Genomic DNA, 56,490 nt, shown 5'->3' on the forward strand with positions numbered 1-56,490 from the left:
GCCGGCCCTGGGGGAATCCGTTCTGTTGCTGATCGATGCGCAGAACGAATATGTCAGCGGTGTGCTGGCATTACCGGGGGTGGCGCCGGCAACGGATGTGCTGGCGTCAGTGCTGGCGAAAGCACGGGCGGCTGGCGCTCCGATCGTGCATGTCCGCCACAAAGGCAATCCGGGCGGGGCGTTCGATCCGGAGACGGACCGGTTTGCGATCATCGACGCGGTCTCGCCGCAAGACGGTGAAGAGATTGTCGACAAGAAGCTGCCGAACTCCTTCGCAGGCACGAATCTTCAGGCTGTGCTTGAGGCGACGGGCCGGAAGAAGCTCATCATCGGCGGCTTCATGACCCATATGTGTGTCAGCTCGACCACGCGCGCGGCTCTGGATCTCGGCTGGAGTTCCGCGGTGATTTCGGACGGTTGCGCGACCCGGGCCCTGCCAAGCCCGACGGGCGGCAAGGTCGTCTCTGCCGATACGCTGCATGAAGCCAGTCTGGCAGGGCTTTCCGACCGGTTTGCGATTATCGCTCCGGGCTCCTCGTTCTGATGCGCGGCTGTTATTTGGTGTAGTGCGCTCTCATGCTGTTGGCGATGGCGATCAGTTGCGGATCGCTGATGTCATCGAACTGAACATGGACGCCGTTCTCGGTGCTGCTGACGACCCGTGCCGCCACTCTTCCGGCTTCCGGAATGTTCAGCTCAATCTCGGTGTCCGGCTTGACCGGCCAATCCGCGATGATATAGGCGCCGCCGATGGAGAGGTCCTCGATGGCGCAATCGACATCTTTGCCGTCGATCCGGAAGATGGAGATATCGCGGCGCGGCTCTCTCAGGTCGCGCCGCCGATCTCCGTCTTGCGGCAGATCGATCAGGAGGCGGAGAGCCGCAAGTTCGTGCAGAAGTTCCGCAACCTGTGATGCCGATGTGTCGTCTGACATCTTTCCGAGCAGACGCTCGGCCTGTCCCTGAATGCTCGAGAGCCCCTCCGAGAGGGTTTTCGTCTGATCCGGATGCAGGTCAGGCATGGTCGCTACCTCTCACTCTGGTGAGATACTTGATCTACCCAGAGTGAGTATTCGCGTCTTTTCCCGATCTGTACAGGCCGACGGGCTACTGTTTTCAATCTGGGGTCGGCATTTTGAATGGGCAGAGTGCCTCATAGGCTGCACTCGCCTGCAGCACTTTATCCTCGCGATATTTGGCCGCGACTATCTGCAATCCGGCAGGCAGACCCTCGCTGGTGAACCCGCACGGGACGGACGCTGCCGGATGCTGGGTCAGATTGAACGGGTAGGTGAAGGCAGTCCATTCGGTCCAGCGCCGCATACCGGATCCCTCAGGGACCTCGAGGCCGGCATCGAAAGCTGTGGTCGGCATGGCCGGTGTGAGCAGCAGGTCGTAGCGGTCCATCAATTGGTTCACTTCGAGACCAAGTTTTTCCCTTGCCTGGATAGCGTCCTGATACTCGGGAAGTGTGATCTCAAGCCCTTCCATACAAACTTCGGCGAACCCGGGATCAAGCATTTTCCGTTGTTCCGGATTGAGGGCCCGGTAAGCGTTGGCGGCACCGGTAAACCAGTGGATTCTGAATGTTTCCGCGGAAGACGAATAATCGAGGTCGACTTCCTCGATATGTGCGCCAAGTTCGGCCATGCGCTTTGCCGCCGTAGCAACGAGTTCGGCAATCTCCGGGTCGACCTTCGCAAAACCGAGATCAGGACTGTAGGCAATACGCATGCCCCGGACAGACTTGCCCGAGAGTTGCCGGAAATCACGTCCGTCGTCGGGTGCGGTGTACCAATCCATCACATGAAGACCGCTCATGACGGTCAGCATCAGGGCGGCATCGGCGACCGTCCGCGTCATCGGGCCGGCATGAGAAACGGTTCCCATCACGCTGGCGGGATATTGCGGTACGCGGCCAAAGGTCGGCTTGAGGCCGAAGATGCCGCTATAGGCCGCCGGGATACGGATCGAGCCGCCTCCGTCGGTACCCTGGTTCAGCGCGCCCATGCCGAGCGCCGTCGCCACCGCCGCACCGCCGGATGAACCACCCGGGGTCTTCTCCCGGTTCCAGGGATTGCGGGTGATGCCGGTAAGCGGGCTGTCGGTCACGCCCTTCCAGCCATATTCCGGGGTCGTGGTCTTGCCCGTGAAGACTGCGCCATGGTCGCGCAGGCGGGCGACGAAAGGAGCATCCGTCGCACTTCTGAAATCCGGGTCGCTGGTTTTGGAGCCGCGCCGGACCGGCCAGCCTTTTACTTCGGCCAGATCCTTGATCGTTGTCGGAACACCGTCGACGATGCCGATTGGCGTGCCTGCCTTCCATCGCGCCTCGGAGGCTTTGGCCGCTGCTAAAGTGGAGTCCTCATCGATATGGACAAAGGCATTGAAGGCCTCATTGTGCTTGCCGATTTCATCCAGCGATGCCTTCGCTGCCTCGACCGGCGAGATGGTTCCGGCGGCATAGGCCTGGACCAGATCGGTCGCACTCATCATCGCGAGATCGCGGCTCATATTATTGCTCCTGCACTTAAAACTGCTCAGCGGACCGGGGAGGGCCAACTGGAATCCCTGAATTCCTGGATCTCGAAACGGTAGGTGCCGATACCCCGGAAAAAGGCTGAATAGACGTTGAAGGTCTCGCTATAGGCGGGCGGGGCATCGAAGACGACACCCTTTGCTTTCATGCGGTCGTAGAAACCGTCCACATCGTCAGACACGAAAGAGATGGTGACGGCGGGGTCGTCTGCCGGCGGCCGGTTTGTACAAACGCCGAGGAAGGCGTTCGGCGCCACTTCAAAGATATGGCATCGGTCGCTCTGATTGAGCGCGAGACGAAATCCCAGGGTTTCTCCGAGAAACGCAGAGGAGGATGTCAGATCATCCGTATAGATGAAGGACAGCATCTGACCGATGGATGGCATGGCTAATGTGGCTCCCGGGGATACCATGGCGAAGGAGACGGGCCACGGCGAAATGGAATGAAGCGGGAGTTTAGGACGTGAAATAACCCAGACGCAATTCGGTCATTCGGGCAATTCGCTATTCATACGGGGTAATGGCCTCCGCCTCGAGGCTGTAGCCTACTTCGGCCAGGTCCGTTTCCTCTTCGAGAATGCCGAGGATACCGGTGACATAGACCGGCTCGAACATCTCGCGCGGGTTATAGGATTGCGCGATCCTGACAAGGATCAGCTGATTCGGCGGCGGCGGCGGGACGTGAATGCAGGCGCCGACATAGGGCACGAGGATAAGCTCTTTCACGCCTTCGCCGTTATAATCCAGGGGAATGATGTATCCGGGAATGCGGATTCTGGTACCGGCCAACTCGTGGACAACGTCCTTGCCGGTAATGCTCTGTTCCGGAGGAGGAGCACTGTGGTCGAGCAGAGGTGTGCTCATGCCTGATGATTGTGACGGACTGTCGATCTCGGGGAGTAGGTCCTCCCAGAGAAGGTCGCGGGGGGTGTCGGCGGCAAGAGCCGGATAATCCCGCATCAAGAATGTTATGGCGGAAGCTGCAGCAATGCGCAGCGCGGCGCGACGGTTGAATACTAAATGTTTCAAAACGCTCTCCTCATTGCCGGACAGTCATACCGTCAGCAAGCGACATACGGTAGGCACCGATGGCGGGAACAAGACCCGAAAGAATACCGCCGCACACGAATCCGCCCAAAATCAAAAGCTCTCTTGTCGAGGGTAACGAGAATGGCAGGTACAGCCCATAGGCTTGATCGACAATCGGGCCGGCGATTGCCAACCCTGCAAGGAACAGGAACGTTCCTGTGAAGGCACCGGCAAGGGCCAGCGTTCCCGCTTCCAGTATCATCAGGCACCCGACTATGGACGGTCCAGCGCCGACGGCCCTGAGGATGGCCATCTCGCGGCGCCGTTCGGACAGACTGGACAGGATCGCGGCGACCATGCCGATCAGGGCGGTCAGGACAACCATTCCTGAAACACCGGCCAGAGCCGACTCGGCAACACCGATCAGGGACCAAAGCTCCTGCAGCGCGACCCCGGGCAGGACGGCGAGCAGGGGTTCTTCCGGATATTCGTTGATGTGGCGCTGCAAACGGAAGGTTTTCAGCTTGGATGTGACGCCAACCAGCACGGCCGTGATGCTTTTCGGCGTCAGGTCCATGGCCCGCACCGCGTCGGCCCCGGTAGAACGGCCCGGGGTGCGCGCGCCGCTTTGCCAGTCGACATGGATCGCCTCGATGGCCTTGAGGCTGACATGGACGGTCCGGTCAACCGGCGTGCCGGTCTTGGCAAGGATGCCGGAGACACGAAACGGCATGTCTTCGTGTTTCGTAAAGCCGACCGCTCCGAGACCATGTGCCACGACAATCGGATCTCCGACCTTGTATCCGAGATCTGCGGCCACGTCGGCGCCGAGGACGGTGTCGAAAAGATCGTCGAAGCGTTCTCCCCCGGCGAATGTCAGAGAAGCATTTCCGCGAAAACGGTAATGCTCGAAATAGGCATCGGTTGTGCCCATGACCCGATAACCGCGATGGCTGTCGCCGAGCGAGATCGGCACGGTCCAGGCTACTTCCGGCCGGTCGGCGATATCGCGATAGCTTTTCCAGGTGATGTTGTTGGTGGCATTGCCGATCCGGAACACAGAATAGAGCAGCAACGGCACGCTGCCGCTGCGCGCGCCGACGATCAGATCCGTGCCGGCGATGGTATTCGCGAAGCTCGCCCGGGCCCCGGTTCTGACCCGCTCCACACCGAGGAAGAGGGCGATGCTGATAGCGAGCGCGAGAATGGTCAGCAGTGCCGTAGAGCGCCGGTTCGCCAGGGATTGAAGACTAAGACGCAGCAGCATCGGGTGTTTCCTCGTGACGCTGTATGTCCGTCAGGCGGACCACGCGATCGAACCAGTCGGCCAGCCTCTCGTCGTGGCTGACCATGAGGAGCGACGATCCGCTCCGGTCCAGTTGCTTGAAAATCAGATCGAGAAAGGCTTGCTGAGACTCACCGTCAAGAGCGGAAGTCGGCTCGTCCGCGATTACCAACTCGGGATCGCCGATCAAGGCCCTGGCGGCCGCGACCCGCTGTTGCTGTCCTGAGCTGAGGAGGGAGGCGGGTTGCCCCGTCTGGATATTTTTTGGCAGGCCAAGTGCGGTCAGGAGACGTGCTGCCGCTTCCTCAGGCGTTTCTTCCTTCCGAACCCGGCGCGCCCGGTTCGGGGCGAAGCTGAGGCCGAGACGGACATTGTCCTGAGCCGACGCATAGGGCAACAAGTTGAACATCTGAAAGATGACGCCGAGATGTTCCGCCCGGAACCGATCGCGTTGGGCCGATGACAGCTTGGCGAGGTCCGTCCCGAGCAATTCGATCCGGCCTTTTTGTGGCTGGGAAATTCCTGAAATCAGGCCGAGCAGGGTGGATTTCCCACCACCGGACGGGCCAAGCAGCAAAACCCGCTCGGCCTTTTCAATCCTGAACCGGTCGACCCCGAACCGGAACGCGCTGCCCGGCCACTGGAACGCGACATGCTCCAGCAGGACGGTTGGCGGTGCCGATGGGGTGAATGGTTCGGTCATGGCTCTCAGTCCAGTGTCAGTGTCGGATGGTCGGGGCTTACCTCAAACTGGAATTGACCTTTTGGCGAGACGATTTGCACGTCAAGCTCTTCGCTGTTCGGAAACTGTTTGAAAAAGGGGAAAGAGAAACCGGCGATCTTGGCAGTGTCCATGCAGGAGAACCGGTAGGTCACATGGAATTCCATATGTTCGCCATCATGTTCCGCATCGGATGATTTTTTATCATGATTGTGGTCATCCTCCTCCATGAAACGGGATTCCTGGAGGGTGCAGCCTGCTTCGCCGATAACGCTGAACAAAGCGACGCCCTTGGCGAGTTTGGCTTTGCCGGCATCGAATGCCTCGTGCTGGGCTGCGGTCTCGGGAGCATGCTCGAAACCGACGATATCAGCGCCAGGAATTTCGATCTCCATCTCGATCGTTGCGCCTTCGATGGCGATGGTGAGTTGACCATGGCCGTGTTCGTGCGCGTCGGCTTGGCGCGTTTCACTGGCGGCGGCCATCGTGCTCGTCGCGGTTATCATTGCCGCTAAGAAGTATGGAAGTCGGGTCATTGGCGAAGCTCCTGGGAGGGAAGATCGTGTAAGAAAAGAATGTTATAACGTTACATTTTTAGCTTGCGATCAACTTTTTTCTGCAAGCGCAATTTTACTGCTGAATTTTGATCCGGGATCCCTCGCGAGGCGTGCAGTCGCCGCTAAGCCATTGCTGGACCATGCTTTCCTTGCATGCAGTCCACGGGCGGTCAACGCCGCCCCCGATTTCTTCCTGATAAATCGTCGCAAAAGCGACCACCGCAAGAATGGCGGCCAGGATCCACATATTCCGACTCATGGCTTTGCTCCTCTGTCCGGCTTCAAGTGGGAAGCCTCAGATGACGAGAAAAGGGTTAATGCTGCATTTTCCTACTCGGCCCACTCGACAATATGGTCGGGCAGTTTTTCGTCAGGCACATATTTTTCGGACACCGCCCGCCCGCGAACCGAAATCCCGGCGACATGGACCATATCCGGATCGCCGCAGACGAGGGGATGCCAGTGCGGCAGATCCTTCCCTTCCTTCACAAGCCGGTAGGCGCAGGTAGATGGCATCCATATCAGGTCTTCCAGTACGTCCGGCGTAAGGATCACACAGTCAGGCACCTTCGCCTTGCGATTTGGGTAGTCACCGCATTTGCACGAATGACAGTCGAGCAGGGTGCAGGCGACATCCGTGTAGTGCAGATCGTCGGTCACATCGTCGATCAGCTTGACGAGGCAGCACTTGCCGCAACCATCGCACAGGGCTTCCCACTGCTCGGAGCTCATCTGCTCGAGCGGTGTGGTTTTCCAGTAAGGCGTCTCTGCCTCGTGCTGATCCAGAGCCATTCAATCCTTGTCCGCGATTTTCGCCAGCACCGGGAGGATGTAATCCCGAAAAGCCGCCGGATTTTCCGACATCGGGAAATGCCCCATGCCGGCCATGATGATCGCCTCCGCGCCCGGAATACGTTCCGCTGTGCGCAGCGTATCTTCCGGTGTGCAGGAGTAATCATATTCTCCGGTCATCAGATAGACGGGACAGTGCCCGGTGTCGATGGTGCTGCTCTCCCGGGCATAGTCGCTATCGGTGCGGTAGAAGTGCATGTCGCCCTTAAAGACCTCTGGCCCGCCCTGATAATAGTGCCAGAGAGTCTCCCAGCGGAATTCATCCGGACTTTGCGGGGCGACGAGGCCGGAAACCAGGGCGGCGCAGAAGTCTCCCCGCAGGAATTCAGGGCTTTCCAGCCAGCTATTGTCGTACCAGGGCGAGGGGCTGTCGGAGCCTTCGAGCCCGATCACACCGCGCAGAGACGCACCCTGTTCCTGCGCCAGTCGGACCACAACCCTCCCGCCCATGGAGCAGCCCATAACCACGGGGCGCTCAAGTTCCATTGCCTGTGAGAAGGCTGCGATTGCCGCGACATAGAACTGGCTGGTCAGCTTGTATTCCTCACCTTCCCAGCCCACCGGCGGGTTCGACTTCCCGTGCCAGGGCAGATCGAAGGCAATGACCCGGAAACGGTCCGTCACCGCGTCGTCGCACATCAGGTGGCGGTACTGGCTGGAATGCGCGCCGGCGGTATGCAGGCAGAGCAGCGGAATACCGCTTCCGGCCTCTTCGAAATAGATCCGGTACGGCCGTCCCTCGATCTCGAGATGGACATAGCGTCCGGAGATAGGCTCGATCCGCGCGCTCATTGGCTCGTCTCCTGGCGCAGGGTACGCGGCAATGCGAGCAGTTCCTTGACGTAACGCAGATTGTGCAGCAGCGGCGCCGTGTTGCCATCCAGACTGGCATGGCCGTAGCGGGTCATGGCGAACAAGTCCTGATAGCCCGATGGCGGCATGTCTGAGCTAAACACATCCCAGACCTCCTTTGATGCCCGGATGGCGAAATCCCAACTCCGCATCTTGAACGGCCCTGTATCGACGGCTGTTACATGGCCGTTCTTTACCGTCACATGATAGGGCGTATCGCCGACTTCCAGTAGGAAGCTGGAGTCCATATAGCGGCCAATCCGTTGCAGGTCCGGCCGTCCGGCGACGGCATCTTTCAGGCATTCGAACACGAAAATTCTCCTTCTGTCGGGGAGCTTTGGATCAGTAGACCGTGCGGCCACCGGAAACATCGAAACAGGCGCCGGTGCTGAAGCTGCACTCCTCGGATAGCAGCCAGCAGACCATGGAGGCGCATTCCTCTGCAGTCCCGAGACGCTTCAGCGGGCTTTTCGAGATCATGATCTCCACATGCGCGGGATCCATCCGGTCCACCATCTCCGTGTCGAGAGCGGCCGGGGCAACCGAATTGACCAGCACACCGGTGCCGGCAAGCTCCTTGCCCATGGATTTGGTCAGCGCGATGACACCGGCCTTTGCGGCGCTATAGGCGGGCGCATTCGGTGTGCCTTCCTTGCCGGCAAGGGACGCGATATTCACGATCCGGCCGTATCCACGCCCAACCATGCCGGGGGCGATGGTCTTGGAGCAGAGAAATACGCCCGTCAGATCGACATTCAGGACGCGCTGCCAGTCGGCCAGCGTGTAGTCGATTGTGGAGACGGTAGGTCCCGCGATGCCGGCGCTGTTCACCAGCAGGTCGATCGGTCCGAGCGCGCCCGTCGCGGATGCATGGGCAATGCAGACGTCTGATTCCGAGGAGACATCGACCGCCGTGGTAATCAGATTGTCCGAGGCTCCTATGGCATCGGCGGCCGCGGCGAGTGCGTTATTGTTCTGATCCCAGAGAGCGACTTTTCCTCCGTTCTCCAGAATGCGTACGGCAACGGCTAGACCGATGCCCTTTGCGCCGCCCGTCACAATCGCGGAGCGGCCGCTGAATTCCCCATCCTTCAAGGCGTTTCTCCCGAACGCGTTTTGTAACCCGGGCTCGTAACGGCCCATTTGTTACCCAGTCCCTGTTTTGGGTCCCTGTTGTTATTGAGCTCCGGTTGTTACTTGGCGCTGAGCGTGAATTCTCCCTCGCGAATGCGGTCCGGCCACTCGGCGACCATGTCCGCGACGGCTTGCTCACCGTAATTCTCGATCATATCCGTCAGGGCTGCAAAGATCGCGGATGAGGCGACCATTTCTGGAGCGCAGCCGTTATCGACGGCTTCGTCCCAGGCCTCGAGGATGAGTTTCAGGGCGATGCGTTTCTGTTCGTCATCCGGCAAAACGCCCGCATCCGAGTCCGACATGTGTCTCTCCAGAAAGTCTTCAGTTCCGGCTCCGTTGGAAGCCTCACATTGTTTTTAGTGTTGCTTGAGGCTGGCGCCTGCCGAACGCTAGACTGAAACGGTAAACAGTGGGAGGAAAAACATGTCGGAAAATCATGACTTCTTGCATCACGTCGGTGATGAGCATCCATTCGTTGCGCGTGGTCTGAGGAACTATTTCGAGTATCGCGATCTGGGAATCGAGGACGCATCGAAGGGCGATGTCGTCTCCCATGTGATCCGTGCCCGAGACGGTCACAATGCGACTGGCGCGTGGCACGTGCACGATTGCAAGTTCCAGATGTTTTATGTGCTGAAGGGCTGGGCCCGCTTCGAGTATGAGGGGCAGGGCGTGCATACAATGAAGGCTGGCGATTGCGTCATGCAGCCGCCGATGATCAAACATCGGGAGATCGAACATTCGGCGGATCTTGAGCTTATCGAAGTGGTCTCCCCGGCCGATTTCAAAACCTACGAGGTCGACGGGCCCGACGCCTGACGCCATCGGTCCGGCAAATGTCTGACCGGCCAATCGAGACACCTGCGGAAGGCCCGATATCGGCCAATCTTGCCTGGAAAGAGGACCACGCGCCTTTTTCCGGCCGGTTCGGGGACGTCTATTTCTCGGCGGAAGACGGCCTCGCGGAAACGCGGCATGTCTTCCTCGAGGGAAATGGCCTGCCGTCGGCATGGGCCGGGAAAACTGATTTCACTATCGCGGAAACCGGCTTTGGAACCGGGCTGAATTTCTGTGCTGCGGTTCAGCTGTGGCTGGAAACCCGTCCTCGGGACGGTCTGCTGCATTATGTCAGCGTTGAAGGTTTTCCTCTGAGCGCGGATGAATGTTTCCGAGCGCTCGCGCACTGGCCTGAACTGGATTCTATCGCGAGCGCATTGCGGGACCGTTATCCGGACCCCGTACCCGGAATGCACCGCATTCATTTCCAGGATTGGGGCGTTGTCCTCACGCTGGCCATCGGTGAGGCGGGGGTGGTGCTATCCGGCCTGCATGGACGGATAGATGCCTGGTTCCTTGATGGATTTGCCCCCTCCAAGAACCCGGAAATGTGGCGTGACGAGGTCTTGTCCGAAGTTGCAAGGCTGGCGGTTCCGGGCGGAAGCCTTGCCACCTTCACTGCGGCGGGGGCTGTCCGGAGAAGTCTTGCGGCACAGGGTTTCGAGATCCGCAAGGTGCCCGGCTTCGGGCGGAAGAGAGAAATGGTCGTCGCGCGAAAGGTGCCTGATTCGCCGGGCAGCCGGGGGCCTTTGTCCGCGCGGGCAGTGACGATCCGCGAGCGGTCGCGGCTGGACCGGGTTGCAATTGTGGGCGGCGGTATAGCGGGCGCGTCTCTGATCAGGGCCTTGCGGCGGCGCGGCATGGATCCGGTCTTGTATGACGGTGCCGGGCCTTGCGCGGGAGCGTCCGGCAATGCTTACGCACTTGTGACGCCAAGGATGGACGCCGGAGACAGTGCCGTCGCACGGTTTTTTGCGGCGGCTTACCGGTATGCGATTGCCCAATATGGCGAGGGGGCGGGGTGGGATCCGTGCGGCGTGCTTGTCATGCTGGAAGACGAGGAGACGCTGGTGCGGGCCGGAAAGGCCCAGGGTTTTGCCTGGCAGCCGGCGGCGAGCGGCAGTTTGCTTGACCGGGCACAGGCCAGTCTGCAGACGGGGATAGAACTGGATTGTCCGGGGCTGTTCTATCGCTCTGCGGGACTTCTGCAAACAACGCGCCTGATCCGTGACTGGATCGGCTCAACAACGATTATCGAAACCGACATCGACCGGATATCACGGACCGCTCATGGATACTCACTGTTGGACTCAAACGGAGGTCTTGCCGGGGAGGCGGATGTCGTCATTCTAGCCGCGGGCGACGGTAATCGGCGCTTTGCCGATACGCACTGGATCCCACTTTCCCCTGTGCGTGGGCAGCTTTCCGAGGTTCCTGCAACGGTTGCCGGCCGCAGCTTGAAATGTGCCTTGTCCTGGAGCGGATATCTTTCGCCTGTGCGGGATGGACGTCACATGCTCGGCGCGACCAACGACAGGAGCAACAAGATCGGCGAGGACTGGGGCTGGGCCGTTCTTGAAGAGGACCATCGCCACAACCACGAAAACATGCCGGAGTGCCTGGCGCATATTGTCGACAAGCCAAATGCCTCATGGTCCGGGCGGGCGCGGCTGCGGTCGGCGACACCCGATCGTGTTCCCCTGTTTGGCGCCGTTCCGGATGTCGCCGCTTTGGCTAACGCTTTTCGTAATCCTGCGGGTCGAGGCTATGTAACCTTTCCGGACGGCGATCTGTTGATCCTTGGGGGGCTGGGTTCGCGCGGCTTTGTTACGGCACCGCTTGCCGCCGAACTGCTCGTAGCCCGTCTGTTGGGGGAGGTTTGGCCTGTGGAGGAGTCTTTAGGTATCACTGGCGACCCAGCCCGGTTCGCGAGTAGGGCTCACCGGCATGCGCGGATAGACGAATTTCTAGGCTCACGTGTCTGGCGGGAATGATAATTTAACCATTAAAAAAGAAGTTTCTGAAAAGCTTGGGGCAGTGGGCTTACGGCTGTCTGTTCAGGCGGCTGTTACGAAAATTCCGGAATTTTCTCTGTGAAATCTGGAGAGGGAAGCAGGTTGAGCGGTTCGATCAAGTCGAATAACGGGATCTCGTCAGGTCTGAGAGCGCGCCTCACAGCGTCTCCTCTTGCTGTCGCCGGGATTGCATTTATCGCCGTTCTTTCCGTTACGCTTTACGCTCAGTTCACAATTGAAACGCGTGAGGATGAAGAGCAGGTAGCTCATCATGTCTTTGCTCGCGCGCACATCGGCCAGAACCTGAAAAGCTATCTGGAATCTCGCTTCCTTTCGGTCAATGGCATTGTCGCGGCCCTGGGGAAGGAGAGCACGCCGCCTGCTGAAATCGAGTTCGCTGAGCTGGCTCGTCCTTTTCACGAGAATTTCAGCGGGGTTCAGGCCGTTAACTGGATCGATCACACCGGTACGGCGCGCTGGATTGTACCGCTGGCAGGAAACGAGCAGGTCAAGGACAAGGACCTGACCGCTCTCAGTATTCCGAGCCGGGCCATCGCCGCCGCGCGTTCCGATGGCCGGGCACATGCAACACCGCCGATCACATTGCTTCAGGGCGGCATTGGCTTTGCGAGTTATTTCCCGGTTACGCGAAATGGCGAAATCGCCGGTTTCATCAATGTTGTGTTTCGTTTCGCCGACCTTCTAGACAGCATCGCCGGTCTGGATCCAAAAGGCTCGATTTCCGTCGCACTTCATTATGACGGCAAGTACGTGTTGTCGCAGTCTGAGGGGCCGCGTGGTGAGGATTACAAGTCGCTCTATTACGATCTGGAGATCCTTGATCGTACCTACCAGATTGAAATCCGGTCCCACGAGGCGATCGTCAGTTATATCAATCCGATCCTGCTCATCGTCATCGTCAACCTGTTGTTTGCAGGCGCGATTTATCTGTTGGTGAAGCAGGTTGGCTTGTTGGCACGAAGCGAGTCACGGTTTCGCGATTATACAGAAATAGCCTTTGATTACCTTTGGGAGACCGACCGGGAACAACGGATTACCTACCTTTCGCCACGCTTCGAGGAAATCGCCGGGCGCCCGGCGAGCGAATTTCTGGGGCGGAGGCTGAGAGATTGTAATATCCAGGCCGCGACCGACGACAGCCTCGCGGAGCACGAGGAGATGATGGCCCGGAAAGAGCCGTTTGAGAATTTTGTGTTTGCCTCCACGGCCACGGACGGGACAAAGACGTGGATTTCGTCATCAGGAAAGCCCCGGTTCTCGGGAGGCGGTCGTTTCCTTGGCTACAGGGGGGCCGACCGGTCTATCAACGAGCAGGTGACGACTGAAAGGCGATTGCGTCGCGCTTGGGAGCACGCGGAATCGGCCAATCAGGCAAAGAGCAATTTCCTCGCCGGGATGAGTCACGAACTGCGTACGCCACTTAACTCGATCATAGGCTTTTCAGAAATCATCCGTGATCAGTTACTCGGCCCTGTCGGCAAGCCGCAATATGCCGAGTATGCCAGTGACGTTGTGTCATCCGGCCGGCATCTATTATCGCTGGTCGATGATGTCCTGGACTTATCTAAGATAGAATCTTCCACATTCGAGCTGTCCGAAGACGAGATTGAACTTGCCGATACTTTTGAATTCGTCCGGCGTGGTTTCAGGCGGCATGCGGAAGCGCGGGGGATCGGCATTCACCTTGACGTCGCGGATGACGCGGCCTTTATCCGCGCGGATACGCGCATCGTGCGCCAGATGGTGATGAACCTCGTTTCGAATGCCATAAAATTTACGGATTATGGCGGCACGATCAGGATCCTCTCTGAACGCGACGACAATGGAAGCGTGCACATCAAGGTCACCGATACCGGGGCCGGTATCCCCAAGGAACACCTTACCCGTGTGTTCGAGCCGTTTGTCCAGGTTCGTGAGACGGCATTATTGAGTCATGAGGGCTCCGGGCTCGGCCTGTCCCTGGTGAAAAGGTTTATTGAACTGCATGGCGGGACGATAGATCTGGAAAGTCGTGTTGGTGAAGGAACCTCCGTCGATCTTACCTTTCCCAAGCATCGCTCCAATTGAACTCCGTTGCCGATTTCAGTAAATTCTTATGTCTCTCTAATTGTATTAAAATCCTAATGGAAATGGATGGCGTTAACCTATAGGGTGTATTTCATCCTCGCGGTTACCAATGACTCAAATTCTGCTTCTCGTTCCCCGTCTGTACTCCAAGACTATGAAGGTTCAACGTGGCTAAGAAAAACCGATCCTCCCTCGTTCGGCGACATTTCCGCTTACGTGGACCTCATGGAGATGAGTTACGCCGCTCAATCGCTCTTGAGCCAGGGTTCTGGTCAGCTTTGGACGAAATGGCGCCAGGCGATAAACTGAGGGAGCTAATAGAAAGTTGCCTGGCGGGGCTCACGCCGGATGAGTCCCTCGTATCAATTCTGCGATGCGCGGTGCTGAACCATTATCGAGCGCTGTGCGATCAACGGCGTTCTGGAATGAAGCTTAGCAAACCCGAAGGGAAAACCGTGAAACAGATCGGGGCGCGGAATTGACCGTGTCTGTACTGGGCCTGGAAGGAATGGTGCCGGTTGAGGGACTTGAACCCCCGACCCTCTGATTACAAATCAGATGCTCTACCAACTGAGCTAAACCGGCTATCGAAGTGCGCAGCGGAATATCGCGTTTCTGGCCCAGGGTCAACGGGATCTCCATCACAAAGATCATGTTTCAGCCAAGACGAGCGTTGGAAATTCTTGCTGCGCGTGTTTCTAGCTATTTGAGACCACGAGATAGGGCCGCTTGAAACGAGGCTGTGAGCCGGCGGCGACAACTGTACGCGCCGCATTCATCAGGCTGGCGACGGGTGCTTCCTTCGTGCGGAGGCTTTCCAGCGTACTGACTGCCCGTAGCAATATGGAAATCTGGTTGTCCGAATATACGGGGGCTTTACGTGTCAGCACGGCTGCTTTTTCAAAGTGCGTGACGAGTTCCGAAATCAGAACAGATGTGTCCCGGATTGCGTGATCAAGTTCCGGCTCATCATCCGTGGCGTTTTTCATGCGATAGAGCTGAACATTCAGTTCAAGCAGCGAATAAACCTGTTGATGGCGAACATAGAGTTCGCGTCCGCGGGGATCCCGATTGTTTAATTCTAAACTTTCGAGCATCTATCACTCCAGGCCAGGTTGCAGCTGTCATCTGAGTTTGCCGGGCGTCGCGGTCGAGGCGGCGCTTTGGGTGGCGTCTGAAGGGACTTTAGGCATCAAAACGTGAATCGCTCGTGAATCATCGGGGCTGAAATCGACTAAAAAAATGAAAATCAAAAAATGTACCTGTTTCGATCCCATTATGTTCGTGTTGTGTACATGTTTGCATATGGAAATGCGTCGGTGCGTGCGGTATGTTTTTTTGAAAACCTCAGTTCTGAGGGCCTTCAAGCACTATTTCCAAGAGACAATTGTGAAGGCATATTGGATTTCGGCTTTTAGATCCGAAAGTCGATCTGGAATTGATGTACCGTCTAAGAACCAGCGGCAACACAGGTCTTGTGCCGTTCCGACCGACACTGACGTGCTTATGTTTATCAAATCTTAAGCTCAATGGCTGATAAAGTGCGCGTGCACCCGTTAAGAAAGAGCGCTTTTTCATGAGTGTGGAATTGCAGGACAAGAAGTCGGATAAGGTGGAGATCGACGAGGATGCCCTCGATTCACTTCATACTTTGCCGCTTTCAATCATCCCCTTGCAGACGCCTGGCCTGAAGAAAGCCTTCATGATCAAGAACGCGCGCCTGGAAAGCGCGATCGAACTTTTTCGTGACGGCGGGTCGGGGAGTGGCCAGGTTGAGCCAAAGGAATTGCACGGATACTTCCAGGACGTCGGCGGGGCTCTATCCCATGACCTCATCATTCTGGATCGGCTATCCTCCCTCGAATCGTTCGACGTCTATTCGTTGCGTCTTGAGCTGCGCAATCTGGATATCGGATTCGAGGACTTCTCGGCGCTGCAGCTCTCCGAGGCCAAGCGTGCCGAACTGACCGAATACATGCGTGCCTTCACACGGCCGCTGATCCAGCGTGTTTATGGTGGCGATCAATCAGACGAGATTAGTGACGTCGGCCAGATCATCAAGATGATGGCTTCTCCAAACCGGAACGAAGCCATGGCAAAGCTCAAGCTTCTTGCCGAAGAGCTGAATACCGAATTGACGGAAGTGCCGAAGTTTCTCGAACGCTATGGCGATATTTTCCTGTCGCTGTCGTATTTCCGGAACTGCCTCGACAAGATCATGCAACAGCTTCCGCCCTTCATTTCCTGGATGGAAGAGCTGCATAGCAACTACCAGATCCAGAACGACCGAAATCAGCTTAAAATTCTTAAGGATATCGAGTCGGATCTGAATGAGATTTCGACATCTCTGGTTGGTCGGTTTGAGTATTTCAATCACCGCTCCCACGATTTCTGGGACAATATCAGCGCTGATTCGTTTCAGTCTTTCCAGGAACTGGTCACCGCACACCACGTCAGCATCGGCGCTGTGCTCTGCGGTCTTGCCGTGAAGATGGACCTCTACGAAACGCGGTTTCCCAACCATGGCGGGGGGCCGGTGAAGCGCCTGGAGTTCATTAATTCCGAGATCAGACCCGGATTGCAACGCATCAAGGATATCGAGCAGCGGGTGGGTGCGGTAAAATAAAGCCGCATCTCCAGTCCTCCGGATCTGGACTACTCAATCAAAACCTTGCCGCTAGGGTAAGCGTTGGCATCGGTCTTCTGCGGCCGTGGGATTTTCCTTGAAGATGACCGGATCGAAGCCGATTCAGCAAAAATCAGTCGATACTGCCGTGGCGCCGGATGCTGAAAATCGTGCCCGGCTGCTGCAGATTGCAGAGCGGCTGGCAAAACTTGGGTACTGGCGACTCGATCTCGCGAGCAATACCGTCTTTTGGTCTGAATTCGTATACTTGCTGCATGGTCTGGAGCCTGGAAAAGGGTCCCCTGACCTTCAAGCTGCCTTAAATGCCTATCTCCCTGAAGACAGACCAAAAGTCAGTGCCGCAATTGAACGATGCGTAGCATCGGCGGAACCTTTCGAGTTCTCCTTACGGATCCGGCGCCCGGATGGCGCGGTACGTAACGTGCTGTCCGCCGGCCTTCCCGAACTGGATGAAAGCGGGAGCGTTATTGCGGTCATCGGCATATTCCAGGACATAACGACCCAGGATGACGTTGAAAAAGCTCATAGAGCCAATGAGTTGTTGCGTCAGACGATCGACGCCCTCGATGAGGCTGTGAGTATCTACGATCCAGATGATCGTTATGTGTACGCCAATCCGAAATATTTCGATCTGTTCCCGTACCTGAAGGAGATCGAGGACCTTGAGGGCAAGTCCTTCGAGGACGTGTTGCGTATCAGTCTGCAAAACCGTGTCGTCGATAGTCCGCTGGCCCGGGACGATCCGGAAGCTTACATCGCGCAACGTCTGAAGGCGCGCAGAGAGGTTGCCGGAGAGCTAGGGGACAGACGGCATAAGAGCGGGCGCTGGTACGCGGCCCGTGAGTTCCGGACGGACGCGGACGCGCATATCACAATGCGTCGGGATGTTACGGAACAGCGCATCGCCAGCCAGGAACTTGAACGGGTCACGGAGCGCTATGAGCTCGCCGTCACGGCAGGGGGAATCGGGGTCTGGGAATATGATCGGTCCGCCGATACGTTTTACTGGTCCGATTTTGCCATCAGTATTCTGACCGATGGTGAAAGCGCGGAGCCTGCTGACATAGAGTCGCTGTTTGAAGCCGTGATCCATGAGGATGCAGAGCATTTCAAGGGACAATACTGGGCTTGCCTGAAACATCGGGCGGTTATGGATATTGAGATCCGGATGCGTTCTCTCGATGGGCAGATTAAATGGGTGCATTGGCGGGGGCGGCCAATAGCCGGCGACAACGGCGAGATTTTGCGCATTGTCGGATCGATCGTCGACGTGACGCGGAGGAATCTCGATCAGGAGCGGATTGTCCGGAGTGAAGCGCGGCTGAGCGAAATCGCGAGAACGATCCCCGGTGTTCTTTGCCAATGGTCGCTCGAAACCGATAACAGCCCTCGCTTTTCCTATCTCAGTCCGAAGGCTGCTGAAATTTTCGGGTTCGAGGATGCGAGTCCAAGTGGCGTTTCCTCGGCGCTGCGGCCGATCGCTGCGGATGCAGACGCGGTGAATACAGCCCTGGCTGCTTCATTCCGCACCGGAGATCAGGTTCGTTTCGAGGCACGTTACGAATTGCCACAGCGTGGAATTCGTTGGATTCGCAACATGTCCGAAGTCGCGAACGTTTGGGATGATCGGATTGATTTCACCGGTGTCATGGTTGATGTCACGGAAATCAAGGAAGCCGAAAACAAGATCTTCGAAAGCGAACGGCGCTTGGTGGATGCCATCGAGTCGATCAATGAAGCCTTCGCGTATTTCGACAATAATGACCGTCTGATGATCTGTAACCAGACGTACCGGAAACTGCGCCCTGAGATCGCCGACCGTATCGAACCGGGGTTGCTTTTCGAGACCTTCGTAGAACTTGTCGCCGAGTGCGATTACATCCCGACGGGGTATGAAGGCAGAGACGAATGGGTTCGCGACCGTCTCGAAATGCACCGCAACCCAAGCTTTGAGCCGGTACAACAGGTTTGGCCGGACGGACGGGTTTATCTGGTCGCGGAACGCCGAACCAAAGAAGGCGGTACGGTTATCACGCTCACGGATATTTCCGATCTAAAGCGCCGCGAATCCGCGCTTGAGGAAGCGCATGCCCGTTTGTCGAGCCAGCACGATGCGCTCGAAAAATTGGCGGAAGATCTTGATAATGCACGTCGAGCTGCGGAAGCTGCGAACGATGCAAAATCCCAATTCCTGGCGATGATGAGTCACGAAATCCGGACGCCGATGACCGGATTGCTGGGAATGGTCCAGATGCTCCGGGACGAAGACCTCAGCGACCGGCAGCGGGACTATCTCGACGTTCTTGGACAGTGTGCAGATACACTGCTTAGTCTTCTGAACGATATTCTGGACCTGTCGAAAATCGAAGCCGGCCAGCTTAGTCTTGAAAGTATAGAATTCGATCTGGAGCGTGCTGCACAGGAGATCGTCACCTTGTTCGGCGGGAGTGCCTCTGACAAGGGAGTGCGGCTTGTCAGTCGCATGTCAGAAAAAGCCGTTCGGGCTGTGCGCGGAGACCCTTTGCGCTTCAAGCAAATCCTCGCAAACCTTCTCAGCAACGCTATAAAATTTACCGCCGAAGGCGAGGTGGTTCTGATTCTGGATGCGGTCCTGGACGGAAGCGAAGTCTTGGTTTCCGGCAGCGTTTCGGACACTGGTATAGGCATCCCCGAGGAGGCTATGTCTCGTCTGTTCAACAGATTTGATCAGGCGGATACCTCGACCACGCGGAAGTTCGGCGGAAGCGGCCTCGGTCTCTCTATATGTCAGAGATTGCTGACATCCATGGGCGGCAATATCTCGGTGAATTCTTCGCCGGGCAAGGGCAGTACATTCACGTTTTCGATTCTGCTTGAAGCCGGTTCTGCCAATGAAGAGCCGACTTTGTCTGTCGGCACGTCAAACGTGGACGCTGGGCCAATTGATAGAGTTGATCCGAAAATCACCCCAAGCCTGCGGATACTGATTGCCGAGGATAATGCTCTCAATGCCGACCTGATCGCGATGATGCTCGAAAAATGGGGACATGAAACGGAAATTGCTCCGGATGGTCGAGAGGCCGTGAATAAAGCGGCCCTCACAGCGTTCGATCTGATCCTGATGGATATGCAGATGCCGGAGCTGGACGGGCCAGATGCCACGCGTGAAATCCGGACGGGAAGCGGGCCGAATAGGGAAACGGCAATTGTTGGTTTGTCTGCCGATGCCATGCTTGAACACCGGGTGGGATATCTTGAAGCCGGGCTCACCGATTTCGAGACAAAACCGGTTGATTGGGATCGGCTCAGGCAGCTGATCGCACGGTTGTACGAGTGTGGCTGGATGCCTCATCGTTGAGGGCGATGCGGAGTGCTGGCCCCACGATGAGTTTTATGCGTCGGGAGCGTGCTGTACCCGCCGCATTTCTTTTACGGAATATGCCGCTCCCGCGAAAATCACCAATGATCCAACAATAGTCAGATAGCTCGGGGTTTCTTGGAAGACCAGAATGCCGATCAGACCAGCGAATATAAGACGAGTATATTCCATGGGCTGCACGGCAGAGGCTTCGCCATGTTTATAGGCCTTGATATTTGCATATTGGGCCATGGACATCAGCACGCCTGTCGCCACCATCGCGATCAGTTCAATCGCGGTCGGCGTCTCCCAATAAAAGTAGGCCGGGATCGCGAATGCGATGGCCAGTCCGAAAGACTGGTACGTCATGATGGTCACCGGGCTTTCAGTCTTGGTCAGGGTCCGGGTGACAATTATGACTACCGCGAGGAAAACCGCAGAGCAGAGCGCCAGGAAAGCGTAATAATCGATCCCGTCGAAGCTTGGCTGCAACACGATCAAAACGCCAATGAAGCCGAATATCGTGGGCCCCCAACGCCTGAGATCAACAACTTCCTTCAGCAACACAACCGCAAGCAACGTAATAAATAGAGTGCGCGCGAACGAAATAGCGGTCACATCCGCCAGCGGCATATGAATCACTGCCGTGAACCCGGCCGCCATGGCGCCAACTGAACAGAAGACGCGTGCTCCATGGAGTTTCAAGCGGTCGGTTTTGAAGGCGTGCGGAAAGGATTGAATCATCCGGGGCGACAGGATTGCGATCACACAGATCTGACGAATGAAGAGGATTTCCCAAACCGGAATCCGCTGTCCCACATCCTTGATGGCTGCCGTCATAACCGTAAAAATGAGCGAGGCGAGGACGAGCCAGATGCAGCCCTTCAGATTCTCGGGCACGCGACTCCAGATTTGAGACGCCCTGCTCCTTACCTGTCGGCTTCCGATCAGGTCTCTCCGAGATTCTAAACTTTCGGGCATCAGGTTCGCTTACATATTTTATGACGACGCTATTCGTGATGTATTTTTGGTTGTTGTCAATTGCTTTGTATCCAAATCAACACCAGTGAATTGTTACGTCGGGCTGGTTGGAACGTTCCTAAAAACGGCGGACCAATTCGCATTGATATATGCTACAGATCGTCTCGCGTCCTATCCTCCGATTGAAATTCCGCGATTCTCATGTCTGAAAAAACTGCTGCCAAGGCAAGCATCGAGCCTTTGGCTCGAAACCTCCTGAAGACTCTCCAAGAGGAGGGGCAGGTAATCGAAACCCCTTGTGGTGATGGCCGAATGGTCTGGCACAAATGGGGAGAGGGGCCTTGTGTCGTTCTGGTGCATGGCGGATTTGGATCTTGGAATCACTGGTGTCGGAACGTTATGGCACTGTCGCGTGAATTTACCGTGATTGCGCCGGACCTTCCCGGGCTTGGCGACAGCGATGAGCCCGACAATCCGAGTACGGCTGAGCATATCGGCGAAATCCTGGCTGACGGGCTTGAGCGGGTCATCCCCGCCGGAGCCGGTTTTCATATCGGATGTTTCTCCTATGGAGCTGTTCCCGGCAGTGTGGCCGCTGTTCGCCATGGGAATCGCGTGCGCAGTTTCACCCTAGTAGGGGCCGCTGGATTCGGTCCGCGCGAGCGGCCGACAGACGGTTTGATTCGCATCTTGCCGGAAATGGACGAAGCCACACGCCGGGCGACAGCACAGAACAATCTTGCGGTTCTTATGTTTGCGGATCCTCGGAACGTCGATGATCTGGCGATCGATATTCAGCTCGTGAACACGGCGCGTGCGCGATTCCGGTCTCGGCCGCTTTCGCTCTCCGACACTGTGCTCCGGAACCTGCCGCAGATCTCTGCACGACGAAATGCGATCTGGGGGAGCGAGGACATCACGGCCAAAGGCATGCTGCCTCAGCGGAACGCAGCCATAAAAGCCGCGGACCCTGATGCTCAAATTGTCGTCATGGATGGCATCGGGCATTGGGTTCAGTACGAGGCAGCCGATGCATTCAATGAATGCTATCTCGGTATGCTGAAACAAACGCCCTGAGATCAACGATCCGGCATGATAAAGCCGGGCGAATAATATTGGAGGAAACGAACATGAAACTGGTTGTCCTGCCCGGAGACGGGATCGGTCCTGAAATTGTGGCCGCGACGACGACTGTTCTCAAGGCTGCGGACGAGCGGTTCGGGCTGGGGCTGGAATTGGAGGAGCATGCGATCGGCGAGATTTCGCTGGCACGCGACGGCTCCACCCTGCCAGAGTCGGTTTTCGAGAGCGCGTCTGCAGCGGACGGAGTCATCCTCGGGCCGGTCTCGACGGCGACCTATCCGTCTCCCTCTGAAGGAGGCCTCAATCCGTCTGCCGAGTTCAGGCGCCGTCTGGACCTGTTCGCCAATATCCGCCCAAGCCGATCTGTTCGACATGATGCAGCGCTGGTGAAGGATATGGATCTGGTGATCGTGCGCGAGAACACAGAAGGTTTCTATGCGGTTCGCACGATGTTCGCGGGTGGCGGCGAATTCATGCCGGACAAAGACATGGCCCTTGCCGTGCGCAAGATCACCCGGCAGGGGGCGGAGCGGATCGGCCGTGCTGCCGCCGAACTGGCCATGACTCGCCGCAAGAAGCTGACGATTGTCACCAAATCGAACGTTCTGAAACTCAGCGACGGACTCTTCCTGGAGGCTGTGACAGAAGGCGCGAGCGCATTTCCGGAGCTTGAGGTTGAGGAAGTGCTTGTCGATGCCATGGCATCTCATCTTGTTCGAAGCCCCGGAGCCTTCGACGTTGTCGTCACCTCGAATATGTTCGGCGATATTCTCTCGAATGAAGCGGCGGAACTCGCTGGCGGTCTTGGTTTTGCCGGCTCTCTCAATGCCGGGCTCCGGCACGCGGTCGCCCAAGCGGCCCATGGATCGGCACCGGATATCGCTGGCAAAAACGTCGCGAACCCAAGTTCCGTTATGCTGTCTACGGGTATGTTGCTTGAATGGCTTGCGGATCGCAGCGATAGCAACGCCTTGCGCGAAAGCGCACGGGCAATTGAATCTGCGGTCATGGCCTGCGTCGCGGACGCGGCCACGCGGACACAGGATATCGGCGGCGCACTCAGCACGGATGCATTCGGCGCGGCGGTCGCCCGGCGGGTCGCTGAAGTCTGAGTATTCAGTCGGAAAGAAGGAACGGACGATGCGCACCCTGACACTTCCGGACGGCCGGTCCGTACCGGCTCTTGGCCTTGGCACATGGTACATGGGTGAAACCGCCGGTGCCCACGATGGAGAGGTCAGGGCGTTGCAGACTGGCATCGATCTCGGAATGACCCTGATCGATACGGCTGAAATGTATGCCAGTGGTGGAGCGGAAGAGGTCGTCGGCGATGCCGTCCAGGGGCGCCGCGACCAGGTTTTCATCGTCTCCAAGGTGCTGCCATACAATGCCAGCCGGAAAGGGACGATCGCCGCCTGCGAGGCCAGCCTCCAGCGACTCGGAACGGATCATATCGATCTCTATTTGTTGCACTGGCCTGGGTCTCATCCGCTTGCAGAGACAATAGAAGCATTCGAATCCCTTCAGGCGGCGGGAAAAATCGGCGGATACGGCGTCAGCAATTTCGACGTCGCGGAGATGGAGGCGTGGGAAAAGGTGGCCGGTTCTGGTACCTGCCAGACCGATCAGGTGCTCTATAATCTCTCCCGGCGCGGTATCGAATGGGATCTTGTGCCCTGGGCGCGGGAGAGGAAGATCCCGCTCATGGCCTATTCGCCGCTTGAGCAGGGACGCCTACGGGACACGAGTCTGGATTCTGTCGCGGACAAGCATGGTGTTACGGCGATGCAGGTCGCGCTGGCGTGGGTTCTCCGCGACCCGTCAGTCATCGCCATTCCGAAAGCATCGAACCCGGTTCATGTTCAGGCGAACAGTGCCGCACTTGAGCTTGTTCTTGACCAAGAGGATCTGGCTTTGCTTGATCGTGCGTTCCCTGCGCCACGCCGAAAACATGCATTGGAAATCCTGTAACGGTTCACGCTGCATGAGACTTGCAATATTTAAAGTTTTTGGATCGTTTGGCTTAGCGTGCGGAAAGTGTTGTGGTTTTCGGACGGTTAATACGGTGCTAATTAGCTCTCGTCGCATTTACTATAAAAAGGACTTGGCAAATTTGGGGCGAATCATCACTATATAGAGTATTGCGGCTTGAATACGCGACAACTTGGAGTACAGGCAATGAGTGCCGTCGATAGTAAACATGTTGAGCGTAAGAGCCTTGAGATCCTCGCTGAAGCGATTGATCGCACGGTTGGGTCCGGCTTTGTCCACTCAGCAATTGCAAAAGCGGCCAAGACGCTCGAAGAGAAAGAATTCAACGCTGCGGACAAGGCATTCCGTATGCTGAACCCGCGTGAGACCCGCAAAGTCGAGAAATCTGCTCTTGAGAGCGCGTCGCTTTTTGTGGAGCACGGCGAGTATTCGGATCCGACCGACGATATGAAGCCGAATCCTGATTACAGCGATATCCGGGCGCGTTCCGTAAAGCTGGGTTCCTGACGTTTACAAACTTGTTCTGGCGCCCCGAGCAGCCAGTGCGATTGTGCCTGCTCCGGCAACAGCCAGTATAGCGGTGACCAAGAAGCTGCCGCTGTAGGTGCCCAGCAACTGGTAGCCGAGTGTGAAAATCGCCGGCCCGACAATTACCCCTGAAAAAGTGAAGAACAGCGCGGCGCCTGTCATGTTTCCGGCTTTCCCGTCGGGGCTGTGCTGAACGACGGCAGACGCGAACACTCCGTTCCAGCCCATGGCCGTAAACCCGAAGACAAAAAACAGCGCATAAACAAGGCCAACGGGCCAATCCGGTGCGATGAAAACCGTTGCCAAAGCGGACAATCCCGTTAGCAGCGCATTGATGATGAGCGCGGCGAATCCGCTCCGGATACGATCCGCAAGAACTCCCCAGGCAATACGGCCGATGACGCCGGCAACCTGCACAGCAGTCAGCGCGAGGCCTGCTGCGACGAGCGTATAGCCGGTTTCCTCAACCAGAAAGGTGACGGCGAACGCATTCAGGGAAAGTTGGATCGCGGCCAGAAACAGCCCGGTAAAGCAAAGCCAGCGGATAGCTGGCAATTTCCAGGCGGCTTTGATGTCGGCAAGTGGGGACCGGATGAGTGGGGCTGTGCGGGAACGGTCACTGTCCCAGCGCTTTCGGAAGAACTCCATGACGAGCGCCATCGTGAGTGCGGCTAGGATGGTCACCAGCATGCTGGTCTGCCAATCCAGCGCCAGGGCAATGGCAGGGGCGAAGGTGCTGGCTGCAATCCCGCCGAGCGGTACGCCGGTAAACCGGATGGAGAAGACGAGATTGCGATTCTTCGGCGTGACAATCTTCGACATCAGATGGGCTGCCGGCGGATTGATCAGGCCGTAACCGAACCCGATGATGAAGGAGCCGAGCGCCATCAGGGACAGCACACCGCTGGCAATCACCAGATGAGCAAGGGCGAAGAGACAAAGGCTGACCTGGGAAACCCGCCAGGCACCGAGCCGTGCCACCAGACCTCCGGCAAGCAGGCTCGTGACCATCCCGCCGATATAGACCACGACGACCTGCAGGCCGATGAGCGAAGCATCGACGCCGAGCGCTGCAGCAGCCTCCGGCGCGATTGCCGGCAGCCACAGCGAGGCCATCGAGCCGATCAGCTGGACCCAGATCATGAAGAAGACAACCGTCACCGTGTCGCGGAGAGGCGGTGACGGTTGGGTCTCTGTGGGGTGTGTCATGTCGGCGTGCGCCGTCAGTTCGGGTGCAATGCCTTGTCCGGGCCGAGTACGGCACTGCGGAAGGTGTTCTTCACGAACTTCCCGTCGCGTGGCGGCATGATGGTCTCACCGGTTGCCACATCGATCTTGATCACGGCAACGAGCGGGAACTGACCTTTTTTCAACACTGCGACCAGTTCATCCAGTTCTGCTTCATTCCGGATCGTCATTGTGTTGCCGATGCCGGCGCCGGCTGCCATGGCGGCGAGGTCTGTGCCGCGCCCGGTCGGTGCGGCCTGCATGCCTGTCTCGCCGTAATGCTCATTGTCGAGCACGATGACGGCCATGTTTTTTGGCTGTTGCAGGGCAATGGTCGAGAAGCTGCCGACGCCCATAAGCTGTTCGCCGTCTCCCGTGAGCACCCACACGGTGCGATCCGGTTGTGCCAGGGCAAGTCCGAGCCCGGTCGGTGCCGCGCCGCCCATGCCGCCCCAGATGTAAAAATTCTCCGGGCGGTGATCGATCGCCGCAAGGTCCCATGTCGGGGAGCCGAGACCGCTGATACACAGGGCATCGCCACGTACGGCCATCAATTTCGTCACAACGTCGCGGCGGAAGAGTTTGTTCTTGCTCATAATTCAATCTCCTGCCGCATCTTGCGCCGCTGGCGCCGAGAAGGCTTTCGCACCGATCAGTTTCTGGCCGATCAGAACGGCGACAGCTTCGCCACCATGGAAAGACATCATCAGTCCCGCTTGAATGGCATCCGCGGCATCCTCGGCTGTATCGGCGCGCAGGCAGCGCACACCGACCGCTTCGAGCACTGGCTCGACCGCACGTCCCATGGGCATTTGCCAGGGATTTGACTCCCCGTAGTCGCCGCGCATGGTGACGATCATGAAAAGCGGGAAGGCGCAGGTTGTGGTCAGGGATGCGATCATGTTGATCGTATTGCCGACACCGCTGCTTTGCATCATGACGGCGCATTTCTGGCCGCCGAGCCAGGCACCTGCGGCAACCGCGATGCCTTCTTCCTCGGTCGTTAGCGGGACTGTCTGGATGTCGTTGTCTGCAAGGCTGGCTTTGATAATGCCGCTGAGGCCGGCATCCGGAACATAAGCGACCTGCTTAATTCCATGTTCCTTGAAGAGGCTGTGCGCGTTAGCGCTCCAATCGCCGCTCATCTGTTTCCTGCCCATTTATTTGATTTGCAACATCATGGCCTGCCGCCGCCGTAACTGTCCATGCGCGGGGGGCCGGTTATTCGGAACCGGTCCCATTCCACGATGTCCATATTGCCAAGCAGTCCATTGTCTTGGTGCAGCGCCTGTCACATAGTCGTCGCGACTAGAAACCGGGAATTGATCATGTCGCTCAAGACCGACCGCCGCCTGATACCGACATCCGCCCATTGGGGTACCTATTTTGCCGAAGTCGAGAACGGCAAGCTCGTCGCCGTACACGATTACGAGAAAGACCCGGCCCCGGCCATCATTGGCCCTGGCATCGTCGATGCGATTGACGATGAGGTCCGTGTGCGCCGCCCTATGATCCGCAAAGGCTGGCTGGAGAACGGCCCGGCCTCGCGCGAAGGACGGGGCAGCGACCCCTATGTCGCCGTGCCGTGGGACGAGGCGCTCGACATGGCGGGGGCTGAGCTGAAGCGGATCGCGGAGACGCACGGCAACGAGGCGATATTTGGCGGTTCCTACGGCTGGTCAAGCTCAGGCCGGTTCCATCATGCGCAAAGCCAGGTGCACCGGTTCCTGAACTGCATGGGCGGCTATGTGCGCCATGAAGGGACATACAGCTATGCGGCGGGGCAGGCGATCACGCCGCACGTCGTAGGTCACTTTAAGTATCTGCTCGACGAACATACGACCTGGCCGGTGATCGCCGAGACAAGCGAACTGGTGGTGATGTTTGGCGGCGTGCCGGTAAAGAACGGCCAGGTGACGTCCGGCGGCGTCGGTCGGCATACCGTGTTCGAAGGGCTGAAAACCGCCTACGAGATGGGGGTCGAGTTCGTCAATATCAGCCCGATCCGGAACGACGTGATCGAAATGGTCGAGCCCGAATGGATCGCCCCGCGCCCGAATACGGATGCGGCGATCATGCTGGCGCTGGCCCACACGCTCTATACCGAAGGCCTGCACGACGAAGGTTTCCTGGAAGACTACTGCGTTGGCTTCGACAAGTTCCTGCCTTATCTGCTGGGCAAGACTGACGGCCAGCCGAAGACGCCTGAGTGGGCGGAAGGGATCTCCGAGGTTCCGGCCGAAACCCTGAGAACGCTTGCCAGACGCATGGCCGGTGGCCGGACCATGATCATGGTGGCCTGGAGCCTGCAGCGCGCGGATCATGGCGAGCAGCCTTACTGGTTGGCCATCCTGCTCGCTGCCATGCTCGGGCAGATTGGGTTGCCGGGAGGCGGCTTCGGGCTCGGTTACGGCTCGGAAAATGGCATCGGCAATCCGGTTGAAATGTTCAAATGGCCGGCGCTGCCTCAGGGCCGCAATCCTGTCGACAAGTTTATCCCGGTCGCGCGGATCTCCGACATGCTGCTCAATCCCGGCGGCAGCTTCGAGTTCGATGGCGGAACGCACACTTATCCGGACATCAAGGCTGTCTATTGGGCGGGCGGGAACCCGTTCCATCATCACCAGGACCTGAACCGTCTCGTGCAGGCAATTCGCCGCCCGGACACAGTGTTTGTGAATGAAATCTGGTGGACCGCCCTGGCGCGGCATGCGGATTTCGTGTTCCCGACAACCACGGCTCTGGAACGCAACGATCTCTCCATGACGCACTGGGAGCAGACTATCGTCGCCATGCAGAAGGCGATCGAACCGGTTGGTGATTCCCGGCATGACTATGATGTTTTCACCGGGCTCGCGGAACGGATAGGTGTTGCCGATACTTTCACCGAGGGCCGGGACGAGGAAGCGTGGCTGCGCCATCTCTGGGATCAGGCACGGCAGCGTGCGGCGGAAGCCGATTTCGAGCTCCCCGATCTTGAGACCTTCCGTGAGATAGGCGCCATGGAGGTGCTGCAGCCGAAAGAGCCTGCTGTTCTGCTGCGGAAGTTCCGTGAAGACCCGGAGGCCAATCCGCTGACCACTCCGAGCGGCAAGATCGAGCTTTTCTCGGAGACCATCGCGGGGTTTGGCTATGAAGACACGCCTGGGCATCCGGCTTGGGTAGAGCCCTATGAATGGCTAGGCTCACCTTTGACCGGGACCTATCCGTTGCATCTGATATCGAACCAGCCGAAGACGCGTCTGCACAGCCAGCTCGATAGCGGCGCAATCAGCCGTGGTTCGAAAATCAATGATCGCGAGCCGATGAGCATGCACCCGTCCGATGCTGCCGCACGCGGGATCGAAAACGGGGATGTGGTCCGGCTCTTTAACGACCGTGGCGCCTGTCTTGCTGGGGTAATCATCTCCGATGCCGTCCGTCCGGGAGTGGTGCAGCTCTCGACCGGTGCCTGGTATGATCCGGAAGAGCCGGGAGTGGTTGGCTCGCTCTGCAAGCACGGCAATCCGAACGTGCTGACCCGAGACATCGGAACGTCTCGTATAGGGCAGGGTCCGAGCGCGCAGTCAGTGCTGATTGAAGTCGAGAAATACGAAGGAACGCCGCCGCCGGTGACCTCTTTCGTGCCGCCGCGGATTGAAGAAAAGGCTTAAAAGAGAATCTGTTCGGTGCCTTTGTTAATCTGGGCTTTGTGAGAGTCGGAAGACAATGCTGGTCGGTAAAATGACTCGGAAAAACCTGCTCGCCTGTCTGCCAACGGGCGGCGCGGCGATCGAGATCGGTGTCGCCGAAGGTGTGTTTTCCTCTGATATTCTCGAGATGGCCAAACCTTCCCGTCTCCATTTGGTGGATCCCTGGGTCCACCAAAGCCGGCAGGACTACCAGTTGGATGCCAACAATGTTGACGATGAGGCGAACGAGGAGCGTTACCGGGCGGTCCTGAGAAAATTCAGTGCCGACATCGAAAGCGGCGTGGTCCATGTTCAACGCGGCTTCTCACAGGATGTGCTTCCGGAGCTTGAAGACCATACCTTCGACTGGGCCTATGTGGATGCCATGCATACGCGAGACGCGGTACGAGAGGATCTTCGACTCCTCTGGCCAAAGGTGAAGCCTGACGGGCTGATACTCGGGCATGACTTTTCCAACAGCCCGGAGGCGCGGGCGCGTGGTTTCGGCGTTGTCGCTGGTGTGCGTGATTTTATCAGGGAATCAGGGGCGCATCTTGTCGCCATAACGATGATCTCGGAGTTTTTTCCCTCCTACGTTTTGGCAAAGTCGCTTCACCCAGGTGTCGGCGCGTTTGCCGAGCAGTTCCTGCTGCGGTCGGAGGCGACAGTTGAAATACGATCTCACTCTCCCGATTATCAGCACAAGGTGGTCAAAATCGGCGATCGAGTCGTAGCCTATCCATCTTTCTAGTGCCTTTCTGGCGGGAGAGTGAAATGGTCCATGCAGCCCCTGCGCCACGCACCAAGACGGAAGAATTCTACCCTGGTTTCCGCTTCCCGGAGCGACCCGTGATCCGTACGCGGGAATATCAGGACAGCAGGTTACAGGCCTGCGGTGTCGATCCCGTTCTCTATGGCGATCAGGCAGCGGCCGGCTTGTTCGGGCAGGATTGTTTCAAGGCGATGCGGGCGGCCGGTCATCAGGTCGATGGTTTGGTCCAAACAGAACAGCGGTTCCGGCAGTTGGAGCCGATTGCCATCGGCGAGACCATCACCCAGCGCGGCTGGATCGAGGCGTATGAAGAGGTGCCGCGCGGCCACCGGTTGCACCGTAAGTTTGAGTTTGTCCTGAAAGACGGCACTGTCGCGCTCACTGCGGATGTTATCGGATTGGTTCCCGACAAGGAAAAGTGGGCTGCGGCGGCAAAAAAGGCCCCTCAATCAGCTCCGTCCGATCCACGGGGCGGATATACGCCGGTTTCCGAAAAAAAGACGACACCGGAAGATGTTACGCTGTTTTCTTCAGATGTCGGAAACCTGATCCATTTCGAGCCTGATTTCGCCGCCAATCTGGGTTATCGCGCACCGCTCGCGCAGGGTCTGCAGACCATGGTCTGGATGATGGGTAAACTTACTGAGGACGGACCTCCGGTATCGTTCGAGCTGGCGGCGACCTTCCGCCGGCCGGTGTTCTGGGATGAAGACGCGAGCCTCTGGCTACACCGGGGAAAAACAGGCTTCATCGACAGCATGCGCGCGTTGAATGCGGGCGGGAAGCTGACCGCCGAGCTGTCCGTCTCCTCGCTTTCCTACGCCTGACCAGATGAGCGGAAAGACCGTCCGGAATATCCTCTTCGTGATGTGCGACCAGTTGCGATGGGACTATCTGTCCTGCGCCGGTCATCCACACCTTCACACCCCGCATATCGATGCGCTGGCGGCGCGCGGGGTCCGTTTCGACCGGGCTTTCTGTCAATCGCCGATCTGCGGGCCGTCCCGAATGTCGTTCTATACGGGCCGGTACATGTTCAGCCATGGCGCGGGGTGGAATAACTACCCACTGCGTGTCGATGAGTGGACCCTTGGCGATTATCTCCGGCCGCTCGGCCTCAGGGTCGCGCTGGCGGGCAAGACGCATATGAAGGAAGACCAAGCGGGCATGGCGCGGCTTGGCATGAACCCTGTTTCCGAACACGGCGTGTTGGTCTCCGAATGCGGCTTCGAGCCGTTCGAGCGGGATGACGGCCTGCATCCGGACCGGAGCGTCGATCCGGATCTGCCTTACAACCACTACCTTCGCCAGAAGGGATATTCCGGTGAAAACCCCTGGTCCAGTCATGCGAATTCGGTGCGCGGCGAGACGGGTGAGTCCCTGGACGGCTGGTACTGGGGACATTCGAACGGGGCTGCGGATGTCCGCGAGGAAGACAGCGAGACGCCCTACATGACCGATCGGGCAATCGATTTCATCACCGGGATGGGCGACCGGCCCTGGTGCCTGCATCTGTCCTATATCAAACCGCATTGGCCATACATCGTTCCCGAACCCTACGCCTCGCTCTACGGACCGGAGCAGATGCTGCCGGTGCACCGCGATGCCGGAGAGGAAACGGACGCACATCCGGTCTATGCGGCCTTCATGCGGCACAAGGACAGCAGCCTGTTCCGGCGCCCGGAAGCACGAACAACGATCGTTCCCGCCTATATGGGGTTGATCAAGCAGATCGACGATCATTTTGGCCGCCTGATGGGTCAACTGGAGCGCCTCGGCCGGCTCGATGACACCATGATCGTTTTCACGTCCGACCACGGCGACTATCTCGGTGACCACTGGCTCGGTGAGAAAGATCTGTTTCACGAGGCGTCCGTGCGCATCCCGATGATCGTCTGCGATCCGCGTGCGGCAGCGGACGCGACCCGGGGCACGGTCTCGTATGAGTTGGTCGAGGCCATCGATCTGGTGCCGACCTTCATCGAGGCTGTCGGGGGAGAGGTGCCCTATCATCGGCTGGAAGGCCGTTCCCTGGTGCCGTTGCTCAAGGGTGAAAAGGTCGACTGGCGGTCCTTTGCAGTCTCCGAAAGCGATTATTCAGGTCGGGATGCCCGTGCCGACCTCGGGCTAGACCCGATGGACGCCCGCTGTTTCATGCTGCGGACCGAGCGCTGGAAGTATGTTTTGCATGAGATGTTCCGCCCGCAACTCTTTGATCTGGAGTCAGATCCGGATGAGTTCACGGATCTTGGGGCCGATCCGGACCGCGCCGCGATCCGGGCTGAGTTGCACGAGAAGCTTTTTACCTGGTTCCGAAACCGCAGGCTCCGCGTCACCATTTCTGACGACGAGATCGTTGCCAGAACCGGAGGGGCGGATCGACAGGGCATCCTGATTGGTTACTGGCGGCCGAACGATCCCTGATCTAACGGGGAGCGGCTGCCGAGCAGCGCGACGGCGTCGTTCTGGCGTGGTCCCCAGCCAAGCTCCCGTTTTATCTTCCTGCTGCTCATCCGTTGCGGCAGCGCCGGGCCGGCAGCCCATGCGCCGTGGCGAGCAACCGCCTCGGCAACCGGAAGGATTGTGTGTGGCGCGAGCGAGCCGACCCGTTTTCTGATCGCATCGGCAAGCGCGCCGGTTGGCACGCCGTCTTCGGCTGCAACGCAATAGCTTTCCCCGGGAATTCCCTTTTCCAGCGCAAGCCGGTAGGCGGATGCAAGATCCATTCGGTGGACGAGTGGCCAGCGCACATCCGCGGATCCCCAAATCTCTATCGAGACGCCTTGCGACGCCGCATCCAGATAGCGATGGAGGACGCCGCCCGCCTCGTCATAGACCATCGCCGGGTGAATCAGGATCGGGGCGATACCCGGTGCCTTGCGCAGCCATTCCCAATTCTCCGCCATCCAGGCAAAGCTTGGCAACGGATCAAACGGCATGCTTTCGTCGGCGACCCGATTGCCGGTTTCACCGAAGAGCCAGCAACCGCCTGTATAGAGGACGCGGAGCGGGACATCCCGTCCGGAGGCCGCGGCGGCGATAGCTTCGAGCACTGATTTGTCGATTGCGCCCATGTCGGTGTCGAACGCGGCGGCAGCCTGGATGACGGCATCGACTCCGGTGACAGCCGACGCCCATTCGGCTGGTCTAGTCAGGTCGCCGGGGAGTGGCTCTGCCCCTTTGGCGCGCAGCTGCTCTGCCGCTTTGTCGGAGCGGGCCAAGGCTGTCACCTGATGCTGATGTGAAAGCAGCTCTTCGAGTATGGCGGAACCGATAGAGCCGGTGCCGCCGAGCAGAAGGACATGCATGAGGAATTTTCCAGGCTGGATGAAGTGCAACGGAGAGAATACATCCGTTGCCTGAAATAAATAACAAGAAAGATCTTGAAGAAATAGTGCGCCGGGCGGGACGTCGAACGCCCGGCGCAGTTTACTCAATCGTTCGTCAGCACCACGCGGCCGACGATCTTGCCGGCGCGGAGTTCATCCAGACTCCTCTGAACCTGATCCATCGGTCGGTTCTCGATCGGCACCTGCTTTACCTTGCCTGCCTTGACCAGTTCCATGAGCTCCTTCAGCTCCTTCAGGCTGCCAACATAGGAGCCGATGACCGAGGCAGCGCGAAGCGGAAGGGTGGGCAGCGGGATGGTGAAATCGCCGCCATAAAGGCCAACAATGACATAACGGCCTCCCTTGACGAGCGATCCGTAGCCGAGCTTGGCGGTTGGATTGGCACCAACCGTATCGACAACGGCGCGCGGTCCGCCACCAGTGGCCGCGGCCAGAGCCTTGGCAGCATCATCCCCGGAAATATTCAGGGTCGCCGTCGCGCCCATATCCTTCGCAGCGGCCAGCTTCTTGTCATCGATGTCACAGGACAGGATCTGTTTGAAACCCATGGCGCGGGCGATGCCGACAGCCGCAAGGCCAAGTCCGCCGGCGCCCATGATCACCAGCCATTCGTCGTCGAGCACCGGCTGCGCTTTGCGGAGCGCGCTGTAAACCGTGACGCCGGAGCAGGCAAAAGGCGTTGCCTCGGAAGGATCGACATCGCCTATATCGACAAGGAACATGGCGTGCGGGACCAGGACGTACTCCTGATAGCCGCCGTCCCGATAAACGCCGAGGGTACGCGGCTTGGCGCAGTGGTTCTCTTGCCCCGATTTGCAGATTGAGCATTCGCCGCAGCCGATCCATGGGTGGATCAGCTTGGTCTCGCCGGTCGGGACCGGGCCCGCATCCGGCCCGCCCTTGACGACCTCGCCGAGGATCTCGTGGCCGAGTACATGGGGCAGGGGCACACCGCGGTCCCCCATGTTCAATCGTCCGGCCGAGCCAAGGTCGAAATAGCCGTCACCGATATGCAGGTCGGAGTGGCAGACCCCGCAGCGCGTCACCTTGACGAGAACTTCGGTTCCAGTCGGCTCCGGGATCTCCTGCTGGATCATTTCCAGCGGCTTCCCGAAATCGGTGACTTTCCAACTACGCATTTGCATGGACCTGTTTCCTCCTGTTAATCGCTATTGCGAAATTCAATTTCGTTTTCGTAACTCTAGGCGGTCTTGTGTGCCGCCAACAAGGTGCGAGACTGGCATTGTCTTGAAAAACATTCTCGCGGAATCCGAACGGGTTGCCGCGAAAAGATCGGTGACAATTCGGCATGAGACCGAAATCTACCGGATCGGGGGAAGGGAAGAAAATGAGCGCTAGAACCGTTTTGGTTACAGGCGCAAGTCGCGGCATCGGACGCTCCGTTGCCGCCTATCTTGCAGATCGTGGATATAGCGTTGTCGGTCTGGCGCGGACAGCGCCGACGGGCAGCTTTGACGGTGTCTTCAGGACAGCCGATCTCAGTGACGCGGACGCAACGCGTGAGACGCTGGCCGCAATCACCGATGAGTTCGATATCGATGTCCTGGTGAACAATGCGGGCATCGCGCCGCTGGGCACTGTCGAGGAGGTGACGCCGGAGATCCTGCAACAACTGATGTCCGTCAATGTCCGGGCGCCATACCAGTGCATGCAGGCGGTTCTACCGGGCATGCGGCAGCGCGGGTTCGGACGGGTGATCAATATCGGCTCGCGGGCAGCACTCGGGAAACACGGGCGCAGCGCCTATGCTGTGACGAAAGGCGGTATTGCCGCCGCCACCCGGACATGGGCCATTGAGGCCGGGCCGGACGGGATTACGGTGAACTGTGTCGCACCGGGCCCTATCGCCACCGAGATGTTCGAGGATGGCAATCCGGTTGGTTCAGACAGCCGCAACGCCATCGAGGCAGCGATCCCGGTTGGCCGGATCGGCCAGCCAGAGGACGTCGCGTCCGCCGTCGCATTCTTTGCCGGTGAGGATGCCGGGTTCTGCACCGGTCAGGTGCTCTATGTCTGTGGCGGCCTGACCGTCGGAGCAGCACCGCTATGAACGATCTGAGCGATATCCGGAAACGCAATCTGGCGCGGCTCGTCGCGCCGAAATCCATCGCGGTCATCGGCGCGTCGGACGATCCAATGCGGATCGGCGGCCGGCCGATCGATTACTCGGTCCGCTATGGCTACAAAGGCGCCATCTATCCGGTGAACCCGAAGCGCGACACCGTGCAGGGTTTGAAGGCCTATCCGACGATCGGAGATGTGCCGGAAGCCGTCGATACGGCCATCGTCGCCTTGCCTGCCCCGATGGTAGCGGAGACGATCGAGGCTTGCGCGGCGAAGGGTGTCGGAGCCTGCATCGTCTTCAGCTCCGGATTCTCCGAACTTGGCGCAGAAGGCGAAGCCATGCAGGCGCGCCTGACGGAAATCTCCCAACGCACCGGTATCCGCGTGCTTGGTCCTAACTGCCTCGGTGCTTTCAATGCGTCGAGTGGATGGATGGGGACCTTCTCTTCCTCTCCGCAGGTCGACCCGCCGGAGCCGGGTCCCATCGCCATTGCCAGCCAGAGTGGCGCTTATGGCGGCCATATCTACAATCTGGCCCGAAAGCGCGGTCTCAAGGTTGGGCGCTGGATCACCACCGGCAACGAATCCGATATCGAGCTTTCCGAATGCATCTCCTACCTGCTCGACGATCCCGAGGTGAAGGTGGTGATGTCTTATGCCGAAGGCATTCGCGACGGGGAGGGACTACGGGCGGCCTTCAAGAAAGCGCGTGATCTGCGCAAGCCGATCGTCATGGTCAAGGTCGGGCGCAGCGATATCGGTGCGGCAGCGGCGGCCTCGCACACGGCGGCACTGGCCGGAACCGATGCCGTCATCGACGGTATGTTCAAGCAATATGGCGTCTATCGCGCTGATGATGCGAACGAGATGCTCGAAGTCGCCTATGGTTGCCAGCAGGGGCATTTCCCGGACGGCAACAAGATCGGCTTTATCACCATTTCCGGCGGTCTCGGCGTGCAGATGGCGGACAGCGCCTCGGCGCTCGGCCTCGATGTCTCGGAATTCTCCGAGGCCGGTCAGAAGAAGATGTTGGAGCTTCTGCCTTTCGCCGCGCCGCGCAATCCCGTGGATGTGACGGGGCAGGTCTTCAATCAGCGTGACGCGATTGCCGCATGCCTGAAAATCATGATGGAAGAGGGTGATTACGACGTCGTCATCTCGTTCTTCACCGCCGTCGCGGCGCGCCCGGAAATTGCCCAGGACATTATCGAGACCCTGAAGCCGCTGCGGGAGAGCCGCCCGGACAAGCATCTGTTCTTCTCGATCCTCGCGAACGAAGAGAACACGCGTTTTTATGAGAACAACGGTTACCCGATGTTCGACGATCCGGTGCCGGCGATCACTGCGGCGAACGGCCTGATGTATTTCGGCCGGGCCTTTGCGGCGAAAGACAGTGCGCTGCCGGAGCTTCCGGCCGGAGCGGAAACCGTGCCGGACCAGCCGACAGCAGAACACGAGGCGAAACGTATCCTAGCCTCCGCCGGTATTCCCGTGGTGCGGGAGGTGTTGGTGACCTCGGCGGACGCGGCCGCCAAGGAAGCGGCGACGTTCGGCGGTAAGGTCGTGCTGAAGATTGCCTCGCCGGATATCGCACACAAGACGGAGATCGGCGGTGTGCTGGTCGGACTTGAAGGTGCCGACGCCGTTCGGGATGGCTTCGACACCCTGATGGCGCGGGCAGCGGAAAAGCGCCCCGATGCTGCGATTGACGGCGTGATTGTCTGCGAGATGGTCTCGGGCGGGGTGGAGACGGTTGTCGGAGTACAACTCGACCCGGTACTCGGCCCGGCGGTTATGTTTGGGCTCGGCGGGATTCTTGTCGAGGTGCTGAAGGATGTCAGCTTCCGGCTGGCACCGTTCTCGGTCGAGGAGGCGTACCGAATGATCCGTGAGATCAAGGGTTACAAGGTTCTGGAAGGTGTGCGCGGCGCTCCGCCAGCCGATATAGCGGCTTTGGCCGAGGCGCTGTCGAGGCTCTCCGTCTTTGCCGCCGCGAATGCTGACAAGCTGGACAGCATCGATATCAATCCGTTTATCGTGCTTCCGGAAGGTCAGGGCGCTGTTGCCGTCGATGCGCTGATCGTTCCCTCGGCAAGCGGAAAGGATTGAGCGCGATGAGGCCGCAAAGCGTCCGTACCCGGATCACCGATCTCTTCGGCATCCGCCACCCTATCCTCTGCGGCGGGCTGATGTGGCTGTCCGACGCCAATTATGTCGCCGCAGCTGCCAATGCCGGCAGTATCGGCTTCATGACGGCGAAGACATTTCCCGATCCGGGCCGCTGGAAAGAAGAACTGGAGAAGGCGAACGCGCTTTCGAACGGGAATCCCATCGGCGTCAATCTCTATATCTCGCAGCGACCGGAAGAAAACGAGATGCTGTCGGGGCATGCCGACCTCGCCCTGCAGGCCGGTGTGCGCCGGTTCGAGACCGCGGCCATGCCGCCGGCGGAATTGGTGAAGCAACTGAAGGATGCCGGTGCGGTTGTGATCCACAAGGTCGCCTCGGTCCGGCATGCGGTCTCTGCGGCAACCAAGCTTGATATCGATGCGGTTTCCGTCGTCGGTATGGAATGCGGCGGCCATCCTGGGCTGAACATGATCGGGAATATGGTGCAGGGCGTGCTGGCCGCACTCCGCGTCGATATCCCTGTCGTTATTGGAGGCGGTATCGGCCATGGCCGGCAGGTGGCTGGCGCGCTTTCTTTCGGTGCGGACGGCGTAATTCTGGGCACCCGTTTGCTGGTGGCGTCCGAGATCTGGAGCCATGATGCGGTGAAGAAACGGGTGATCGAAGCCGACGAGACCAGCTCCCGTTTGGTTCTCGCGTCGATGCGCAACACCTATCGGGTGATGGATAACCAGACAGCACGCTCGGTTGCGGAGCTCGAAGCATCCGGAACGAATGACTACGAGAGCTACCGTGCGCATGTGCGCGGCACCTTGCAGCGGGAAGCCTATGAAGAGGGCGATCCCGAGAAGGGGCTGCTCTCCATGGGGCAGTCAGCGGTGTTCGCGGACCGCATTGAGCCGCTCGGCGACATCATCGACAGGATGGTTGATGAAATGGACGAGGCACTGGATCGTCTCAATTCGTTACGGGTCAGCCCTGCTGTAGCGGCAGAGTAAAGGCTCTGTACTTCCTCACCCATGCGGATGTGGTCATCGATCCGGCGATTCCCATCACGGACTGGTGCTTGTCTGATCGGGGGCGGGAGAGAATTACGGCAGGTCTTGTCCAGCCTTGGCTGCCATCAGTTACAACAATCTGGTCGAGCACGGAGCGCAAGGCCCTCGACACGGCCGAAATCCTTGCAGGCCATCTCGGGTTGGACGTGCAAATCAAGGCCGATCTCGGCGAGAATGATCGATCTTCCACCGGATATTTGCCGCGCGCCGAGTTTGAAAGAACCGCGGATGCGTTTTTTGCCGATCCGGACCGATCAGCTCGCGGATGGGCACGCGCCCGTGACGAGCAGAGCCGGATTGTAGCGGCCTGCGATTACATCGCTCGGATGCAGCGGAAAGAAACGCCGCTGATCGTCTCTCACGGCGCCGTCGGTGCACTGCTGCTGGCGCATGTACTGGGGCAGCCTGTATCGCGTGACCTGGACCAGCCAAACAATGGAGGCGGCAACTGGTTCAGCACCCTTGATCCGTCACCGTTCTGGCGGCCGTTCGACGACGAGCGGGCCTAGATATCCAGGAAGTAGATGCCGGTGAGCAGCTTGGAGCAGGTTTCCCCGTCATTGCTGAGCGGGAGGATCAATCGCTCGGCACTGCGAAAATCCTCTTTGCCATTGTGATTGAAGAATGCCCCGCGGACCGCATGGGGAGCCATCTCTGAGGCGACGACGTTGTATTCGTTCAGAATTGCACGGCTGCGCCCGGCGAAATTGATTTCCGAGGCCGTCTTGCCGGAATCGTCCCGTCCGAAATGTTCAACAACCCAGGTGCCAATCACACGAAACCGGACATCGGTACCGTCATGCAGCAGATCCGAAAGCATCAGGTGCGGCAGCCAGGGGAGCAGTTCGGGGACGTCAAAGTCAGTCCTTGCCGGGGCTTTGCGGTCGCCGGTCTTTTGCTGCCAGAAACGGAACAGGGTTTTGAGTTCCGGCCGAACCAATTGATCGGTCTCGGTGATTCTTGAACAGGCTGTTTCAGTCGACGGTGACAGCACTACAGCGTTGCTTTGATCCAGGGACAACAATCCAACCTCGAAAAATGGACGCTAAACGAAATATCAGGCGGAACGTATATTGGACGCCGCCGATACGGTGAGGTCGCCGTATCCGCTCGTGCGTCGCGACCCTATCGCAGAAATGCAGCGCGGATATTTATCCCCGCCCGATCTGCGAAGGGGGCTTATTGGTCAGTATTGTTGACGCGTCAACTACAGCGTGTGCTTTTAAGGCTGAAACATGCCAGATATGCGGCATGGTAATGGTGTGGACCCTGCATCCCGTAAATTATATTGCGCTAAATACGTCAGCGTTTTTGGCAACTTATCAGTCGGCACTCAGGTAATAGATAGCGGAAAGGACCTTGTCGCAGGTTCGGCCATCGGTGCTAAGCGGTAGCATCAGCCGTTCGGCGCTGGAGAACTCCTTGACACCCACCTGATCATAAAATGGTCGAACGATGCTTTGGGGTGTCATATTTTCTGCCGTGGCCAGAAATTCGTCCCTGATTTCACGATTGTGATCCGTCAATCCGATTTCGGTTATTGTCCGGCCCGTATCGTCCTGACCATACCTCTCCACGATCCAGGTGCCGACGACGCGGTATCGGATATCGGTAAAATTCTCGACGACATCGACCAGTTGAATGTGCGGCAGCCATTGTTTGAGGTCGAAAACGTCCAGATCTTGCCGGGTCGGCGCGGCGCGTGTTCCTGCTTTTGCCTGCCAGAATGAGAAGAGCGCACGAAGTTCGGGATGAACCAGATCCTCCGGTGCGTATACCGCGTCGGGGTTTTTCAGTTCGAAATCAGGCAACGGATTCTGTGGCGGCTGACGGACAGTCATCGCATCGGCTCCGAAACGTGCTTTTTGGGCGTCGCCGAGCGGTGACCCCGAGTAGGGGAGTATTGTTAACCGCTTCCGAGAGCCTGATCCAGATCCATGATGATATCGTCGGCTGTTTCCAGTCCGACCGAGATGCGCATGACGTCATCTCCGGCGCCTGCTGCCGTGCGTTGTTCCTCGGTGAGCTGTCTGTGCGTTGTCGAGGCCGGATGCAGGATCAGGGAGCGGGTGTCGCCGATATTAGCGAGGTGGCTGAGCAGGTCGACCCGCTCGACAATGCGCTTGCCGGCTTCGTACCCACCCTTGACCCCGAATGTGAAAACAGAGCCGGCACCGCCCGGCAGGTATTTCTGCGCGAGGGTGTGGTAGGGGCTGCTCTCAAGTCCCGCATAGGAAACCCAGGACACGGCCGGATGGTCATCGAGGTAGGCGGCGACTTTGGCCGCGTTCAACACATGCCGCTCCATTCGTAGTGGCAGCGTCTCGATGCCGGTGATGGTGAGGTATGCATTCATCGGCGCCATGGTCGGTCCGAGATCGCGCAATCCGACCGCATGGCCATAGGTGGTGAACGCCAGATCGCCGAAGCTCTCCCAGAAGGAAATGCCGTGGTAGGCGGGCTCCGGCTCGGAAAGGGATGGGAACTTGTCGTTCTGGCCCCAGTCGAACTTTCCGGAATCGACGACCGCTCCCCCCATGGCGTTGCCATGACCGGAGAGAAACTTGGTGGTCGAATGCACGATAAGATCGGCGCCATGCTCGAACGGCCGGCAGAGGTAGGGAGTGGCCATCGTGTTGTCGATGATCAGCGGGACACCTGCCTCGTGCGCGATATCGGCCAGTGCCGCGATGTCGCTGATCACACCACCCGGATTGGCGAGGGATTCCGCGAACAGCGCCTTGCAGGACGAGTTGGCGACAGCGGCGCGCACCGCGTCCAGATCGTCCATGTCGACGAATTCGCAGTCCCAGCCGAACTTCTTGAAAGTCTTGCCGAACTGGGTGATCGATCCACCATAGAGCCGGGTTGACGCGACCAGCCTGTCCCCCGGTTGCATCAGCGGGAAGAGGGCGAGCATCTGCGCCGAATGGCCAGACGCCGTGCAGGTCGTGCCCCGGCCGCCTTCGAGGCTGGCGATCCGTTCTTCCAATACCGCTGTCGTCGGGTTCGAAAGGCGCGAATAGATATTGCCGAATGTCTGCAGGTTGAAAAGCGAGGCGGCGTGGTCCGCGTCCTCGAACACATAAGCCGTGGTCTGGTAGATCGGTGTCGAGCGGGCCCCCGTCGTCGGGTCAGGCGCGGCGCCGGCATGGATGGCACGGGTCTCGAACCCGGCCCTTTGCCGAGGTGCCGCAGCCGGATTGGCTGCTTCCTCGGCACCCGGGGTGCCTACGGCGCGGCGTTTCGAGGAAATCACATTGCTATCGAAACCATGCCAGGAAAGCTCACCGTAGAGCCGGGAGAACTCGATCTTCGGGCAGCGATTCATCACGACCTTGAGTCCGGCCTTCTCGGCCTTCTCCGCACCTTCGTCATTACGCACGCCGAGCTGCATCCAGACCACGTCGGCGCCGATCTCGACGGCTTCCTCCGCGATCGGCCCGGCGGCTTCCGAATTACGGAAAATATCAACCATATCAATCTTGAAGGGGATGTCCTTCAGCGAAGAATAGACCTGCTCTCCAAGGATTTCCTGGCCGGTGAGACCGGGATTTACCGGAACGATCCGGTAGCCTTTGCCCTGCAGGTATTTCGCCATGAAGTAGCTCGGCCGGGTCCATTTCTGGCTGGCTCCGACAACGGCAATGGTGCGGACGGAGGAGAGGATCTCCTTGATGTAGCCGTCCGGATAATTCTCGTGATCGATCCGGCGGGCTGCTTCGCTCTCGGCCATCTTTATTCTCCCGTCCATTCCGGATCGCGTTTTTCGATGAAGGCGTCGATCCCTTCGGCCGCATCGCGGGCCTGCATGTTGTCTACCATTACCTGGCTGGTATAGGCGTAGGCATCTGCGAGCGTCATTTCGAGCTGCCGGTAGAAGGCTTTCTTGCCGGTCTTAAGCACCAGCGGCGATTTCGAGGCAATCTTGCCGGCCATCTCCTGTACCGCGTCTTCGAGCTCGGTCTCCGCAACCGCGCGATTGATCAGGCCATGGGTAACAGCGGTCCGGGCATCGATCATCTCGCCGGTCAGCAGCATCTCCATAACCTGCTTGCGCGGAATGGCGCGGGAGACGGCGACCATGGGGGTGGAGCAGAACAGACCGATATTGACGCCGGGGGTCCCGAACCGCGTGCTCTCGGTCGCGATGGCCAGATCGGCTGTGGCAACGAGCTGACAGCCAGCGGCAGTCGCGATGCCGTGTACCTTGGCAATGACCGGCTGCGGCAGGTTCGTCACGGTCAGCATCAGCTTCGAGCAGGCGGCGAAAACCGTCTGATGGAAGGTCTCGTCAGTGCGGGAACGCATCTCACGGAGATCGTGTCCGGCGCAGAACCCCTTGCCGGACCCTTCGAGCACCACGGCTTTTATGGCCCGGTTGGAGGCGATTTCTTCCAGTTCGTTCTGGAGCGCCGCCATCAGGCCGAGCGAGAGCGCGTTATAGGCTTTCGGTCTGTTCAGGGTTAGCCGGGCGATACCGTCCCGGTCCTCGCGCAAGACAAGATCGGCCTCTAATTCTTCCGCGACAGACATGCATTCCTCCCGATTGGCTATTCCGCCTTAGATCATCGCGAACACTAACGCCGCAATACGTCGAGGAACAGTCATGACGGCAGGATCTCGGTGATTTGAGCGGTGAATTTATCCGCTGACTTTCAACCAGGTCATCATGCCGGCTGCAGCATGTTCGACCATATGGCAATGCAGCAGCCAGTCGCCGGGATTGTCGGCGACGAAGGCAATTTCTGCGGTCTCACTAGATTGCACCAGAAGTGTGTCCCGCAGCGGCCCCATACGCTCTTCCTGAAGTACCTGCCTGAAATGATGGCCATGCAGATGCATGGCGTGGGGCCAGCGGGACCGGTTGTCCATGCGAATGCGCACGGTCTCTCCGGTCCTGGCCGATAGCAGGGGCGTATCCGTCATCTCTGCCTGCCCGTTGAAAGCCCAGGCCTTGCCCTGGTTGACGAGCGTGCGGATGTCGGTATCCGTCCCATTCAGCACCGCGCTACGCATTCCGCCCATGGCGCCGCCATCCATCACCAGATCGACCGCTCGGGCATTCTGAAGCGGACCCGTTTCGGGCACGGGGTTTGCCGGGAGAGGTCCGGGGCCTTCAGTCCGCCGCTCCGCCTCGGCTTTGCCAACTCGAAAGACGGCAACGGCATAACTGCCGCCGCGTTCGTGAGAGACGAGGGAGGCTTCAGTGCCAGCATCTGCCGTGACGTCGACAATAAGATCGACACGTTGCGCCGGAGCGAGCACAAGCGTTTCCGCTGGCTGAGGCGTCGAAAGCGGCTGACCGTCCAGTGCGACGACCCAGCCGGAGAGTCCCTTCAGGCTGAGATTGAAAATCCGCGCATTCGAAGGATTGACGAGGCGAAGGCGTATCCGGTGATTCTGGCGGGCGTCGGACGTCCAGTAACCGTCGCCATTGACCGTGATCCAGTTGCCGATCCGGCCGCCATGGGACCAGTCGTGCATGGCGCCGAAGTTCTCTGCGATCTGCGCCGTTTCGGTCAGTCGCCAGTCGTCAATCAGCAGGACTTCGTCCCGGTCCACGTCGGGCGCTTCGGGTTCTTCGACGATCAGGGCGCCGTAGAGACCGCGCGCGAGCTGCTCCCAGGTCCGGTTGTGCGGGTGATACCAGTAGGTGCCGGCATCCGGCAGGGTGAAGCCGTAGTCGAAAGTTCCGCCCGGAGGGACGGCGGCCTGGGTCAGTTCCGGAACGCCGTCCATGGCATTGTCGATCCTGATGCCATGCCAGTGGATTGTGGAGGCTTGCGGCAGATTGTTGAGAAACTCACGGTCGACCCGTTCGCCCTGCCGGACACGGATCGTCGGGCCGGGCACACCGCCGTCATATCCCCAGATCGGTGTGGGCTCGTACTCCGCCGGTGCCAGGCGCGCTGTTCCGGGCCGTGCTTCCAGGCGAGCCTTCGGTGTGATGGCAGCAGATGCTGGCAGACCAGCAACTGCACTCGCAATGCCCGTCGCGCCCATGGCTCTGAGCAAGTTCCGTCTGGAGAGTTTCATCGCCTGTTCCGCCTTTCCCGGTTCTTCCGACCAGTCATGATATGGGGCTACCGAACGCCGAGGAAATGCAGAAGCAGACCAATGGTGCCAAAAGACAGGAAGGTGGAGATCAGCATCGATGTCGCGGCGGCAGGGGCGCCCGCATCGTAGCGGTCAGCGAACAGATAGACGTTCACCCCGACCGGCAGCGCGGCCATGATTACTGCGATGTCGCGCCAGAGCGGGTCCATGACAAAGACATGGGTTGCGATCACATAGGTGATGGCGGGAAAGGCGACCAGTTTCAGGACGCTGCCGGCAAGAGCTTCCCAGATCGCCCCGGAAATCCTGTATCTGGCAAGCGATGCGCCCATGGCGAAGACCGCGCAGGGCAATGCGGCTCGGCCGAGGAACCCGGTAATGTCGACAACGGGCTGCGGCAGTGGCAGCGCAAATATGTTCCATGCGAGGCCCAGCATCAGGCCGATCAGAATCGGGTTTTTTGACAGGCTTTTCAAGATGATCCAGGGAATTCCTATCATCGTACCCTTTTGCCCGCGGCCACCTTCCACAAGGATCGTGACCACCGCAAACCATTGCCAGGAATGGAACGCGATGATCAGAAAGACCGGTAGAGTCCCGGCATCGCCGAAAGTGGTCAAAATCAATGGGATGCCGAGCAGAACTGTATTTCCGAAGGCGCCAGTCATCCCTGCCAACGAAGCATGAGCGAAGTCCCGGCGGAACCACCACAATGACACGAGCATGCCGAGCATCCAGACCGCATATCCGGCACCGAAGAAAGAGATCAGGAACTCCCACTCTATCGGGTCCGGCAGGGTTTGCCGCGACATGGTGTGGAACAGCATCGGCGGAATGGCAAAATTGAAAACGAACTTGGAAAGACCGTCGATTGCCGATTCCGGGAACAGCCTTAGACGGACCGCGAAGTATGCGATGAAGACAGTGCCGAAGACCGGCAGGATGATGTCGATCAGGATTTCCATGAACGGCCCGGATTGGAAATGGAGCACCGGCAGGGCACTCGGAACTCTATCCTCGATAGCGGAAAAACCCTTTTGATGACAGCCAAGACAGATATGGCCGGTTCACCGGCGCACCCGTTTCTGGACGGGCCGATCGCAAGCAAGATCCTGCGACTGGCCGCTCCGGGGTTGCTCGGAAGCCTGCTGCAGTCCGTTCTCTTCGTGGCGGATGGCTGGTTCGTCGGCAGACTTGGCTCGCTGACCCTTGCAGGCGTCGCATTGGTGTTTCCGCTGTTTGTGCTTTCCGTGATGTTTTCGGCCGGTGCCATGGGCGGAGCAGTGGTCGCGGCCACCGCGCGGGCCCTTGGTGCGAAGGACCGTGACGCTGCGGGTGCTCTGGTCCGGACCGCTCTCATCCTCGCCGCATTGGGCGGGCTTTTCAGTGCTGTGGTGGTTTGGCTCTTCGGGCCGGCGCTGTTTCGCGTTCTCGGCGGTGAGGGGGCTATCCTGCAGATTGCACTCGATTATGCGGCCGTACTGTTTCCCGGCATCGTTCTTGTCTGGCTGTTCAATATGCTGGCCAGTCTGATGCGCGGCAGCGGCGATATGCTGCGTCCGTCCCTGGGGCTTGGTGTCATTGTGCTCGTGCATTGCATTGCCGCGTCGCTCCTGGTCACAGGCGCAGGCCCAGTTCCTTCGCTCGGGATCAAAGGGGCCCCGCTTTCGATCCTGATCGGCTACGGTGCCGGGTGTCTCTATCTCGCGACATATCTGTTCCGCATCAAACGTCCGGAATGGGTGCAACTCGGCGGCCCCATCCGATGGCAGCAGGTTCTGGTCGTTGGCCGGCGGGGAGCCTTCGCCAGTGTGCAGTCGGCACTGACGATCGCGATGGCGATGATCGTGACCGGCTATATGGCGCGGATCGGCCCGCAGTCCCTCGCCGGATATGGCATTGGGGTCCGCCTTGAGCTGATCCTCATTCCGATCATTTTTGCTTTCGGTAGCGCCAGCATTGCCATCGGGGGCGTTTGCGTCGGTGCTGGGTTGCGCGCGCGGGCCCTGCGCGTGAGCTGGATCGGGAGCGGGTTTGCCGCCTTGTTTGTCGGCCTGATAGGGACTGTTCTGGCTATCATGCCATGGCTGTGGAGCGGGCTCTTCACGGACAATGCGGACATTGCGGCAACGACTGCGCTCTACCTGCGTATTGTCGGGCCGGCCTATACATTTTTCGGGCTGGGGCTGTGTCTTTATTTCGCAAGCCAGGCGATGAATTCCTTGATCTGGCCGGTTGCGGGGGCGGGGATGCGGCTTGCGGTTCTGCTGGCTGGCGGAGCCCTTTTGCTGGAGCAGACGACGCTCAGCGAGATCACGGTGTTCATGCTCGTGGCCGGGGCTATGGCGACCTACGGTCTCTTCAACGCCTTGACCCTGAGACTGGGCCCCTGGCGGCGCTGACCTTGCCGATGCTGGTGCCTATCTCACTTCCAGCAGGGTGAGAACGGTCGCAATTGTGCCGAACGAGAGAAATGTCGACAGCAGCATCGACGTCGCTGCTGCGGGCGCACCCGCTTCATAACGGTCCGCGAACAGATAGACATTGATGCCGACCGGCAGCGAGGCCATGACCACCGCTACGTCCCGCCAGAGCGGCTCTATCGTGAAGATATAGGTGGCTGCGAGATAGGTTATCGCCGGGAAGGCAATCAGCTTCAGCAGGCTGCCCGCGACGGCTTCCCCTATAGCGCCGGTAATGCGGAATTTGGCGAGCGAAGCGCCCATGACGAAGACGGCACAGGGCAGGGCGGCGCGCCCCAGAAAACCGGTAATGTCTGCGACAGGTTTCGGCACCGGAACGGTGAAAATGTTGCACGCCAGCCCAAGCAGGAGTCCGACCAGAATGGGATTGGTGGCGAGGCTCTTGGCGATCGTCCAGGGCAGGGCCTTGAGGGCGCCATTCTGCCTTCGGCTGCCTTCCAGCAGGATCGTTGCGAGGGCGAAGAACTGCCAGGAATGGAAAGCAATAATCAGGAAAATCGGGATCGAGCCGGCTTCGCCAAAGGTGGTCAGCACCAGCGGGAGGCCGAGCATGGTATTGCCGAAGGCCGCCGTCATGCCAGCAAGCGACGCATGCGCGAAGTCCCGCCGGAACAGCCAACGCGAAAGCAACATGCCTGCGAGCCAGATCAGGTAGGCGGTGCCGAAAAATGAGATCAGCAACTCCCACTCGATTGGATCTGGCAAGGGGTGGCGGCTGACGTTGTCGAACAGCAGGGAGGGGACGGCGAATGTGAAGACAAAGGTCGCCAGACCCTCGGTCGCCTTGGTCGGAAACAAACCGGTTCGGGCCGCGAGATAGGCAATAAACAGCGTGCCGAAAATCGGCAACACGATGTCGATCAGGATTTCCATGAATGGCCGATGCCAAATGGGGAAGAACTAGGTCAGGAGTGCTTACATGTTTTCGCATTTTGTGCGGTGCAGCAAGGATGATTATCCATGCATCGGCTGGCCGCGTCGGGACTCTCAGCCTATAGTCGTCAAAAAATTATGGATGGGAGGACTAAATGGCCAATCTGGAAATAAGCCCCGGCAACAGTCTCTACTATGAGTATCAGGCGCCGGGCGCGAAGGGGCAGACATTCGTCTTCGTGAATGCGCTGACCGGCAATACCGGGATGTGGGAAGTCGATAGTATTGGTCCGGCCCTCAGGGCCGCTGGATACGGCACGCTGGTCTATAATTTCCGGGGGCAGGCGGACAGCACTTTTACCCCGGAGGCCGATCTCGGCCCGCCGACCATTGTCGATGATCTGAAGCGGATCGTGGATCACGTGGCGCCGCCACGTACGATTCTCGCCGGACTGTCCATCGGCGGCCTGTTTGCCGCCCAGGCATATCTGAAGGGTGCCGCCGCAGAAGGGCTGGTCCTGATCAATACCCTTCGCAAGCCAAGCCTCAGGCTGGAATGGATCAACAGCGCGATGGTCCGCATGGCGGCGACAGGCGGCGGGCAGCTCATCATGGAGGCCAATCTGCCGATGCTGGTCAACCCGGAGCAGCTGGCGAAGATGCGGCCGACCCTGCTGCAGGGCGATTACCAGGGCATGAAGGACGGAGATGGTCTTTATGAGCTGATGAAGGGCTCGGTCAGCACGGACTGGGACTTCCCATACGAGAAGCTTGACGTTCCCGTGCTGCTGATGACGGGCGAACATGACCGGGTGTTCCGTATCGAGGCTGATATTGCAGAACTAGAAGCCCGGATCGCGAAGAAATCCCATGTCGTGTTCGATAATGCGGGCCATCTGATCCCGGCAGAGCGGCCGGAAGAATTCGCAGCCGAAATCATGACGTTCGCAGCGTCTCTCTAGAGTGCGTGCACGTTATGGAGCGTCGCCTAGCGACGCTCCTCCGCTCTGGCTTCGCGGACGGCGCTTTCAATGCTGTCGGAGTAATGTACCAGGGGAGGCCGGAGGCCGTGCGCGACAAGGTCGCGGCGGGACTCCGGGACCGCTCCAGTGAGATAAACGGAAACACCCCGCCGGCCGGCTTTGTGTGCGAGCACTTCGATCGTGTTCGCAGCTGTAGAGTCGACAAATGGCACGGCGCTGAAATCGATGATCAATGCCCGGTGCGTGTCGGCGATACGGTCGAGTACCGATCCGATGGAGGCGGCGGCGCCAAAAAAGAACACTCCTGAAATACGATAGACAACGATCTCGGGATCGTTCTCCGCATCCTCCTCATAGGGTGCGCGGGGGCGGTCGGAGCGGTCGGCCTCATCTTCCATCACGAACGGGCGCTGGGTTTCGATGGCCGTGGTCTTGGACATGCGGTGAATGAACAGGACGGATCCCAGGGCAAAGCCGACGATGATGGCTTCTGTCAGATCCCGGAAAATGGTCAGTAGGAAAGTCGCCAGCAGGACGGCCGCATCCCCCCGGGAGGCCCGGAGCAGGGTGATAAAGGCATGCTTCTCGACCATGTTCCAGGCCACCAGCGCCAAAACCCCTGCAAGACTGGCGAGCGGGATGAAACCGGCGAGCGGGGCCGCGACGAGAATAAAGACCAGCAGAAACAGCGCATGCAGCATGCCGGCAACCGGGCCGTGGGCGCCGGCTCTGACATTGGTTGCCGTCCGGGCGATGGTGCCGGTGACGCAGATCCCGGAAAACAGGCCCGACACGACATTGGCCACGCCTTGCGCCACCAACTCGCAGTTGGAGCGGTGTCGCCGTCCCGTCATGCCGTCCGCCACGACTGCGGACAGCAGGGACTCGATAGACCCGAGCAGGGCAAAGGCAATTGCGTTTGGCAGAACGGCCAGGATCTTCGCGGAGTCCACGGATGGTAGGGATGGCAGGGGCAGACTGCCGGGCACGCCGCCAAACCTGGACGTGATGGTGGAGACCGGAAGGTCGAGCAGACTGGTTGCGAGTCCGGCGCCGGCAACTGCGATTAGCATGCCGGGCCAATGCGGGCGGAAATGCTTGAGACCGGCGATCACCGCGATGGTTGCAGCCGCCATGCCGATGGTGACCGGCTCCGCGGTCGGCAGGTCGGCCCAGAGCGCGGGTAATTTCTCCAGCAACGGTCCCGGCTCTGGCCCGGACAGGGTCAGGCCGAGCAGATCCTTGATCTGACTGGCAAAGATGATGACGGCGATACCGGCGGTGAAACCGACCGTCACGGGATAGGGGATGAACTTGATGTAGGTGCCAAGTTGCAGCAGACCGATGGCCGCCAGTATCAGCCCGGAAAGCATGGTGGCAAGGATCAGCCCGTCCATGCCGTGGGTATGGACCGTGGCGGCCACCAGCACGATGAAGGCCCCTGCGGGCCCGCCGATCTGGAAACGGCTGCCGCCAAGCGCGGAGACCAGAAAGCCGCCGAAAATAGCCGTATAGAGCCCCTGTGCGGGAGAAGCGCCGGAAGCGATGGCGATGGCCATGGAGAGCGGCAGGGCAACGATGGCGACGGTGAGACCGGCAATGGCGTCCGCGCGCAAGTTCGCAAGCCCGTAGCCCTCGCGCAGGGTGGTGATCAGCTTCGGGGTAAAGGCTTCCAGAAAGCTAGGCCCGCTGTCGGCGGGCGAGGGAGTGATGTTGCTGTTCATGCGATGAGGCCGGGTCCGGCCGGACGGCGTTAACCGGTCAATCCAGATTGATGGTTAACGTATGAAAGCAAAAAAGGCCGGGAGTGTCCCGGCCTTTTCCATGTGTGATAGTGCCGCAGCTTAGAGCGCGTCGTCGCCCTGTTCGCCGGTGCGGACGCGGACGGCCTTTGCAACATCGAGCACAAAGATCTTTCCGTCGCCGATTTTACCTGTCTTCGCGGCCTGGGCGATGGCCTCGACAGCAGGCTCCATGAGTGCATCGCTGGTGACGACTTCGATCTTCACTTTCGGAACGAAGCTCACCGTGTATTCGGCGCCGCGGTAAATCTCGCTGTGACCGCCCTGACGACCATACCCCTTGACCTCTTCTGTGGTCATTCCGTGAACACCAATCTCCTGCAGGGCCGTGCGGACTCCATCCAGGCGATGTGGTTTCACTATCGCGATAATCATCTTCATCACCGGTCTCCTCAGGTTAGGTCGTAGCCGCGCTCACCATGCGCGATGATATCAAGGCCTTCGATCTCGCTCTCTTCACTGACACGCAGACCGATTGTCCGGGAAATAATCTGGGCAATTACCCAGGTTATCACACCGGACCAGACAGCGACGGACAGAATGCCGATCACCTGCACCTGCAGCTGGTCCGTAATCGTAACGCCTTCGGCGAGTCCGAGGCCTCCGAAATCCGGTACAGCGAAGACGGCAACGAGCAGCGTTCCCAAAATGCCGCCGACGCCGTGGACAGCAAAGACATCGAGAGAATCGTCGATCTTGATCTTGAACTTGATCCAGGTCGTGAACCACTGGCAGACGAAACCGGAAATGATACCAATAACGACAGCTCCCATCGGTCCGACGAACCCGGCGGCAGGGGTAATCGCGGCAAGACCTGCGACCATGCCGGTGACGATGCCGATCACGCTCGGTTTCCCGAAGCGGAAGTATTCGGTGACTGCCCAGACAAGAGAAGCAACCGCCGCGGATATATGAGTGACGGTCATGGCCATTCCCGCATTTCCGTCCGCGGCCAGGGCTGAGCCTGCATTGAAGCCGAACCACCCGACCCACAGCATCGCGGCGCCGGTCACCGTCATGCCGGGGCTGTGCGGCGGGCGGATTTCATGCGGGAAACCACGGCGCGGGCCGAGGACGATGGCGAGGACCAGTGCTGAAACACCTGCCGTGACATGCACGACGATCCCGCCTGCGAAGTCGAGCACGCCCATATCGGCGAGCCAACCGCCGCCCCAGACCCAGTGACAGGCCGGCGCATAGACCAGAACCAGCCATACGAGGCTGAAGGCCACGACCGCGCCGAAGCGAATGCGTTCCGGATAGGCGCCGACAATGAGGGCAGGGGTGATAATCGCGAATGTCATCTGGAACATGAAGAAGACGGTCTCGGGAATTGTGCCCGAGAGACTCTCTGTGCCGACACCATCCAGGAATACCTTCCCGAGGCCGCCGATCCATTCCTGATGCGCTCCGCCATCGTCAAAGGCGAGGCTGTAGACCACGACAAGCCAGGCGATCGAGGCCACACAGGCAACGGCAAAACAATGCATCAGAACGGACAGCACGTTTCGGGCGCGCACAAGCCCACCATAGAAAAGCGCCAGACCGGGCAAGGTCATAAACAGCACGAGTGCGGTCGCCGTCAGAATCCAGGCTGTGTCCCCGCTGCTCAAAGCATCTGCCGCCCGGGCTTCACCGATGCCGAACCCGAAGGCGGCGGCAGTGGTGAAGCCGAGGGAGGCGAGCCTCCGGATATGTGTCATGAAGAGTCTTTCCCCCTGAAAGTAAGTTATCGATGCGGGTACCCCCGTACCCCTCAGGCCGGAAGACTAATGGCCGTTGCCTGTTCTGCAAGCAGAAAGCGGCTCTGCTTAATTTTTGATCAGAATTGTGCGCCTGCCTTTAGGGCTTCGCGCGCAAAATTGTCTCGATACATTTGGTGACGCAGCACGTCTCTGGCTGCTATACCGATGGCATGAAATGCGAACTCGTTATCTTTGATTGCGACGGTGTGCTGGTTGCCAGCGAAGCCATCGCAAACCGGGTCATAGCCGCCGCCATGACGGAAGCCGGTGTCGAGATCATGGCTGAGGATGCGCTCAAGCGTTTTCTCGGCGGCAAGCTCACCTTCATTCAGAAGGACGTGGAAGCGATGCTTGGCCGGGAGCTGGGCGAAGACTGGGTCCCTAATATCTACGCCAAGCAGTTCAAGCTCTATCGCAAGGAGCTGCGGGCCATTAAGGGGATCGACCGGGCGCTGACGGTCCTTGCCGAGGCAGGCATGAAGATCTGCGTAGGCAGCAACGGGCCGGTCGAAAAGATGGATGTCACGCTTGGCGTGACGAACCTGAAACGGCATTTCGAAGGCCGTATCTTCTCTGCCGACATGGTCGGTATCCCGAAACCGGAGCCGGATCTCTACCTTTATTGCGCGGAACGCATGGGCGTGGCGCCAGAGAACTGCGTCGTGGTCGAGGACAGTCCGACCGGCGCCCGCGCCGGAATTTCAGCGGGCATGCGGGTCTTTGGATATCATGCCGATCATGGGCCGGAAGGGCTTGCCGCCGTCGGTGTGCATGAGCTGTTCGACGATATGAACGATCTGCCCGGGCTGCTCGGGATCGCAAACCCTAACATTCCGTCGCGCGAAGCCGGCTGACAAGGGGCTGCTCAGCCCCGTTCCAGCGGCCGGGTAAGACAGGTCGGCCCGCCGCATCCTTTCGCTGAAATCTCCGAGCCATCATAGACATGAACGTCGACCCCGGCTTTTTCCAGGCGCTGCCGAGTCACCGGATTTCCGTCCAACATCACTGCGACCCTCGGCGCCACGGCCAGCAGGTTGCAGGCCATGCTGTCATATTCCTCGTCCGGCACCTCGACCAATGCGATACCGCGTTCCTGCAGCCAGTTGCGGAAAAAGACCGGCATCATCCGGGAATAGACCACAGCCAGGTCCGGCGCGACCGGGCTGATGAAGGACATCAGGTGCAACACATCATCGGGCCCATTCCAATGGGGTAGTGGGACGGTGATCACTTCCGAGACTGCATCACCGAGATAGTCCGTTAGCTGCCGCACGCCTTCCGCATTGGTCCTGTAGCCATCGGCGACACACAGGACGTCGCCATCCAGCCAGATCAGGTCGCCGCCCTCGATTTTGCCGGTACCGCCGATCTGGCCGAGGATGGGCACGTCAATCCGTGCAAGCTCCGGTGCCATGGCCGAGGGCTCCGGGCGGCGCGCTTCCTTGCCCATTCGGCAGAGCACGAGCCCTTTGTCGGAGGCGATTGCATTGTCGCGCACATAGATGGAATCGATTCCGACTGTTTCGTCCGCGCCAAGCCATTCAACCGAGCAGCCAAGCCCGGTCAGAATGTCGGCAAGCGCGTCGGACTGAGCGCAGGCTTTCTTGAAATCCGGTTCCGCCAAGTAATTTAAATTGCGCCATTCAGCGGCCAGTTTTTCTTGAAAAATAAAGGCTTGCTCCGCATGCTTCATCAGGACACGACGAATCTGACTTGTTTCATTCTGCATGCGCATGCCTCCTCAGAAATTGAATGTGGAGCGCCTGTCGAGAAGCGCTCCTAGCCGAGGTTGATATCCGGCCGGCTGATGATCTCTACTTATTGAAAAGTTTCCGGGGGAGTTCAAGAATTGCCGATAGAAGTTTGTGACCATGACGATCTTGTTGAGTTCGTGGGCCACGGCGACTTGTCTGTCGATGAAATAATCTCCGTCTCCTCGGAACACCATATGCGCGCCCCTAGAAAATTGGCTCTCTGGAATTTTCTAGGGGCGCGTGTTTCCTCTTTTAGAGCTTCGAATTTCCAGACAGTCGCGGAAAAAGGCGCGGAACTTGGCAAAATCCGTGGTGCCGGGGCCAAGAATGCGATTGTGGTCAGCAATCCGGACGAAAGACTGCTCCTGCAAGCCTATACCGGCATGGCGGGAGCGCTGTCTCCGGTCGCGCACGAGATATTTATCAGCCGGGAAGACGCTATCGCATGGCTCAGAAGCGGCAACGGAGATTTCTAGGCCGGCTAAGCCTTCTTCAGAGCGGCTCCCGGCCAGAGATCCGGTGCGCAGCGGGCATATTGCGCGGGGTAGTTAATATTCTCCCCAAGCTCCTGGGCGGCGTGCCAGGCCCAGCGCGGATCATCCATCACGCCGCGGGCCAGGGCGACCATGTCAGCCTCGCCATTGGCGACAATGTTTTCTGCCTGCTGTGCTCCGACAATCATGCCAACGGCCATGGTCGGGATTCCGGCTTCTTTCTTGATCTTTTCGGCCAGGAACACCTGGTATCCGGCTTTGACGTCGATTTTCTGGCGCGGGTCGAGGCCACCTGTCGTCACGTCGATAAAATCGCAGCCGAGAGCTTTCAGCTCTTTTGCGTAAACCACCGCTTCTTCCGGTGAGAAACCGCCATCGACCCAGTCGGTCGCGGAGAATCGGACAGCGTAGGGTTTTCCGGCGGGCCAGACGGCACGACATGCCTCGAACACCTCGAGCGGGTAACGCAGACGATTCTCGAGACTGCCGCCATATCCGTCCGTCCGCTGGTTGCTCAGCGGCGAGACGAACTGGTGCAACAGGTAACCGTGGCCACCATGCAGTTCGGCAAGGTCGAAACCGGCACGGTCCGCCCGTTTGGTGCTCTCGACGAACTCCGCTTTGACTTTTGCCAGACCGGCATCGTCGAGCTCAAGCGGGGCCGGCCAGTCGGCATAGCCAATCGGCGAGGGGCCAACGGTCTGCCAGCGGCCGTCGCTCTCCGCGACGGGCTTGCCGCCCTTGCCCGGAGGGTTGGTCGAGCCCTTGCGGCCGGAATGGCCGATCTGGATGCCGAGCTTTGCGGTTCCGTACTTTTTGCAGAAATCGACGAAGCGCTTAACAGTCGCTTCGTTCTCGTCGGAATAGAGGCCGAGGCAATTTGGTGAGATCCGCCCTTCAGGGGAAACATGGGTTGCCTCTGTGATCAGCAGCCCGCCGGCGCCCATGGCCAGGTTTCCGTAATGCATCAGGTGCCAGTCATTTGCGGACCCGTTCTCGGACGCATACTGGCACATGGCGGAAACGGCGATGCGGTTATCGAGGGTCAGATCGCGAAAACTGATCGGGGAAAAGAGATGACTGCTCATGGGCCTCTATCCTAGTTTTTATCCGCACATGCTGGCGCGTAAAATACCGTATGAACACAACAATATCGGTAATATGCGCCGAGGGGAGGGTGAATGACGAAGTTAAGCAATGCCGAAATGGACCGGATCGCGCGGGACGAAGTGCCCGCTGTCGGCCAGTACGGCGTGCGGTTCGAGGATATCGGTGACGGGACGGCACGGGCGGTGCTGCCCTATCAGGAGGATTTCCTGCGCCCTGGCGGCACGGTCAGCGGACCGGTGATGATGGGACTGGCGGATGTCGTGGTTTATGCCTGTGTGCTATCGCGCATCGGGATTGTGAAACTCGCTGTAACCACCAGCCTGAATGCCAATTTCCTGCGTCGCCCGAAGCCGGCGGATCTGGTCGCGGAGGGCCGTTTGCTGAAATGCGGCAAGCGGCTGGCCTATGGCGAAG

General features: G+C 59.0%; 57 protein-coding genes and 1 tRNA gene (2 of these 58 cut by a window edge). 24 read left to right on the plus strand and 34 right to left on the minus strand.

All coding sequences use genetic code 11. From position 1 onward, the window contains the following. Positions 1–544 carry the 3' portion of a cysteine hydrolase family protein gene (locus IG629_RS03880; protein ID WP_193170669.1) on the plus strand. 53 nt of this gene lie to the left of the window's left edge, so 544 of the gene's 597 nt are visible here — the last part of the coding sequence; the start codon falls outside the window, past its left edge; its stop codon occupies positions 542–544. A gap of 10 nt (positions 545–554) precedes the next feature. On the opposite strand, the gene IG629_RS03885 is transcribed toward IG629_RS03880, so the two are convergent. The 13 genes from IG629_RS03885 to IG629_RS03945 form a co-directional block, all read right to left on the minus strand. Then, positions 555–1,022, minus strand: a complete 468-nt coding sequence (locus IG629_RS03885) for a PilZ domain-containing protein (RefSeq protein ID WP_193170670.1) — start codon at positions 1,020–1,022, stop codon at positions 555–557. Positions 1,023–1,116: 94 nt separating this feature from the next. Continuing rightward, positions 1,117–2,514: an amidase gene (locus IG629_RS03890; protein WP_193170671.1), complete on the minus strand. Its 1,398-nt coding sequence runs from the start codon at positions 2,512–2,514 to the stop codon at positions 1,117–1,119. A gap of 26 nt (positions 2,515–2,540) precedes the next feature. Beyond that, on the minus strand, positions 2,541–2,924 hold the full coding sequence (locus IG629_RS03895) for a VOC family protein (protein WP_028464959.1): 384 nt from the start codon (positions 2,922–2,924) through the stop codon (positions 2,541–2,543). Positions 2,925–3,042: 118 nt separating this feature from the next. After that, positions 3,043–3,567: a DUF3299 domain-containing protein gene (locus IG629_RS03900; protein ID WP_193170672.1), complete on the minus strand. Its 525-nt coding sequence runs from the start codon at positions 3,565–3,567 to the stop codon at positions 3,043–3,045. Between the two features lie 10 nt (positions 3,568–3,577). Beyond that, positions 3,578–4,834 carry an ABC transporter permease gene (locus tag IG629_RS03905; RefSeq protein ID WP_193170673.1) on the minus strand — a complete coding sequence of 419 codons (1,257 nt, stop codon included), beginning with the start codon at positions 4,832–4,834 and terminating at the stop codon, positions 3,578–3,580. After that, a complete protein-coding gene (locus IG629_RS03910) occupies positions 4,818–5,555 on the minus strand; it encodes an ABC transporter ATP-binding protein (RefSeq protein ID WP_193170674.1) in 738 nt (245 codons plus the stop codon). The genes IG629_RS03905 and IG629_RS03910 overlap by 17 nt, the downstream gene beginning before the upstream one ends. Positions 5,556–5,560: 5 nt before the next feature. Continuing rightward, positions 5,561–6,109, minus strand: coding sequence for a DUF2796 domain-containing protein (locus IG629_RS03915; RefSeq protein ID WP_193170675.1), 549 nt, complete (start codon positions 6,107–6,109; stop codon positions 5,561–5,563). Between the two features lie 94 nt (positions 6,110–6,203). Further along, positions 6,204–6,389 (minus strand): hypothetical protein, encoded by a 186-nt coding sequence (locus IG629_RS03920; RefSeq protein ID WP_028464964.1) that lies wholly within the window; start codon positions 6,387–6,389, stop codon positions 6,204–6,206. Between the two features lie 71 nt (positions 6,390–6,460). Continuing rightward, on the minus strand, positions 6,461–6,922 hold the full coding sequence (locus IG629_RS03925) for a YcgN family cysteine cluster protein (RefSeq protein ID WP_193170676.1): 462 nt from the start codon (positions 6,920–6,922) through the stop codon (positions 6,461–6,463). Further along, positions 6,923–7,774, minus strand: coding sequence for an alpha/beta fold hydrolase (locus IG629_RS03930; protein WP_193170677.1), 852 nt, complete (start codon positions 7,772–7,774; stop codon positions 6,923–6,925). Then, positions 7,771–8,145, minus strand: a complete 375-nt coding sequence (locus IG629_RS03935; protein WP_193170678.1) for a hypothetical protein — start codon at positions 8,143–8,145, stop codon at positions 7,771–7,773. Before IG629_RS03935 ends, IG629_RS03930 begins: the two co-directional genes overlap by 4 nt. A gap of 31 nt (positions 8,146–8,176) precedes the next feature. Beyond that, positions 8,177–8,929, minus strand: coding sequence for an SDR family NAD(P)-dependent oxidoreductase (locus IG629_RS03940; RefSeq protein ID WP_226886427.1), 753 nt, complete (start codon positions 8,927–8,929; stop codon positions 8,177–8,179). A gap of 98 nt (positions 8,930–9,027) precedes the next feature. Further along, positions 9,028–9,273 carry a hypothetical protein gene (locus IG629_RS03945; RefSeq protein WP_028464969.1) on the minus strand — a complete coding sequence of 82 codons (246 nt, stop codon included), beginning with the start codon at positions 9,271–9,273 and terminating at the stop codon, positions 9,028–9,030. A gap of 121 nt (positions 9,274–9,394) precedes the next feature. Here IG629_RS03945 and IG629_RS03950 point away from each other — a divergent pair, with 121 nt between their 5' ends. Both IG629_RS03950 and mnmC read left to right on the plus strand, forming a co-directional pair. Beyond that, the gene (locus tag IG629_RS03950; RefSeq protein WP_193170680.1) at positions 9,395–9,790 is read left to right on the plus strand and encodes a cupin domain-containing protein; all 396 of its coding nucleotides are present in this window, start codon (positions 9,395–9,397) and stop codon (positions 9,788–9,790) included. 17 nt (positions 9,791–9,807) lie between these two features. Next, on the plus strand, positions 9,808–11,802 hold the full coding sequence (gene mnmC / locus IG629_RS03955) for a bifunctional tRNA (5-methylaminomethyl-2-thiouridine)(34)-methyltransferase MnmD/FAD-dependent 5-carboxymethylaminomethyl-2-thiouridine(34) oxidoreductase MnmC (RefSeq protein ID WP_193170681.1): 1,995 nt from the start codon (positions 9,808–9,810) through the stop codon (positions 11,800–11,802). Between the two features lie 159 nt (positions 11,803–11,961). Here mnmC and IG629_RS22560 read toward each other — a convergent pair whose 3' ends face one another. After that, a complete protein-coding gene (locus IG629_RS22560) occupies positions 11,962–12,408 on the minus strand; it encodes a hypothetical protein (protein ID WP_226886451.1) in 447 nt (148 codons plus the stop codon). Here IG629_RS22560 and IG629_RS03960 point away from each other — a divergent pair. Both IG629_RS03960 and IG629_RS23005 read left to right on the plus strand, forming a co-directional pair. After that, the gene (locus IG629_RS03960; RefSeq protein WP_319025011.1) at positions 12,361–13,911 is read left to right on the plus strand and encodes an ATP-binding protein; all 1,551 of its coding nucleotides are present in this window, start codon (positions 12,361–12,363) and stop codon (positions 13,909–13,911) included. The genes IG629_RS22560 and IG629_RS03960 overlap by 48 nt on opposite strands. 167 nt (positions 13,912–14,078) lie before the next feature. Then, the gene (locus tag IG629_RS23005) at positions 14,079–14,393 is read left to right on the plus strand and encodes a ribbon-helix-helix domain-containing protein (protein WP_193170683.1); all 315 of its coding nucleotides are present in this window, start codon (positions 14,079–14,081) and stop codon (positions 14,391–14,393) included. A 27-nt stretch (positions 14,394–14,420) separates the two neighbouring features. On the opposite strand, the gene IG629_RS03970 is transcribed toward IG629_RS23005, so the two are convergent. Together IG629_RS03970 and IG629_RS03975 are read right to left on the minus strand one after the other, a co-directional pair. Beyond that, a tRNA-Thr gene (locus tag IG629_RS03970) sits at positions 14,421–14,496 on the minus strand. Between the two features lie 113 nt (positions 14,497–14,609). After that, positions 14,610–15,008: a hypothetical protein gene (locus IG629_RS03975; protein ID WP_193170684.1), complete on the minus strand. Its 399-nt coding sequence runs from the start codon at positions 15,006–15,008 to the stop codon at positions 14,610–14,612. 479 nt (positions 15,009–15,487) lie between these two features. Here IG629_RS03975 and IG629_RS03980 point away from each other — a divergent pair, with 479 nt between their 5' ends. Beyond that, on the plus strand, positions 15,488–16,537 hold the full coding sequence (locus IG629_RS03980; RefSeq protein WP_193170685.1) for a hypothetical protein: 1,050 nt from the start codon (positions 15,488–15,490) through the stop codon (positions 16,535–16,537). Between the two features lie 103 nt (positions 16,538–16,640). Then, positions 16,641–19,895, plus strand: coding sequence for a PAS domain-containing hybrid sensor histidine kinase/response regulator (locus tag IG629_RS03985; protein ID WP_193170686.1), 3,255 nt, complete (start codon positions 16,641–16,643; stop codon positions 19,893–19,895). A gap of 33 nt (positions 19,896–19,928) precedes the next feature. On the opposite strand, the gene IG629_RS03990 is transcribed toward IG629_RS03985, so the two are convergent. After that, entirely contained in the window at positions 19,929–20,795 is an 867-nt protein-coding gene (locus IG629_RS03990) for a DMT family transporter (RefSeq protein ID WP_193170687.1), read from the minus strand. A 393-nt stretch (positions 20,796–21,188) separates the two neighbouring features. On the opposite strand from IG629_RS03990, the gene IG629_RS03995 reads away from it, so the two are divergent. The 4 genes from IG629_RS03995 (at position 21,189) to IG629_RS04010 (ending at position 24,458) form a co-directional block, all read left to right on the plus strand. Then, positions 21,189–21,953, plus strand: coding sequence for an alpha/beta fold hydrolase (locus IG629_RS03995; protein ID WP_226886443.1), 765 nt, complete (start codon positions 21,189–21,191; stop codon positions 21,951–21,953). A gap of 53 nt (positions 21,954–22,006) precedes the next feature. Continuing rightward, a complete protein-coding gene (locus IG629_RS04000; protein ID WP_193170689.1) occupies positions 22,007–23,071 on the plus strand; it encodes an isocitrate/isopropylmalate dehydrogenase family protein in 1,065 nt (354 codons plus the stop codon). A 28-nt stretch (positions 23,072–23,099) separates the two neighbouring features. Beyond that, entirely contained in the window at positions 23,100–23,930 is an 831-nt protein-coding gene (locus IG629_RS04005) for an aldo/keto reductase (protein ID WP_193170690.1), read from the plus strand. A gap of 207 nt (positions 23,931–24,137) precedes the next feature. Further along, the gene (locus tag IG629_RS04010) at positions 24,138–24,458 is read left to right on the plus strand and encodes a hypothetical protein (RefSeq protein WP_193170691.1); all 321 of its coding nucleotides are present in this window, start codon (positions 24,138–24,140) and stop codon (positions 24,456–24,458) included. A gap of 3 nt (positions 24,459–24,461) precedes the next feature. Here the strand turns inward: IG629_RS04010 and IG629_RS04015 are convergent, their stop codons facing one another. Genes IG629_RS04015 through IG629_RS04025 form a run of 3 tightly spaced genes read right to left on the minus strand, consistent with a single transcriptional unit; the run spans position 24,462 to position 26,851 of the window. Next, a complete protein-coding gene (locus tag IG629_RS04015) occupies positions 24,462–25,688 on the minus strand; it encodes an MFS transporter (RefSeq protein ID WP_193170692.1) in 1,227 nt (408 codons plus the stop codon). Positions 25,689–25,702: 14 nt separating this feature from the next. Further along, complete coding sequence (locus IG629_RS04020; protein ID WP_193170693.1) at positions 25,703–26,302, minus strand: thiamine pyrophosphate-dependent enzyme; 600 nt, start codon at positions 26,300–26,302, stop codon at positions 25,703–25,705. Positions 26,303–26,305: 3 nt separating this feature from the next. Next, on the minus strand, positions 26,306–26,851 hold the full coding sequence (locus IG629_RS04025; RefSeq protein ID WP_028464981.1) for a thiamine pyrophosphate-binding protein: 546 nt from the start codon (positions 26,849–26,851) through the stop codon (positions 26,306–26,308). A gap of 183 nt (positions 26,852–27,034) precedes the next feature. Here IG629_RS04025 and IG629_RS04030 point away from each other — a divergent pair, with 183 nt between their 5' ends. From IG629_RS04030 to IG629_RS04045, 4 genes are read left to right on the plus strand one after another with little or no spacing between them, the layout of a single operon-like run. Continuing rightward, positions 27,035–29,359, plus strand: coding sequence for a molybdopterin guanine dinucleotide-containing S/N-oxide reductase (locus tag IG629_RS04030; protein WP_193170694.1), 2,325 nt, complete (start codon positions 27,035–27,037; stop codon positions 29,357–29,359). A gap of 55 nt (positions 29,360–29,414) precedes the next feature. Then, positions 29,415–30,128 (plus strand): class I SAM-dependent methyltransferase, encoded by a 714-nt coding sequence (locus IG629_RS04035; protein WP_193170695.1) that lies wholly within the window; start codon positions 29,415–29,417, stop codon positions 30,126–30,128. A 23-nt stretch (positions 30,129–30,151) separates the two neighbouring features. Beyond that, positions 30,152–30,976, plus strand: coding sequence for a MaoC family dehydratase (locus IG629_RS04040; RefSeq protein ID WP_193170696.1), 825 nt, complete (start codon positions 30,152–30,154; stop codon positions 30,974–30,976). Positions 30,977–30,980: 4 nt separating this feature from the next. Continuing rightward, positions 30,981–32,573: an alkaline phosphatase family protein gene (locus tag IG629_RS04045; RefSeq protein ID WP_193170697.1), complete on the plus strand. Its 1,593-nt coding sequence runs from the start codon at positions 30,981–30,983 to the stop codon at positions 32,571–32,573. Here the strand turns inward: IG629_RS04045 and IG629_RS04050 are convergent. Continuing rightward, positions 32,549–33,457, minus strand: a complete 909-nt coding sequence (locus tag IG629_RS04050; protein ID WP_193170698.1) for an NAD-dependent epimerase/dehydratase family protein — start codon at positions 33,455–33,457, stop codon at positions 32,549–32,551. The genes IG629_RS04045 and IG629_RS04050 overlap by 25 nt on opposite strands. 125 nt (positions 33,458–33,582) lie before the next feature. After that, on the minus strand, positions 33,583–34,644 hold the full coding sequence (locus IG629_RS04055; protein ID WP_226886429.1) for an alcohol dehydrogenase: 1,062 nt from the start codon (positions 34,642–34,644) through the stop codon (positions 33,583–33,585). Between the two features lie 203 nt (positions 34,645–34,847). On the opposite strand from IG629_RS04055, the gene IG629_RS04060 reads away from it, so the two are divergent. The 4 genes from IG629_RS04060 to IG629_RS04075 all read left to right on the plus strand — a co-directional run bounded on the left by IG629_RS04060 (position 34,848) and on the right by IG629_RS04075 (position 39,281). Continuing rightward, complete coding sequence (locus IG629_RS04060; RefSeq protein ID WP_028464986.1) at positions 34,848–35,570, plus strand: SDR family oxidoreductase; 723 nt, start codon at positions 34,848–34,850, stop codon at positions 35,568–35,570. Further along, a complete protein-coding gene (locus IG629_RS04065; RefSeq protein WP_193170699.1) occupies positions 35,567–37,693 on the plus strand; it encodes an acetate--CoA ligase family protein in 2,127 nt (708 codons plus the stop codon). The genes IG629_RS04060 and IG629_RS04065 overlap by 4 nt, the downstream gene beginning before the upstream one ends. Positions 37,694–37,698: 5 nt before the next feature. After that, positions 37,699–38,712, plus strand: a complete 1,014-nt coding sequence (locus IG629_RS04070; RefSeq protein ID WP_193170700.1) for an NAD(P)H-dependent flavin oxidoreductase — start codon at positions 37,699–37,701, stop codon at positions 38,710–38,712. A 68-nt stretch (positions 38,713–38,780) separates the two neighbouring features. Further along, on the plus strand, positions 38,781–39,281 hold the full coding sequence (locus IG629_RS04075) for a histidine phosphatase family protein (RefSeq protein WP_226886430.1): 501 nt from the start codon (positions 38,781–38,783) through the stop codon (positions 39,279–39,281). Here the strand turns inward: IG629_RS04075 and IG629_RS04080 are convergent. The 6 genes from IG629_RS04080 to IG629_RS04105 all read right to left on the minus strand — a co-directional run bounded on the left by IG629_RS04080 (position 39,278) and on the right by IG629_RS04105 (position 45,797). Next, entirely contained in the window at positions 39,278–39,793 is a 516-nt protein-coding gene (locus tag IG629_RS04080) for a PAS domain-containing protein (protein WP_193170701.1), read from the minus strand. The genes IG629_RS04075 and IG629_RS04080 overlap by 4 nt on opposite strands. A gap of 301 nt (positions 39,794–40,094) precedes the next feature. Next, a complete protein-coding gene (locus IG629_RS04085) occupies positions 40,095–40,613 on the minus strand; it encodes a PAS domain-containing protein (RefSeq protein ID WP_193170702.1) in 519 nt (172 codons plus the stop codon). Positions 40,614–40,678: 65 nt separating this feature from the next. Next, on the minus strand, positions 40,679–42,508 hold the full coding sequence (locus IG629_RS04090; RefSeq protein WP_193170703.1) for an O-acetylhomoserine aminocarboxypropyltransferase: 1,830 nt from the start codon (positions 42,506–42,508) through the stop codon (positions 40,679–40,681). A 2-nt stretch (positions 42,509–42,510) separates the two neighbouring features. Beyond that, positions 42,511–43,308, minus strand: coding sequence for an enoyl-CoA hydratase (locus tag IG629_RS04095; RefSeq protein ID WP_193170704.1), 798 nt, complete (start codon positions 43,306–43,308; stop codon positions 42,511–42,513). Positions 43,309–43,416: 108 nt separating this feature from the next. After that, positions 43,417–44,811: a multicopper oxidase family protein gene (locus IG629_RS04100; RefSeq protein WP_193170705.1), complete on the minus strand. Its 1,395-nt coding sequence runs from the start codon at positions 44,809–44,811 to the stop codon at positions 43,417–43,419. A 47-nt stretch (positions 44,812–44,858) separates the two neighbouring features. Continuing rightward, positions 44,859–45,797, minus strand: a complete 939-nt coding sequence (locus tag IG629_RS04105) for an AEC family transporter (RefSeq protein WP_193170706.1) — start codon at positions 45,795–45,797, stop codon at positions 44,859–44,861. Positions 45,798–45,872: 75 nt separating this feature from the next. Between IG629_RS04105 and IG629_RS04110 the strand changes: the two genes are divergently transcribed. Then, a complete protein-coding gene (locus tag IG629_RS04110; RefSeq protein WP_193170707.1) occupies positions 45,873–47,234 on the plus strand; it encodes an MATE family efflux transporter in 1,362 nt (453 codons plus the stop codon). A gap of 18 nt (positions 47,235–47,252) precedes the next feature. Here IG629_RS04110 and IG629_RS04115 read toward each other — a convergent pair whose 3' ends face one another. After that, positions 47,253–48,188, minus strand: coding sequence for an AEC family transporter (locus tag IG629_RS04115; RefSeq protein ID WP_193170708.1), 936 nt, complete (start codon positions 48,186–48,188; stop codon positions 47,253–47,255). Between the two features lie 155 nt (positions 48,189–48,343). Here IG629_RS04115 and IG629_RS04120 point away from each other — a divergent pair, with 155 nt between their 5' ends. Continuing rightward, positions 48,344–49,150 carry an alpha/beta fold hydrolase gene (locus IG629_RS04120; protein ID WP_193170709.1) on the plus strand — a complete coding sequence of 269 codons (807 nt, stop codon included), beginning with the start codon at positions 48,344–48,346 and terminating at the stop codon, positions 49,148–49,150. A gap of 26 nt (positions 49,151–49,176) precedes the next feature. Here the strand turns inward: IG629_RS04120 and IG629_RS04125 are convergent, their stop codons facing one another. The 3 genes from IG629_RS04125 to IG629_RS04135 form a co-directional block, all read right to left on the minus strand. After that, positions 49,177–50,895, minus strand: coding sequence for a SulP family inorganic anion transporter (locus IG629_RS04125; RefSeq protein ID WP_193170710.1), 1,719 nt, complete (start codon positions 50,893–50,895; stop codon positions 49,177–49,179). 120 nt (positions 50,896–51,015) lie between these two features. Then, on the minus strand, positions 51,016–51,354 hold the full coding sequence (locus tag IG629_RS04130; protein ID WP_193170711.1) for a P-II family nitrogen regulator: 339 nt from the start codon (positions 51,352–51,354) through the stop codon (positions 51,016–51,018). A gap of 11 nt (positions 51,355–51,365) precedes the next feature. Beyond that, complete coding sequence (locus tag IG629_RS04135) at positions 51,366–52,676, minus strand: ammonium transporter (RefSeq protein WP_193170712.1); 1,311 nt, start codon at positions 52,674–52,676, stop codon at positions 51,366–51,368. Positions 52,677–52,852: 176 nt separating this feature from the next. Between IG629_RS04135 and IG629_RS04140 the strand changes: the two genes are divergently transcribed. Continuing rightward, positions 52,853–53,572, plus strand: coding sequence for an HAD family hydrolase (locus tag IG629_RS04140; RefSeq protein ID WP_193170713.1), 720 nt, complete (start codon positions 52,853–52,855; stop codon positions 53,570–53,572). 11 nt (positions 53,573–53,583) lie between these two features. Here IG629_RS04140 and IG629_RS04145 read toward each other — a convergent pair whose 3' ends face one another. Further along, positions 53,584–54,447 carry a dimethylarginine dimethylaminohydrolase family protein gene (locus IG629_RS04145; protein WP_226886431.1) on the minus strand — a complete coding sequence of 288 codons (864 nt, stop codon included), beginning with the start codon at positions 54,445–54,447 and terminating at the stop codon, positions 53,584–53,586. 219 nt (positions 54,448–54,666) lie between these two features. On the opposite strand from IG629_RS04145, the gene IG629_RS04150 reads away from it, so the two are divergent. Then, positions 54,667–54,948: a hypothetical protein gene (locus tag IG629_RS04150; RefSeq protein ID WP_193170715.1), complete on the plus strand. Its 282-nt coding sequence runs from the start codon at positions 54,667–54,669 to the stop codon at positions 54,946–54,948. 5 nt (positions 54,949–54,953) lie between these two features. Here IG629_RS04150 and IG629_RS04155 read toward each other — a convergent pair whose 3' ends face one another. Next, a complete protein-coding gene (locus IG629_RS04155) occupies positions 54,954–56,054 on the minus strand; it encodes an NADH:flavin oxidoreductase/NADH oxidase (RefSeq protein ID WP_193170716.1) in 1,101 nt (366 codons plus the stop codon). A gap of 93 nt (positions 56,055–56,147) precedes the next feature. Here IG629_RS04155 and IG629_RS04160 point away from each other — a divergent pair, with 93 nt between their 5' ends. Next, on the plus strand, positions 56,148–56,490 hold the 5' portion of the coding sequence (locus IG629_RS04160) for a PaaI family thioesterase (RefSeq protein WP_193170717.1). It continues 86 nt past the right edge of the window; the window shows 343 of its 429 coding nt (coding positions 1–343); it begins with the start codon at positions 56,148–56,150; the stop codon falls past the right edge of the window.

This window comes from Nisaea nitritireducens (assembly GCF_014904795.1).
GTDB lineage: Bacteria > Pseudomonadota > Alphaproteobacteria > Thalassobaculales > Thalassobaculaceae > Nisaea > Nisaea nitritireducens.

Bases quoted from the DNA above. Each gene is read 5' to 3' on its own strand.
- IG629_RS03885 (WP_193170670.1), bottom strand. From the start codon at position 1,022: ATGCCTGACCTGCATCCGGATCAGACGAAAACCCTCTCGGAGGGGCTC.
- IG629_RS03890 (WP_193170671.1), bottom strand. From the start codon at position 2,514: ATGAGCCGCGATCTCGCGATGATGAGTGCGACCGATCTGGTCCAGGCC.
- IG629_RS03895 (WP_028464959.1), bottom strand. From the start codon at position 2,924: ATGCCATCCATCGGTCAGATGCTGTCCTTCATCTATACGGATGATCTG.
- IG629_RS03905 (WP_193170673.1), bottom strand. From the start codon at position 4,834: ATGCTGCTGCGTCTTAGTCTTCAATCCCTGGCGAACCGGCGCTCTACG.
- IG629_RS03910 (WP_193170674.1), bottom strand. From the start codon at position 5,555: ATGACCGAACCATTCACCCCATCGGCACCGCCAACCGTCCTGCTGGAG.
- IG629_RS03915 (WP_193170675.1), bottom strand. From the start codon at position 6,109: ATGACCCGACTTCCATACTTCTTAGCGGCAATGATAACCGCGACGAGC.
- IG629_RS03920 (WP_028464964.1), bottom strand. From the start codon at position 6,389: ATGAGTCGGAATATGTGGATCCTGGCCGCCATTCTTGCGGTGGTCGCT.
- IG629_RS03925 (WP_193170676.1), bottom strand. From the start codon at position 6,922: ATGGCTCTGGATCAGCACGAGGCAGAGACGCCTTACTGGAAAACCACA.
- IG629_RS03930 (WP_193170677.1), bottom strand. From the start codon at position 7,774: ATGAGCGCGCGGATCGAGCCTATCTCCGGACGCTATGTCCATCTCGAG.
- IG629_RS03945 (WP_028464969.1), bottom strand. From the start codon at position 9,273: ATGTCGGACTCGGATGCGGGCGTTTTGCCGGATGACGAACAGAAACGC.
- IG629_RS03950 (WP_193170680.1), top strand. From the start codon at position 9,395: ATGTCGGAAAATCATGACTTCTTGCATCACGTCGGTGATGAGCATCCA.
- mnmC (WP_193170681.1), top strand. From the start codon at position 9,808: ATGTCTGACCGGCCAATCGAGACACCTGCGGAAGGCCCGATATCGGCC.
- IG629_RS22560 (WP_226886451.1), bottom strand. From the start codon at position 12,408: ATGTGCCCGGCCATCGGAACGCGCGGCGGCGATGGCCCGGCTCGGAAT.
- IG629_RS03975 (WP_193170684.1), bottom strand. From the start codon at position 15,008: ATGCTCGAAAGTTTAGAATTAAACAATCGGGATCCCCGCGGACGCGAA.
- IG629_RS03980 (WP_193170685.1), top strand. From the start codon at position 15,488: ATGAGTGTGGAATTGCAGGACAAGAAGTCGGATAAGGTGGAGATCGAC.
- IG629_RS03985 (WP_193170686.1), top strand. From the start codon at position 16,641: ATGACCGGATCGAAGCCGATTCAGCAAAAATCAGTCGATACTGCCGTG.
- IG629_RS03995 (WP_226886443.1), top strand. From the start codon at position 21,189: ATGGTCTGGCACAAATGGGGAGAGGGGCCTTGTGTCGTTCTGGTGCAT.
- IG629_RS04000 (WP_193170689.1), top strand. From the start codon at position 22,007: ATGAAACTGGTTGTCCTGCCCGGAGACGGGATCGGTCCTGAAATTGTG.
- IG629_RS04005 (WP_193170690.1), top strand. From the start codon at position 23,100: ATGCGCACCCTGACACTTCCGGACGGCCGGTCCGTACCGGCTCTTGGC.
- IG629_RS04010 (WP_193170691.1), top strand. From the start codon at position 24,138: ATGAGTGCCGTCGATAGTAAACATGTTGAGCGTAAGAGCCTTGAGATC.
- IG629_RS04015 (WP_193170692.1), bottom strand. From the start codon at position 25,688: ATGACACACCCCACAGAGACCCAACCGTCACCGCCTCTCCGCGACACG.
- IG629_RS04020 (WP_193170693.1), bottom strand. From the start codon at position 26,302: ATGAGCAAGAACAAACTCTTCCGCCGCGACGTTGTGACGAAATTGATG.
- IG629_RS04025 (WP_028464981.1), bottom strand. From the start codon at position 26,851: ATGAGCGGCGATTGGAGCGCTAACGCGCACAGCCTCTTCAAGGAACAT.
- IG629_RS04030 (WP_193170694.1), top strand. From the start codon at position 27,035: ATGTCGCTCAAGACCGACCGCCGCCTGATACCGACATCCGCCCATTGG.
- IG629_RS04035 (WP_193170695.1), top strand. From the start codon at position 29,415: ATGCTGGTCGGTAAAATGACTCGGAAAAACCTGCTCGCCTGTCTGCCA.
- IG629_RS04040 (WP_193170696.1), top strand. From the start codon at position 30,152: ATGGTCCATGCAGCCCCTGCGCCACGCACCAAGACGGAAGAATTCTAC.
- IG629_RS04045 (WP_193170697.1), top strand. From the start codon at position 30,981: ATGAGCGGAAAGACCGTCCGGAATATCCTCTTCGTGATGTGCGACCAG.
- IG629_RS04050 (WP_193170698.1), bottom strand. From the start codon at position 33,457: ATGCATGTCCTTCTGCTCGGCGGCACCGGCTCTATCGGTTCCGCCATA.
- IG629_RS04055 (WP_226886429.1), bottom strand. From the start codon at position 34,644: ATGCAAATGCGTAGTTGGAAAGTCACCGATTTCGGGAAGCCGCTGGAA.
- IG629_RS04060 (WP_028464986.1), top strand. From the start codon at position 34,848: ATGAGCGCTAGAACCGTTTTGGTTACAGGCGCAAGTCGCGGCATCGGA.
- IG629_RS04065 (WP_193170699.1), top strand. From the start codon at position 35,567: ATGAACGATCTGAGCGATATCCGGAAACGCAATCTGGCGCGGCTCGTC.
- IG629_RS04070 (WP_193170700.1), top strand. From the start codon at position 37,699: ATGAGGCCGCAAAGCGTCCGTACCCGGATCACCGATCTCTTCGGCATC.
- IG629_RS04085 (WP_193170702.1), bottom strand. From the start codon at position 40,613: ATGACTGTCCGTCAGCCGCCACAGAATCCGTTGCCTGATTTCGAACTG.
- IG629_RS04090 (WP_193170703.1), bottom strand. From the start codon at position 42,508: ATGGCCGAGAGCGAAGCAGCCCGCCGGATCGATCACGAGAATTATCCG.
- IG629_RS04095 (WP_193170704.1), bottom strand. From the start codon at position 43,308: ATGTCTGTCGCGGAAGAATTAGAGGCCGATCTTGTCTTGCGCGAGGAC.
- IG629_RS04100 (WP_193170705.1), bottom strand. From the start codon at position 44,811: ATGAAACTCTCCAGACGGAACTTGCTCAGAGCCATGGGCGCGACGGGC.
- IG629_RS04105 (WP_193170706.1), bottom strand. From the start codon at position 45,797: ATGGAAATCCTGATCGACATCATCCTGCCGGTCTTCGGCACTGTCTTC.
- IG629_RS04110 (WP_193170707.1), top strand. From the start codon at position 45,873: ATGACAGCCAAGACAGATATGGCCGGTTCACCGGCGCACCCGTTTCTG.
- IG629_RS04115 (WP_193170708.1), bottom strand. From the start codon at position 48,188: ATGGAAATCCTGATCGACATCGTGTTGCCGATTTTCGGCACGCTGTTT.
- IG629_RS04120 (WP_193170709.1), top strand. From the start codon at position 48,344: ATGGCCAATCTGGAAATAAGCCCCGGCAACAGTCTCTACTATGAGTAT.
- IG629_RS04125 (WP_193170710.1), bottom strand. From the start codon at position 50,895: ATGAACAGCAACATCACTCCCTCGCCCGCCGACAGCGGGCCTAGCTTT.
- IG629_RS04130 (WP_193170711.1), bottom strand. From the start codon at position 51,354: ATGAAGATGATTATCGCGATAGTGAAACCACATCGCCTGGATGGAGTC.
- IG629_RS04135 (WP_193170712.1), bottom strand. From the start codon at position 52,676: ATGACACATATCCGGAGGCTCGCCTCCCTCGGCTTCACCACTGCCGCC.
- IG629_RS04145 (WP_226886431.1), bottom strand. From the start codon at position 54,447: ATGCAGAATGAAACAAGTCAGATTCGTCGTGTCCTGATGAAGCATGCG.
- IG629_RS04150 (WP_193170715.1), top strand. From the start codon at position 54,667: ATGCGCGCCCCTAGAAAATTGGCTCTCTGGAATTTTCTAGGGGCGCGT.
- IG629_RS04155 (WP_193170716.1), bottom strand. From the start codon at position 56,054: ATGAGCAGTCATCTCTTTTCCCCGATCAGTTTTCGCGATCTGACCCTC.